The following is a 56,534-nucleotide window of genomic DNA, read 5'->3' as shown; positions in this document are numbered from 1 at the left end:
CTAGAACATCAAGTGGATTACATGAAAATACAAACGGTAGAATCCAAGCAATTGTTGCAAAAGCAAGAGGGTTTGCTAACTTCGAAAGGTTCAGAATAAATGCCCTATTTTATTACGGAAATTTACAATACGACCATTAATTATTTAGTATACCCAATTTTGTTTCAATTGGAGATAAAACTTTAATAAATAATAGAGATATTAAATTTGTCAAGATACAAAACGGCAATCTGACAAAAAGCCATGCACCAATAATTAAATTGGGTGATTTTATACCATTTTATTTTGGTGTTCGAATGCCGATGTTGTACGTGATACAACATGGAGGGAATTTTGTTCCTAATGCGGTTAATCCTGAAAATATTGTATATTTAGCATGCTCCGTAGTGCAGGTAGCGAGCATAGGAAAGACGTTTTATTTCTCTGATGGCCACGGGACGGATCGATTTACCAGATTCTATGATTATAGTAAGTTACCTCAACTGCCGGATATTATTGATTGGGAAGCGATTACAAAGCAATATTGGGGTACAGCAAATTTGGACGTTAAGCGGAAAAAGCAGGCAGAATTTATTATTGAAGGAGACATACCTCCTCATTTAATAATAGGGTTCGGTTGTTTTAATAAAGATGCAAGAAATAGATTAATAGATATGGGTGTTCTGGGAACTAAGATAAAAATTATCCCTAATGCTTATTATTCAAATGGAATATAATATGATAAAATATATAACAGGCGATTTATTTGAAAGTGGTGCTGAAGCGTTGGTCAATACTGTGAACTTAGTTGGCGTTATGGGGAAAGGTATCGCGCTTCAATTTAAGAATGCGTATCCTAATAATTTTAAAGCATATCAAAATGCCGTTAAAAATAGTGAAATAGCTATTGGAAAAGTTTTTGTTTCAAGAGATTCTAGTAGCATTAGCGGAGAAAAAATCATTATCAATTTCCCGACAAAAACTGATTGGCGAAAGCCGTCAGAATATCAGTATATCGAAGATGGACTTGATGATTTAATTAAAGTAATAAAAAATAATGATATAAAGAGTGTCGCAATACCACCTCTAGGGGCAGGAAATGGAGGATTGGAGTGGGAAAGAGTTAAAAGGATTATTGAGAATAAATTGGGAGATCTTGATATTGAGATTTATCTGTTTGAGCCAACAACTCATATTAAAGAACAACTAAAAAAGGAAAGGGTGAAACTTACTGATGCCCGCGCCCTGTTGTTATTTGTTCTTTATGATTTAGTTAGAAATGGGGAATATGTCTCGGAATTTTCTAGCGAAAAAGTTTGTTACTTTTTGCAAAAATTTGGGGCTGAAAAGTATTTTAAATTAGAGTATGAACCAAAATTTTATGGACCATATTCTGGAAAGGTGAGATTTTTGCTAAATGCATTGAACGGAAGTTATCTGATGGGATATAGCGGTATGGATAAAAAACCATTTGAGCCACTGACTTTAATTTCGGATGGATATGATACAGTCAAAATGTATGTAGAAAGCAATAAAGAGATTTTTAAAATTGCTCAAAAGACAATGCGCTTCTTGGATGGATTTTATTCTGATTTTGCTTTAGAACTTTTGTCTTCTTTGGATTATCTTTCTATTAAAAACAATACATTTGAACCTGAAGATGTTGCTGAAAAACTAGAAGAATGGAGTGATAGAAAAAGAAGCATGTTTTCAGATCCTGAGTATATTGATATTTCATTGAATCATTTGAAACAAGCAGAATTTTTGGTGTAGAAAGACGCTTTCTATTTATTCGCTTGAATATACTTTTAGGTCAATATTCCCAATAGTTACAATACTGCATTTTTTCTCCGTTGCGCTTTATACTGGGTGTTATTTTGACATCCATTTTTTGACATAATGTGAACCAAAACGCATGCCATGTGCGTGCCTGAAAAGAGTAATGTAAACTTTTGAAAAGAGTGTGTTGGAGTTTCTAAAATAAATAAACCGTTGTAAATAATTTATTTACAACGGTTTAAGAGTGCCCAGGACTGGATTCGAACCAGCACATCCTTGCGAACGCTGCGACCTGAACACAGTGCGTCTACCAATTTCGCCACCTGGGCATTCAGGAGCGCAAAAGTAAGTTGAAAATTTGAAATTCAAAAATTAATTTGAAAAGAATTTATTTTATTATCGAATTTATCGAATTTTTCTAGTGCTTGCATGTGCATTTAAGTTACATTTGGAGCCTAAGAATTGTATAGAAAGATGCATGTAAAATCATTATTGGCAAGGCCCTTTGCGGGTTTTATCTATAGTAAGGTAAAAAAGGAAATGGCCAGTGCGGTGGAGGATCAGAAAAGTATTCGCCAGTACCTGATTAAGTCAGCCCAGCATACCGTTTTTGGTAAAGACCATGGATTTGACAGTATCAAAACCTATGAGGATTTTAAAAATCATATCCCTGTCAGAGATTATGAACAATTGCGTCCTTATGTAGAAAAAGTAAAGGAAGGCAAACAGAATATTCTCTGGAAAGGGCAGCCATTATATTTTGCCAAGACCAGTGGAACGACAAGCGGGGCAAAATACATTCCCATTTCAAAGGAATCTATTTCCAATCATATTAATACAGCGCGTAATGCGTTATTATGTTATATCGCCCAAACCGGCAAAGCTGACTTTACAGGAGGTAAGATGATATTTTTGAGCGGATCTCCGGTGCTGGATAGAATAGGCGGGGTTCCTTCAGGAAGACTCAGTGGAATTGTTAACCACCATGTACCGCCTTATCTGAGAACCAATCAGCTTCCTAAATATGAAACCAATTGTATTGAGGACTGGGAGACTAAGCTGGATAAAATTGTCGAAGAAACCAGTAATAAGGATATGACCCTGATAAGCGGCATTCCGCCTTGGGTTCAGATGTATTTTGACCGGTTGATCGAAAAGCACGGTAAAAAGGTGGGTGAGATTTTCCCTAATTTTTCACTAATGGTGTATGGAGGGGTTAATTTTGAGCCGTATAAACAAAAACTCTTTGAATCCATTGGCAAGAAAATTGATACAATTGAGCTTTTTCCTGCCTCAGAAGGCTTTTTTGCCTTTCAGGATTCTCAGACGGAAAAGGGAATGTTACTCAATACAAATTCAGGGATTTTCTTTGAATTTATTCCCGCCGATGAATACGGGAAGCCGGGAGCCAGCAGGCTGTCTTTGGAGGAAGTTGCCTTAGAACAGAATTATGCATTGATTATCAGTAATAATGCAGGCCTTTGGGCTTATGATATAGGAGATATGGTTCGTTTTGTCAGTTTAAATCCCTACCGGATTATTGTGACAGGCAGAACCAAGCATTTTATCTCTGCATTTGGCGAACATGTGATCGGGGAAGAAGTCGATTTTGCCATGCAGGCAGCGGCTGCTGAATGTGGGGCAAGAATTACTGAGTTTACTGTGGCTCCGATGGTTGTTCAAGGAGAAGGTAAGAGCTACCATGAGTGGCTCGTAGAATTTGAAAATCAGCCGGCAGATTTGGAGAAGCTGGCTTTGACAATTGATAATTATCTGAGAAAGAAGAACACATATTATGATGATTTGATTGCTGGAGGTATTCTTCAGACGCTTCGGATCACGCCCGTTAAAAAAGACGGCTTTATTAATTATATGCGATCTGTGGGCAAACTGGGTGGGCAAAATAAGCTTCCCCGCTTAAGTAATGACCGCAAAATCGCTGATGCATTAAATGAATTTTTAATTTAACCCATGTAATCACCGGTTTTTATTAGTTTGAACGGTATGTTTTAGGGAATTTGACTGAAAATTTACTCCGGCAGCGTTCTGAAGGCGGCATTTTCTATTTAGGCCTAAAACCAATATCTTTACAACGAATCATAAAAACCAGGTTTATACAACCTGCATTCTGAAAATTATGCAAAAAAGACGCATTGCAATATTTGGCTCTACCGGTTCAATAGGTAAACAGACCCTGGAAATCATTGAGGAAAATCCTGAATTGTTCTGTGCAGAGATCCTGACGGCATCCACCAACGTGGACCTGTTAATTGAACAAGCCCTTAAATTTGATCCTAATATTGTGGTTATTGCGGATGAAAGCCAATTTTCAACCGTCCAGACGGCCCTCATGCAGACCAATATTAAGGTTTTTGCAGGTGACCAGGCGCTGGTAGATGTTGCTGGGATGGACAGTTATGATTTAATGATTGCCGGCATTGTTGGATTTGCCGGTTTAAAGCCGACGCTTAAAGCGATAGAAAGTGGTAAGCCCGTCGGACTGGCCAATAAGGAAACACTGGTAGTAGCCGGTGATATCGTTATGCGGACAGCTGCGGAAAACAGAGTGCCGATAATCCCGGTGGATAGTGAGCATTCTGCCATTTTTCAATGTCTGGTGGGTGAGGGCCGCAATAAAATCGACCGGGTAATCCTTACTGCCAGTGGTGGTCCGTTTTTAGGAAGAAAGCCGAATTACCTGGTGAATGTGAAAAGAGAACATGCGCTTCAACACCCAAACTGGCAGATGGGCGCCAAAATTTCCATTGATTCTGCGACTTTAATGAATAAAGGCCTGGAAATGATTGAGGCAAAATGGTTATTTAACCTGGCTCCTCAGCAAATCCATGTAATTGTACATCCGGAAAGTATCATTCATTCAATGGTGGAATTTGAGGATGGCAGCATTAAGGCACAGATGGGACTGCCCAATATGAAAGTGCCTATCCAATATGCATTAAGCTTTCCACATAGAATTGCTTCAAAGTTTCCCAGATATGATTTTCTAAAACCAGATGCCCTGCATTTTGAAAAACCGGATTTAAAGACTTTCCGCAATCTGGCCCTGGCATCAGAAGCCCTGAACAAAGGGGGGAATTTACCTTGTATTCTCAACGCAGCCAATGAGTTAGCGGTTTATGCCTTCCTGCATAACAGGATAGGATTTTTAGAAATGACGGATGTCATTGAGAAAACCATGGCCAAAATCAGTTTTATAGAAAGGCCCAGCCTGGAAGATTACTTTGAAACTGATGGTGAAGCTCGTAATTTTGCAGCCACACTTGTAAATATGTAATCAAACCCGCATCAAAACTCAATTTTTTCATTACTTCGTAATTACATGACACTTTTAGCTATAGACTGGGCAACCGTAGGTATTAAAGCTGCCCAATTGATTTTATCTCTATCCATCCTGGTTGTCCTACATGAGTTTGGACATTATATAACTGCAAAATGGTTCAAATGCCGGGTAGAGAAGTTCTACCTTTTCTTTGATCCCTGGTTTTCCTTACTTAAGAAAAAGATTGGGGATACCGAATATGGTATTGGCTGGGTTCCCTTAGGCGGATATGTGAAGATATCCGGGATGATCGATGAAAGTATGGACAAAGCCCAGATGGCTGAGCCGCCCAAGCCTTATGAATTCAGGAGCAAGCCCGCCTGGCAAAGGTTAATCATTATGCTGGCCGGCATTATCGTGAATATCTTGCTGGGATTTTTTATCTATTCCATGATGCTATGGAAATGGGGCGATGCCTATCGTCCTACCGATAGTCTGCAGTATGGAATTGTAGCCGATTCATTGGCGCAAACAGTTGGGTTACAGAGTGGTGATAAAATACTGTCTTTAGATGGGAAAAAAGTGGCTCATTTTGAGGATATCCCCTTGAATATATTACTGGATGACGTTAAGTCTATTCAGGTCTCCAGAGCGGGGCAAACACTGAGTGTTGCGTTACCTTCTAATCTGACCTCGGTTATCATTAATAAGCATATCCATTTTCTGGGTGCCAGCGATTTTAGAATCAAGGTGCCAGCCATAGATTCTGTACAGACCGGCTCCGCGGCCGCCAAGGCAGGACTTAAAAAAGGAGATAAAATTATTGCCTTTAACGGAGCTCCGGTAGAGTTCTGGGATCAGGTGACACAGCCCACACAGGCCTCCAAGGGTAAAACAGTAAATCTTAGCGTTTTAAGAGGTACGGATACTTCCATGGTTGCTGTCAATGTTCCGGCAGATGGTATTATGGGAATTGCCGTTCAGTCAGAACCGCCTTATATCGTTCATTATACTTTCTGGGAAGCTTTACCTGCCGGCGTGGCCAAAGGCTGCCGGATGTTAGGCTCCTATGTAAAGCAACTGAAGATATTATTCGGGGGAAAAGTCAATTTATCTGAAGGAATGAGCGGTCCGGTGGGTATTGCGAATCTCTTTCCAGCCACCTGGGATTGGCAGGCATTCTGGTCGCTGACTGCATTTTTATCCATGATCCTGGCTATTATGAACTTACTGCCTATTCCTGCACTGGATGGCGGACATGCCCTGTTTTGTATTTATGAAATGATTACAGGTCGCAAGCCAGGCGATAAGTTTATGGAATATGCCCAGACAATCGGGATGGTTATTATATTGGCCCTGATGGTATTTGCCTTTGGTAATGATATATTCAGATTATTTAAAAAGTAGATCGTCTATAGCCTTGTAGGCAGATAGAGCAATAAATGTTTAAGCTGAGTCCTGTATGCATATCGTAATCCTTGGTCCGGCCTATCCGCTCAGAGGCGGATTGGCAAACTTTGATCAGCGTCTGGCCAGAGAATTTATGGCAGAGGGGCACAAGGTGACTATGTATACTTATAGTCTGCAATATCCTGGATTTTTATTTCCGGGAACTTCACAATACAGCGACGAGCCTGCTCCTGAAGATCTGGATATAAAGGTCGTCATTAACTCAGCAAATCCGCTGAACTGGCGTAAGGTAGGCAGGGAGCTTAGAAAGCTTCGCCCGGATCTGATTGTTGTACGTTACTGGATTCCTTATATGGGCGCCTGTCAGGGAAGTATTCTAAGGCAGGTAAAGAAAAACGGACATACCAAGGTTGTCTGTATTACGGATAATGTAATCCCTCACGAAAAAAGGCCGGGAGATACCTGGCTTACCCAATATTTTATAAAGCCCGTAGATGGTTTTATCACCATGAGCGCTTCCGTCCAAAAGGACTTGCAGCATTTTACGGATACGCCGTCAAGGCTGGTGGTTCATCCTTTATTTGATAATTTTGGAGATCCGGTGCCGCAAAGGGCAGCCCGGGAAAAATTAGACCTTCCTGATGGACCGCTCATCTTGTTTTTTGGTTTTATACGAAAATACAAGGGACTTGACCTGCTGTTTAAGGCCATGCGGCTCTTAAAAGACCGCAATAGCCGGGTTTTGCCAAAACTGATGGTAGCAGGAGAATATTACGGAGGTAAAGAAGAATACGAAAAATTGATTTCAGAATTGGATATTGAAAATCAATTGATTATGCGCACTTCTTTTATTGCGGATAGTGAGGTGAGGTATTACCTGAGTGCTGCCGATTTTGTGATTCAGCCTTACCGTGATGCCACACAAAGCGGCGTTACCCCACTGGCCTACCATTTTGAGAAACCCATGCTGGTGACCAATGTAGGGGGATTGCCCGACCTCGTGCCGGATGATCAGGTAGGTGTAGTGACAGAACCTACGCCGGGTTCTATTGCAGACGGCATCGAACAGTTATATACAAGAGGCGCAGCCCATTATTTACCATTTTTGAAGTCAGAAAAAGAGCGGTATAGCTGGGCTAAGTTTAGCGAGGCTATATTGGATCTTGGAAAATAAGGCGGTTTTAGATGGAGTGATGCACTTTACTTGATGCATAAAAGCTACCTTTGTGCCTTCCCGGGATAGGAGTAATTTAAATTCGAAGTACATGCAATCCATCATAAAAGACTGTATCTCAAGGTCTATTTCCGTAAAACAACGAATTCTTCAAGACCCTTCCTTTCTGGATCGTATGGAGCAGGCGGTCATGGTTGTCTCCCAGGCATTCAAAGAAGGTCATAAGGTTTGGTTTTGTGGCAATGGCGGCAGCGCAGCCGATGCGCAGCACCTGGCAGCAGAGTTTTCCGGTCGGTTCTACCTGAACCGCAAGGCATTGCCGGCGGAAGCCTTTCACTGTAATACTTCCTACCTGACAGCTGTGGCCAATGACTATGATTTTGATGTGATTTATTCCAGATTAATTGAAGGCCTGACACACCCTGGTGATGTACTCATCGGTCTTAGTACTTCCGGTGATTCTACCAATATAGTCAAGGCTTTTGAGTCAGCCAGAGCGGCTAAGGTATTCACCATTGGCCTTACGGGCGCTACCGGAGGCCAGCTTAAAGCGCTGAGCGACTTACTTTTTAATGTGCCGGCTACGGATACCCCCAGGATACAGGAAGCGCATATTTTGATTGGTCACATTATCTGTCAATTGGTGGAGGCACAAATCTTCGGGGATTTATCTTAATCACTGAGGCGCATAAATATTTAAATCTTATTAATATATTTTCGAATAAAAGAGCAATCGCAGCAAAGATTGCCGGAACCGGTTATATAGAACAATGGATAATACACAAACAGATAATGAAATCATTACGGATATTAAGGCAAGCGGACTTCCTTTAAAAATTGATAAAAGCTGGACCTTGTTTTTGGATAGAGACGGCGTCATCAATGAAGATCATGTGGGCTGGTATACGCTCAGTATTGATGAGTTTAGATTATATGAAGGTGCAAAAGAGGCTATGGTACAGTTTGCCCGGCAGTTCGGCCGCATCGTGATTTGTACCAATCAGCGCTGTATCGGCAGGGGGCTTTTGACAGAACAGGGATTGGCGGATATTCACGCTTATCTGATGAAGCTTATAGGACCGGATGGCGGTCGTATTGACCATTTCTATTACGCTAAAGAACTGTCTGATACTGATCCGCTCAGAAAACCCAATCCTGGTATGGCGCTACAGGCAAAAAAAGATTTTCCGGAGATTGATTTTTCCAAATCTGTCATGGTGGGCAATAATCCCAGTGATATGGAATTTGCCATGAATGCAGCCATCAGGCATAAAGTTTTTTTAAATACAACTATCGATGAACCTCCTATGAAAGATGGGGAGCCGATCAGTGATTTTAATTATCCGAGTCTGAAGGCATTTGCAGATCATATAAAAGTAGATTAATACATCCTAATAAATAATAAACAGGTTAATTATGGTGGGCGTTGAAGTGCTGACAAAATATTTCTCTGATTTTACGGATCATCAGTTGCAACAGTTTAAGGCACTGGGTACTCTCTATCCTGAGTGGAATGAAAAGATTAATGTGATTTCCAGAAAGGATATTGAGAGTCTGTATACCAGACACATTTTACATTCTCTTAGTATTGCGGCGCTTATTGAGTTTCAACCCGGTACCCAGATTATAGATATTGGTTGTGGCGGGGGATTTCCCGGCATTCCTCTGGCTATTTTCTTTCCGGAAGTTTCATTTCATATGGTGGATTCCATTAATAAAAAGCTGACCGTAGTCCGGGAAATTAGTCAGGCTATCGGGCTTACTAATATTACAGTTGAACATACCCGGGCAGAACAGATTACAAATCGTCAGTTTGATTTTGTGGTGTCCAGAGCGGTAACCACCCTTAAGAATCTCTGGCAATGGGGAAAGCCTCTTATTAAAAAAGGGAAGGAGCATGAAATTCCTAACGGACTCATTTGTCTGAAGGGAGGTGATCTGGCCGAGGAAGTATCCGAAAGTGGCCTCAGACCGCACATCTATAAGATTGATGATATTTTTAAAGAGCCTTTGTTTGAGGATAAATTTTTACTTCACGTCAAAAAAGGTTAATATTTACCGGGATACCTGGTTTTATTTTTGCTAGGGATATCCGAATGAATGTCGCCTTGACTTTAATCAAGGCAGTCACCTGAATGATTTGCAAATCTTAGTTTGTAGGATATGCTACTAAAAACAGCTAAAACAACATGAAGATCAGATTGGCTTTTTCCGGCTATTATTGGATGCTGGGTATTTTGCTGACGGGGTTTTGCGTAATATCCGGATGCAATAATGGGAAAGGTAAAAAGACAGAAGAAACGAAAAGGGTTAAACTGGTATCTGGCGTCTCAGCACAATTGGCAAGACACCGTGCTCATGTCATCAGTCAGTTAAGTTATACGGTAGATTATGATATTGCTGCCGACCCGGCAAAAGCAATCCAGGCGCATTCATCCATGCATTTTAATTTCCAGGACAGTTTAGCCAGACCCTTGCAGATCGATTTTAAACAAACCGGTGTGGCCAGCGTTAAGAAGATGGTGATTAACGGGACGCAGGTGGTGCCCAATTATCAGAAAGAACATATTATTGTCGATGCGAGCCAATTACAAAAAGGCCCTAATCAGATTGATTTCGAATTTCAGCCAGGCGAAGATGCGCTCAACCGAACAGCGGACTATATGTATACATTATTTGTGCCCGACAGGGCGCGCACTGCTTTGCCCTGTTTTGATCAGCCCGATTTAAAAGCGATATTTAAACTGACCTTGCATATTGATACCAGCTGGCAGGCGATTGCAAATGGAGCACTCCTGGACAGTACGGTGGACGGAAGCCGCAAAACACTGCATTTTGCCCCTTCAGATTCACTGAGTACTTATTTGTTTGCCTTTGTGGCCGGCCGGTTTAAAGTGGCAACAGGAAGGATAGCAGGACACGAGGCAAAGTTGCTGTACAGAGAAAATGATCCCGCCAAAATAAAAGCGAGTCTGCAACAGATTTTTGCGCTATCCGATAAGGCCGTTCGGTTTTACGAGAAATGGACGGGGATTGCCTATCCCTTCCATAATATGGGCATGGCTGCTATACCCAATTTTCAGTTTGGCGGGATGGAACATCCCGGTAATATTTTATATCAGTCTTCCACCTTGTTTTTAGACCCGGTAGCCACTGCCAGTCAGTTAAATAACCGGTCAAATTTATTGGCCCATGAGTTAGCGCATATGTGGTTTGGAGATCTTGTAACCATGTGCTGGTTCAATGATGTGTGGATGAAAGAAGTCTTTGCCAATTTTATGGCGGATAAATGCATGCGTCCTGCCGGTTCGGACGCGTCCTTTAATCATAAATTTTTAATTGATCATTATCCTCAGGCTTATGATGAAGACAGGACGGCAGGCGCTACGCCCATCCGGGGTGAGCTGGATAATCTCCAGAATGCCGGTCTGCTGTATGGCAATATAATCTACCATAAAGCGCCCATAATGATGCGGCAGCTTGAACAGGTGGCTGGCGCAGCAGCCTTCCAAAGAGGGGTGAAAAATTATCTGAAAGATTTTCAATTTGGCAATGCGGGCTGGCCGCAGCTCATAGAACTTATTGACAGGGAAACGCCTGAGGATTTATTAAAATGGAATAGGGTCTGGGTCAAGCGTGCAGGAAGACCGGAATTTGACTATCATTTGGAGACGAAAAATGGCAGTATATCCAAACTCCTCATTAGTCAGCACCCGGAAGTGGTTCCCGGTAAAAGGCCGGCCGTTGCCACCGGTACGGAAGATCAGGAGGATACAGCAACAGATAATCAAAAAGCGGACACTTCAGCAGTCTGGCCCCAGGTTTTTGATATCACGCTGTTTTATCCCAATGGCATAAAAGTCATCGGTGTTAAAAACGGAAGTGCTTCCATGGAAGTGAAAGCGGCCGAAGGCCAAAGGGCGCCATTGTTTATACTTTTTAATTCAAACGGTATGGGTTATGGCAGATTTCCTGCCAGCGGGATAATGGCGACCCATCTGAATTTAATCGGCACTCCTTTGCCAAGGGCCAGTGCTTATATAAATTTGTATGAACAAATGCTGGCAGGCAAAAAGTCGGCGCATGGATTAACCCCGCAGCGTCTGTTGAAAGCTTTTATGGAAGCTACTAAAACAGAAAAGGATGAATTGAATACGAAGCTTTTGCTGAATTATATTAAGACGATATACTGGGATTTTCTGCCTGCGGGTACCAGAGATTCGTTGGCCCCTGTACTGGAGACTGTCCTTTGGTCGGCAATGACCGGCAGCAGAACGGCTAATATTAAGAAACTGTATTTTGAAGGATTTAGTGATATCTTTTTAAGTAAGGAGGCTTTAGCAAGACTGCAAAGTATCTGGCAATTAAAAAAGGCCCCTACAGGTATTAGTCTTTATGAGGAGGATTATACCCAGCTTGCCGTACAGTTAGCACTCAGGATTCAGGATCATAAGGCAAACCGCGCCTTGCTGGATACAGCTTTAGCCAGGATAACCAATCCGGATAAAAAAGCCAGCTTTAAGATTGTGATGCAGGCCGCCAGTTGCGATCCGGACCAGAGAGATCAGTTTTTTAAAGCAATCAGTGATCCCGACGGACGTAAAAATGAAAGGGCGGTTCTGTCAGGATTATACCTTTTGAATCATCCCCTGCGTCAGCCGGAAAGTGAAAAATATATAAAACCAGGATTGAAAATGCTGGAAGATATCCAGGCTACTGGAACGATATTTTTCCCCAAAGGCTTTATGAGTGCTTTGCTTTATTATTATAATAGTACAAGTGCACGCTCTGTTCTTAATGAATATCTGGATGAGCATGCTGCAGATCAGCCAAAGCTGACTGAAAAATTATTGCAGGCGAGTGATCTGCTCAGAAGAAGTAATGACTGGGTATATTCAAAGCAGTCGGAAGAGAATTGATTATATTAGAACTTAAAATATACAGAAGTTTTTTGAATGTTATGTAGCGGATTGCGCGTGAAGTGCGTTTTCAGGGTATTCATTTTATTTTTAAAATTTATAACCGATGAAAAAAATCCTGTTAACCGCAGCAGCGGCTACTATGCTTATTGTTGCCTGTTCAAAAGACGATAATCCAGTTAAACCGGTTGATCCTACAGTTGAAATTAAAGGAGACTGGACGGGCGCCTCATATGAGATGACCGGCTTTATCAATGGTGTCGCAATTGAACAGACCAATAAGGATCAGGACGAACTGGTGAAGACACTTAATCTGACTTTGTTTAAAGGAACAGAAACAGCTGATTCAATTAAAGGTACTTATGGTACAGACAGTAAATCACTTTTAGGTACTTATGTGGTAAGTACAACCAATGATACTACGCGTATCGATGCTAAATTGACGCTTAGTGAAGATCAGGAGTTTGCATTTGCAGGTGATGTGAATTTGACCAGCGATTCTCTGATTGTCACTAAAGGTATTAAAGGTGATGTGGAATTTGGTGATCAAACAGCTGACAGTACTTCTACCGTCGTAAAATTTGTTCGTAAAAAATAAGAGCAGCAGCTATATAGCAGAAAAATTATAGTCGGATTCCTCTATACATGCTGTAAATAACATTTTGCGATTTTTGTTCGTTGAAGGTGGCCACCTCTTGATTGAATAATCCGGGGGTGGCATTTAGTGGTGTATATTTTATGGGGTCAGTTTTGTGCTGAATTTCATATGGTTATAAAGGTGCGGTTTTGTACTGTCCGTCCTTCACTGAACTCCGGTAAAAATTAACGTGTTGCTCTGGCCTAAATCCCGGAAAATTAAAATACCTTTGCATGACCTCCCTAGGAAAATGAGTCAAAATCCTTTTTCCAAAATCAATTATTAATAAGGTCACGTGCGTCATCCGTTTTTTGAGTATCAATGATCGGATGATTATTTTTTTTTGTATAAAAGTTGAATGTATATACAATATAATTATGGCAAAGTATGTATTTGTAACCGGTGGTGTGACCAGTAGTTTAGGAAAAGGTATTATAGCAGCTTCGCTTGCGAAGCTACTGCAAGCCAGAGGATTGAAAGTGACAATCCAGAAGTTCGATCCCTATATCAACATCGACCCCGGGACGATGAACCCCTATGAGCATGGAGAGTGTTATGTAACGGAAGATGGTGCAGAGACCGATCTGGATCTCGGGCATTATGAGCGTTTTTTGAATATTCACACTTCTCAGGCAAATAATGTGACGACCGGCAGGATTTATCAAACAGTCATTAACCGGGAAAGAGAGGGGGCTTATTTAGGGAAAACCGTACAGGTGATCCCGCATATTACGGATGAGATTAAGCGCCGTATGCTGCTGTTAGGCAGTGATGGAAATTATGATGTGGTGATTACAGAAATAGGTGGGACAATCGGTGATATTGAAAGTCTGCCTTTTGTGGAAGCCATCCGTCAGATTCAGTGGGAGCTACCCGAAGAAGATGTCTGTGTGGTGCACCTGACCTTAATTCCATATCTGAAAGCGGCAAAAGAGCTGAAAACCAAGCCTACGCAGCACTCCGTTAAGACGATGAGTGAAAATGGGGTTCATCCCGATATCATTGTCTGTCGTACGGAAGAGCCTTTAACCAATGAACTGAAAAGAAAGATTGCCTTATTCTGTAATGTGAAACAAGAAGCAGTCATTGAAGCGATGGATGCTTCTTCGATTTATGAGGTTCCCCTTGAAATGCTTAGAGAAAAACTGGATTTAATCTGTCTTAAAAAATTCCAGATTGCAGATATTAAAGAACCAAAATTAGAACAGTGGAAAATATTTTTGGATAAACTCAAATATCCGAAAAGTAAAATCACTATCGGCCTTATCGGTAAATATATTGAACTTCAGGATGCCTATAAGTCAATATTGGAGAGTTTTATCCATGCAGGTGCAGCCTGTGAGGTGAAGGTGCAGATCATTAATGTCCACAGTGAATTTATCACGAAAGAAAATGTTGCAGAAAAACTAGAAACCTTTGATGGTATGCTGGTGGCTCCCGGATTTGGGGAGAGAGGTATCGAAGGCAAGATTCTGGCCATTCAATATGCCAGGGAGCGCGGTGTGCCTTTCTTCGGGATTTGCCTGGGAATGCAGATGGCGGTCATTGAATTTGCCCGTAATGTGATTGGCCTGAAAGGAGCCCATTCCACAGAAATGAAAGAAGATGCCACTTATCCGGTGATCAGTATGATGGAAGAGCAAAAAAAGGTAAAACTGATGGGCGGAACGATGCGTTTAGGTGCTTATCCCTGTGAAATCAAGGAAGGGTCTCTGGCGCATAAAATCTATGGTGAGTTGAATATCTCTGAAAGACATCGTCACCGTTATGAGTTTAATAATGAATATCTGCAGCAGTTTATTGATAACGGCATGCTGGCAACCGGATTTAATCCGGAAACCGGACTGGTTGAAATTGTAGAAGTTCCGACCCACCCATTTTTTATCGGTGTACAATATCATCCTGAATTAAAGAGCACGGTTCTGAATCCTGCTCCTTTATTTGTACATTTTGTGGCGGCTGCCAAGCAATATAGCGAGAAGAGAATTGCTCATAAATCCTCAGCGGCAGTTATTCGTTAGCGTTATTCGAGCAGAGAGGATCAGGAAAAGTAATACATAAAAACAAAGTGCCCCATGTACCGGTTTAAGGTGTCATGGGGCACTTTGTTTTATGCTTTAAGGATTTCTCTGGCAATGACTATTTTCTGGATCTCTGATGTTCCTTCTCCGATCGTGCAGAGTTTGGCATCCCGGTAATATTTTTCTACCGGAAAGTCCTTGGTATATCCATACCCGCCGAATATCTGAACCGCTTCCGTGGCTGTTCGGACAGCTACTTCACTGGCGTAATATTTGGCCATTGCTGACTCTTTGGTCAGGTGGGAATGATCTTCCTTCATCTGACAGGCCCGTTGAATTAATAAATCCGCCGCATCTATTTCGGTGGCCATATCCGCCAATTTAAAGCTGATGCCCTGAAATGAACTGATGGGTTTGTCAAATTGGCGGCGCTCCTGGCTATAGGAGAGGGCTGCTTCAAAGGCGCCTTTGGCAATGCCCAGGGAAAGTGCTGCAATAGATATTCTGCCACCATCCAAAATGGTCATTGCCTGGCGGAACCCTTCGCCTACTTCCCCCATACGCTGGCGATCACTGACGATACAATTATCAAATATAATTTCTGCGGTTTCACTGGCCCGCATCCCTAATTTGTTTTCTTTTTTACCTGCCTTAAATCCAGGTGTGTCTCTTTCAATGATAAAAGCGGTACAATTATCCTTGGTATGTGCCGGCCCGGTCCGTGCCAGCAGAACAACTGTCCCGGCACTGATTCCGTGGGTAATCCAGCATTTTGTCCCGTTAATCACCCAGTTGTCTCCTTCTTTGCTGGCCACGCATTTCATGTTACCGGCATCACTACCCGTGTTCGGCTCTGTAAGGGCCCACGCGCCGATATGCTGTCCCGAGGCCAGATCTGGCAGGTATTGTTGCTTTTGATCTTCACTGCCGAAAGTGAGTATATGATTGGTGCATAAAGAGTTGTGAGCCGCAACGCTGAGGCCGATACTGCCGCAGACTTTAGCGATCTCTTCAATTATAATTTTATATTCATGATAGCCCAGCCCGGCTCCCCCATATTTTTCGGGTACCAGCACCCCCATCATTCCTAATTCTCCAAGTTGATGAAAAAGGTCTATCGGGAATTTCTGCGCCTCATCCCACTCCATTACATGGGGTTGGATGTTTTTGCGTGCAAAATCTCTGGCCATCTGTCTGATTTCTAAGGCTAAGTCACTTGTATGAGTCATCTGCATGATAAGAATTATTTAAACTAACTAACATTCGTTACAAAAATAGGCGCTTTTTTTATTTATGCAAAGAAAACAGCAGTTTTTTATGGATTTATACTATTAAAACGAGCAAAGCCACCTTTATCAGAGGTGGCTTTGCTCGTTTTAATAGTAAGTGTGTTTATTTTTTGGCTTTTTTGACGGCTTTTTCTTCCTGAGCTGTCAGATACTGATCTAATGCCACTGCCATATTAGGCGTGTTTTCTGCCGGAGCAACAATGGAGGCTTTTAACCCTTCCTGGCCGCAGGCTCTGAAGGTGCCACTGCCAAAAGTACCAAACAGGGTATCGGTTTTGCCGAAATCAGGGTAGGAGTCCAACAGACAACGAATGCCGCTGGGGGTGAAAAAGCAGATGATATCATAGTGCTGGTTATCCATCACACTTTTAATGTCATTGGAAACCGTCCGGTACATAAATCCGAGTTCAAAAGAACAATTATTGGCTTTTAACCAATTGACGATATCGCTATCTTGTTGGTTCTCACTGCAAACATATAAGAAATTTTCATTTTCTTTATGTTTGTTAATGACATCGAATATGCTTTTATTCGTACCATCGGCACCAAAGAAAACTTTTCTTTTCCTGTACAGGATGAATTTCTGCAGATAAAGGGCAATGGCCTCCGCTACGCAGAAGTATTTGGTGTCCTGGCTGACTGAAATTTTCATCTCTTCACACATGCGAAAGAAATGGTCGATGGCATTTCTGCTGGTGAAAATAACAGCGCTGAATTTAGAAATGTCTATCTTCTGTTTCCTGAACTCTTTTGCAGAAAGTCCTTCCAGTTTAATAAAAGGATGAAAAACCAACTCGGCATTGTGCTTTTTGGCTAGGTCGTAATAAGGAGATTTCTCACTACTTGGTTTTGGCTGGGTAATGAGTATTCTAGTATTCACCATCGCCGGAATCAAGCTCTTACCTTCACTTTTTACCATAAATTATTATAATGTCGATAGAATAATGTAATAGGATATTTGTTAAACGAACCTTCCTATATTGGTCAATAAAACTTTGTAAACAAGTAACAAAGGTATTATTTCAACCGCGCAAAGGTACAAAATAAAGTGGAATGCACTCACCTTGAGTTTGCCTTTAATTAGTAGAAAAGAGGCAATATATCTATATATTAAAAGAATTGATATTATAATCAAAATCGTTGTAAATACATGCCCTATGGTAGCATTGGTTCCGTAACTGATTAATACAGTGGCTGGCAGCAGTATTAATCCGATAATTTTATTAATAGAAAAGACGACCTGATTGTATATTGTCGCTGCGGCAGGAGCTGCGAAAACCCATCCGGAGAGTAAAATCACCAAATATTTAACAAGATATACCGCAGTCAGTAACCCGGAAAATAACAACCAGCTGGGCCAAAAATTAGCTCCGGGTATGCCGGGGCGAAGTATCTGTGTCAGAAAAAGTCCTCCGGTAAGCACAAAAAACAGGTTCAAAAGCAGGGAAGGAAGGATATGCTGACCCTGGATTTGTTCCGTAGCATTATTTTTCCGGTCGTTGGGATGAAGAAAAAACCAGAAAACCTGATTAAAATAGCGAGGGAATATAATCTTAATGAGACCCAACAGTAAGGTGATGCCCAGAAAGCCATAAAATAGTAAATCCCGGTTGCGATAATTATGAACATTCACTAAGGCCCCGTTTCCTGACCCGTTATTGCTGTTTTCATAAAAATAGTCGGGAAAATACAAGGTGTAATCCGCTGCGTTTCCCTTCTTATTTAAGGCGTAAAGGTATAATTGCTGCCTGATTTCAGTGCGGCGTGCCTTATAAACTGAGTCTTTTTGCTGTCTGATTAAGGCAGCGGCTGCCTCCTGTTGGCGGGCTGCCTGTTCTGCAGGGCTAAGTTCAGGCAGGGCAGAACCACTGCTGTCTCCCGACTGGTTATTATTGTTGGAGGAGCCTGCCGCTGCAGCCTGTCCACTGTGAGTCTTATTACTGTCAATGGCATTTCTTCGAGTGGCCTGCGTATTTTTTCTACCGGAATCAACCTGACCGCTTCGGGCGGATTGCAAAGATCTGTCACTGTCTTTTTGGGTCGCCTTTGCCGAAGGAACAGCCATGATCTGGCCTCCGCCCCCCGTATCCTTTGTACCGGCTCTGGTGCCGGTACTTTTTTGGGGAGGTGTGCTGTCTGATTTTGTTCGTTGTCCCATTACGGTTAACGTACAACACAGGGCAATCAATAATGTCCAGAAATGCTTCATGCACTGCAAAGTTGCCTAATTTTTAGTGAATCATGGCCTTAGCTACCGTGTTTTTTTAAACAAAGGTCTGTGCACGGGTTTTTATGCTCCATTTGTCCTTCCGGTCGGTAACATTTGGGTAATGTACCGGTAACTTATAGTTAATCCCTGGATAACATTTCGGTAATATGGCACCTCTACTTTTGCTCCGTAATTAATTTGATCACAAAATCACACTACTTGAAACGCTTTTTAAACCACAACTTGAAAATTAAAATTGTTTTACCTCAAATTTATCTACTCCTACTTATCAGTTTTTTATTAGCTGGAATTACCGCCACTCAGGCAAAACCGGTGGATGATAGTAAAATCCAGATTACAGGTCAGGTGCTAGATGAATCGGGCAGCCCCGTTGCAGGAGCCACCATTAAAATCCTCAATAGTCACACCGGAGCCGTCAGTGAGGCAGACGGGACCTTTGAATTAATGGCGCCCAAGGATACGACCTGCAGTCTTAGTATAGAAGCCGTGGGATTTGAGAAAAAACTTTTTGAAATCAATCCAAAGACACAAAAAGATCAGACCTTAAAAATCTCCTTACAGTCTGCTGCGGGTAATTTAGCAGATGTAACCGTGGCCGCCGTCCGACGGAGTGTAGGAAGCTTAGATCTGGTATATGCCAATCAAAAAGCCGCCTCTGCTATCTCAGACGGTATCAGTCAGGATGTTATTAAAAAATCTCCCGACAGAAACATGGGGGATGTTCTTAAAAGGATCAGCGGCGCCTCTATCCAGGATAATAAGTTTGTCATCATCCGGGGGCTGAATGAACGCTATAACACGGCCCAGATGAATGGTGCGCTTTTACCATCCACTGAACCGGATAAAAAGGCCTTTGCCTTTGATATTATTCCCGCATCTTTAATTGATCAGGTGGTAATCTATAAATCTATGACGCCTGATTTGCCGGCAGATTTTGCAGGCGGAGCCATAGATATTACGACAAAAGCTTTCCCGAATAAAAGGGTCAGTGAACTGTCCTTGTCTTTAGGTTACCAGGCAAATACCACCTTTAAGTCCTTTAAGAAATCTAATGTAACAGGTAGTTATGACTATTTAGGGTATTTTGATGACAAACGTAGTCTGCCCGCTTCTTATAACTACTACAAAAATAGTTTCAGTCATCAGGAAGATGGGATTAAAATGGCTGTGACTGAAAAATTCTCTAATAATTTTGGATATAAAAATGCAAGTAATAGTCTGCCTGATTTCAGTATAGGTTATACAGGGGGCGATACCCGTTATACCAAAGGAGATAAAAAGTTCGGGTATATATATGCAGTAGGCTTTAGTTCATCCAGAGAAGTAACGAAAGGTGTTATTAATGATTATACGATTGACAGGCACCAGATTTATAGCAGCAGTGCAACTGAGTATGCATACAAGTATGGTCATTATGGGTTACTGAATCTTAGCTATGCCTTTAATAATAAAAATAAGTTACTGTTCAAAAACCTGTATAATAACCAGCTGACCAGTGAGGTGACACTAAGAGATGGCTCCAATCTCTCCAATGAAACTCCTCAGCCTTTTATCAGCAGCTCCAGCAAGGCGACCAGAGATGGTTTATTACAATCCGTTCTGCAGGGGATACATGACTTTAAAGAAGACCAGGAACTTAACTGGAATCTGTCTTACGCCAGAACCTATCATTATAGCCCGGATGAAACAATCCTGGCATTAAATGAAAATGAGGCCGGTGGCTATGAAAGAAAGCTCAGCAATGAAAACTCTCCGGCTATCCAGGATGCGGGCCGGGTCTATTCGAGCAATTTAGAACAGCAATTCGGTGCCAGCTGGGATTATAGTCTTGGCTTTAAACTGGGGGATGTAAAACAGCTTTTCAAAGCGGGTATGAATACCTATTACAGACTGAAGGATGTTTCGGTAGAAGCTCTGGGATATGCCTCCCTGAGTGCTTATGGCGTTACAATGACTGCTGACCAACAAAATCCTTATAACCTGTTTACGCCCGAAAATATTGAACAATATAAGATAACGGTCGCCAATATAGGGAACAACTCAACGGATTATCAGGGAAAATCCTGGAATACCAACGGATTTTTAATGCTGGAAAATAAATGGCTGGAAAACTGGACCCTTAAATGGGGAGCAGCGGTCTCCAGTTATAATCAAAAACTGATTCCGACTTCAGGATCGGTCATCCAGAAAAATAATACGGACATCTTACCATCTGCTATTCTGACTTTCCGTCCGGCAACAAGTATGAACTTAAGGCTGGCAGGATCTCAGTCCGTGAATCGCCCTGAATTCAGGGAGCTGGCAGATTACAGCCTTTATGATTATAACAAGGACTTTATTTACCGCGGGAACCCGAATCTGACCCGCAGTAAAATTACCAACCTTGATTTTCGCTATGAATTTTTTCCCGGTGCAGGAGAGATTCTGTCAGCAAGCGTGTTTTATAAACATTTCCAGGATCCGATCGAACAGGTCAATCAGGGAAACGGGGTGCTGAACTATCAGAATGCGGATAATGCGCAGCTCTATGGTGCAGAAATAGAAATCCGGAAAAAACTGGACTTTCTGGGAAGCGCATTTTTAAGTAAATGGTCTTTTTACGGAAATGGTACTTATGTTGACGGAGATATACAGCTGAGCGGAACAAAGGGTAAGAGTCTGATGCAGGGACAGTCCCCCTATTTAATTGGTGCGGGCTTAAGTTATACAGACGGAGATTTCGCATTCAATCTGCTTTATCAAAAGGCAGGACCCAGACTTGCCTTCAGAGGTCAGGGAGACGGCCAGATGAATATCTATGAGAAGGGCAGAGATATCGTTGACGCGCAGATCAGCTACCGGATGCTCAAGTCTAAAAAACTGGAAATCAAATTGTCCGCTAAAGATTTACTGGCTCAATCCATCGATTGGTACTATAAGTTTGATGTGAGCGGAAGCTCCAGTAAAATGGGGTATAACGCATCAACGGATAAGATTACCAGACAGTTTAAGCCCAATACAGGTCTGAACCTTTCCCTTAAATATCAATTCTAATAAATAAAAAATCATCTAAAAATTAATTCCACTTTAAACCAATAAAATCATGAAAAAAAATCGAATTTCATTTAAATCGCTTCCCTTTTTGGGAATAGCAGCCAGCCTGCTGTTAACAGCGGCCTCCTGCAGTAAATCCAGTGACGGCGGCGAAGTTGTTACACCGGTAGATCCTTCAGCAACGACAGATCTCAGAGGATCCATCGACAAAGACCTTACTCTGTCTAATGATAAGGTTTATCGCCTCAGAGGTTATGTGTATGTTGAATCCGGAGCTACACTAACCATCGAAGCAGGAACTAAGATCGTTTCCAATAATGACTCCGCAGGTGTACTGGTTATTTATAAAGGAGCTAAAATCAATGCTAAAGGAACTGCTGATGCACCAATTGTTTTTACTTCCAATGAAACAACCGCAAAACCGGGAGACTTAGGAGGTCTGGTGCTGGTAGGTAAAGCAACCGGCAATGGCAACCACGCCAACCTGGAAGGTGGTGTGGATGATGCCCATAAGAATTTCGGAGGTACCGATGATGCGGATAACAGCGGCGTTTTACAATATGTTCGTATTGAATACGCAGGTAAGGCGGTAAACCCGGGTGATGAGGTAAATGGGCTTTCTCTGTATGCCGTTGGTAGCGGAACGACTATTGATCATATCCAGGTGGTCAGAGGGCTGGATGACGCCTTTGAGTTTTTTGGAGGAGCAGTGAACTGTAAGTATTTAATTGCTTATAACTGTGCTGACGATGATTTTGATATGGACGATGGTTTCCACGGTAAAATCCAATACGGTCTTTCTATTAAAGATCCGGCGTTCACAGATAGTAAAGGTACAACAGGTGACCTCTCCAATAACTTTGAAGTTGACAACACCAATGGTAAAATACCATTTAGCACCACACCAATGACCACGCCTATCCTTTCCAACTTTACGGCCATCGGACCCAATAATGCCAGCGGCACTTCGTCTGATTATGGGTATGGCATGCGATTCAGAAGAGGTTCCAACGTAACCCTGGCCAATTCCATCGTATTAGGAAGCCAAAAAGGTGGATTGATTATTGAAGATGCTGAGACTCAGGCTAATTATAAAGCAGGTACTTCCAGATTTTACAATAGCCTTCTGCAGGCGGTTACCAAACCATTCTTAGTGTTGGGAAGCGATTCATCTGCTCTGAGCACTGCAGCGCTTACTACGCTGACTGAAGGGACTAACTTATCAGTAAATCTGAGCAGTGCTGATCAGGCTGGGCTGAGTGATCCATTTAATAATGCAGTTCCTAATTTAATGCCTGCTACTGGTTCTAAAGCACTTGCTACTGCCGGTAAATTCGATGTGAACGGTCTGGATAACAGCTTCTTTGATAAAACTTCATACATAGGAGCGCTGGATGGTACCACGGATTGGACCAGCGGCTGGGCTGTTTGGAACAAATAGTCTCTGACTTTGCAGACTTTTTCAAATTGAACGGACCAACCAGTTTTAAGATGTAAGATTCAATATAAATGGCCGTCCTGCGGTATTAAAAGCGCAGGCCAGCTCCAACTTTTCAAGTGTGGCAATAGCGATCAAGGTTTCGATCAAGTTGCGGACCCGACTATACAAGATATAGCTCGGGTCTTTTTTGTATAATAATTAAGATGGAATTAAGCAGCACTGCAGCCAAAAAAGGTGGCGGGAGATTAAATATAAGTATCTCGCCCCCCTCAGTGTCCGGGCCCCGGGTACTGATTAAAAAGAGCCGCATAAGAGCCGCATAAGCGTATATATTGCCGGGGGAACTTAGCATAAACTGAAGCCCCTTGAACAACTATCCGGGTCCAGTGCCAGGCAGTTATTGTTCAGTAGCATCAGGCTCCTGATGAGATGCAAAATTCTATGATGGTCAGCGGGCTGTAATACTTCCTGATTTTTACGGCTCCATATCGCTTCTTTTATTAGTGGAGGATAAACCGGAAGAAGCGCTTGGGGGAAAACAATAGAAAGCCCGGTATACCTATGGGGAATACCGGGCTTTTAAAAATCTTAGTAGACTTACGCCAGAACAAAAGGCGGGTTTATTTTCCCTGATCTTTAGCTTCCTGCGCTGCATCTGCTTTCATCTGGTCGTTGGCCGTGATTAAGAATTCTACGCGGCGGTTTTGCGCACGACCATCTTCCGTATTATTATCGTATTTAGGGACAGTTTCTCCGAATCCTTTTACTGTCAGCCTTGAACCTGCAATGCCGTTAGCTTTTAGGTAATCAGATACCGCTGTGGCTCTTTTTACTGAAAGTGTCATATTGTAACTGGCGGCACCTGTGTTGTCTGTGTGGCCCTGAACTTCCAGGTTCGTCTGAGGGTATTTATTCAGGATGGTAATCAGGTTGTTGAGTGTATTTCTGGAGGCATCTGTCAGGCTGGATTGGTCAAATCCGAAAAGCACTTTACTGTTAAACTCAACGACGATTCCTTCTTCAACTCTCTGTACCTTAGCGTCCGGGATCTGTTCTTTAATATCTTCTGCTTGTTTGTCCATTTTCTTACCGATTACATAACCGGCGCCTCCGCCAACTGCAGCACCTATAATAGAACCTAAAGCGGTGTTTCCTGTTATTTTACCTATCACACCACCGGCAACTGCGCCACCTGCAACTCCAATGGCAGCACCGCGCTCACTTTTATTGGCGTTTTTGTAGGCGTTACAAGAGGTAAACATGACGGCACCCAAAGCGAGTGCTAGAATTGAGACTTTTAGCTTTTTCATTATTGTTTGGTTTTAAAGTTCAAAATATGCTATAATTGTGCCATAGTTTCGATTGAAAAAAATTGGCAACGTTTAATCACTGAGGATTAAATTCTTAGATAAGTAGTTTTATTTATATACTAAGATAGTTTAATAATGCTTCATAATTTCTACGAAGCTCATTTTCATACATTTCATTGCCCCAAAAGTGTACCACATTAAATTCATAGCGTTGAAGTGTACTGACAATGTCTGAGATTTCCATGCGATCCAGCCGGATATTTACCCAGATATTCTCGGTCTCCATATCGGTATAAGTATTGAGTTGCATGATATTGGCGTCCCCGGACTCAATCAGTCGGGTTAACTGGGACAGGGAATAATCCAGTTTTTTCATCTGAATTGTAAGGATGGCACCGCCGGATTTATGAACGTCCAGCATAGTGGCCAGCCCTGAAAGGATGGAAGCGTCTGTAATGACCCCCAGGTACCGCTGTTGCTGATCTAATACAGGTAGCAGGCCCGTATTGGCCTGCGTGAGCGTATTTAATGCTATGTATATATGCTGGTCGCTACCGATGGAAATATTTCTGACAACAACGCTGTCTAAAGAGTTGCGTTCATCAAGTGTTTGGAGTACTTCCAGGGACAGCAGTCCCATTAAGTGCTCTCCCTGCAGGAGGGGCAGGGCATTTAAGTTATGGTCTTCGAAGATAAGCATGGCATCTCCCACGGTACCACTGGTGGTCAGTGTCGGAAAATCGGGTGCTATGATTTGTTCGCATAACATATCTGACTTTCTTTTTGGTTAGGATTTGTGCTTGTTTAAGAAGGCCTCTAATAATACATTGAATTCTGAAGGCACTTCCATCATGGGTGCATGACCGCACTTATCAATAAAATACAGTTCAGAGTTTGGTATCAGTTTATGAAATTCTTCTGCCACAAAAGGGGGTGTGACCTGGTCATTTTTTCCCCAAATTAATAAGGTAGGCTGTTTAATTTCATTGAGTTCCTGACCCAGATTATTGCGAATCGCGCTTTTGGCTAGTGCTATAATTTTGATGACTTTAAGCCGGTTATTGGTAATCTCAAAAACTTCATTGACTAGTTCTTCCGTGGCCATTTTTGGATCATAGAAAGTAAATTCAGTTTTCTTCCGGATATAGTCGCGGTCTCCGCGTTTAGGATAGGTATCGCCCATCCCGTTTTCAAACAGACCGGAGCTGCCGGTAAGAATCAGGGTTTTAATTCTTTCAGGATGTTTTAGGACCTGTACAAGGGCTACATGCCCACCCAAAGAATTACCCAGCAAGTGCATGTCCCGGATGTCCAGTTTTTCAAAGAAACGATTCACATATTTTTGCAGCCCGCCAACGGTGGTACTTAATAAGTCAAGACCGAAAAGCGGTAAAATCGGAACGATTACCCGGTGGGTGCCTTTAAATCGATCAATCAGATCCTCGAAATTACTGAGCGCCCCGAATAAGCCGTGAAATAAAACAAGGGGTTCGCCCTCGCCTACATCAATATATTGAAATTTATCTAATTGTTTTACTTCGTAACTCATATTATAATATCTGTACAGGTATTTCTTGCTTACAAATAAACATAATTCAAATGAGAAAATATTATTTTTTTTAGCACATGATGCTGATAACGCTCCTATTATCCTTCATTTAAGGTCGAAAAAGAATCATTAAGACCGGTTTTAGCTGCTTTGAGCCGGAATTCTGGCCGCCATTTCAGCAAAAAAGTCGGATAAGTGTTTGAACATATCCTTAAACCAGGGAACAATTGCTCCAAAATGATCAATGACCCAGGGTCCCAGGTTATGGAAGTAAGGGTAACTGATGGACGCCGCAATGGTTTGCGGGCCGGTAAGTCCCATTTTCTCCGTGTAAAAGAGCAGCACACTAAAAATGGTAAAATAGACAAGGGCATATAACAGGATACCGCCTATTTTATTGGCCCAGCCCAGCATCACGGCCTGAACGACTTTCTCCAGCATCCTGGCCACTAACTTAATGCCCAGAATAACCAGCAGCAGTACCAGTATAAAACTCAGAAATGAGAGCCATTTACTGTGCATGGACTGACTGGTCAGATACCCGGCTACTACCACAGACAGCTTCATGGCGGCCGCGATGCCTATTATCAGCGCTACATAGGAAAAAGCTGCCAGTAACGCTCCTTTTTTATAGCCTTTAATTATGGCCAGTACCAGTAAAATTGCTGCAATCAGATCCAGTGTCATCTGTGCTTATTGTAATAAGGCTTTTACCTGTGTAGAAATTGCTTTGCCATCCGCCTTGCCTGCCAGTTTTTTGGTGGCAATGCCCATAACTTTACCCATGTCGGCAGCACTGGATGCACCTGTTTCTTTAATAATATCCTGAATAATTTCCTTTAATTTTTCTTCAGAAAGCTGTTCGGGCAAAAATTGTTCAATAACACTTAATTCAGCTTTTTCCTTTGCGGCTAAATCAGTCCTGCCTTGCTGTTCAAATATCTCCAGAGAGTCTTTGCGCTGCTTGGCCATTTTTTGTAATAATTTGATTTCTCCGTCTTCCGTAATCACGCCACCGGAACCGGCCTCTGTTTTAGCCTTGATGATTTCTGCTTTAATCGCCCTTAAACTGCGAAGGGCATCTTCATCTTTGGATTTCATGGCCTCTTTGAGGCGTGTCATAATTTCTTGTTCTAAACTCATTTTTTAAATGTATTTATAGGATGTTTATTGCTTTAATACTATTGTTTTGCATCGATTTTGTTTTGTTCGAGCTGTATTTTACGGAACTTTTGATAGAAATCCTTGGCGAAATTTTTCATATCCTCCACCAGCTCCGGCTGATTGACGGACCGGCTAAGGGTGTCGCCCATTGTCATAAGTGTCTGATAAAAAAAATCAGCCATCTCATCGACCATCATTTCTTTAGTCCATAAATCAATTCTAAGCGCACTTTTATCAGCTGCATCCCAGAAGCCTAACAGCATTGCTCTTGCTTTTTGCTGCTGCTTGTCCCGGTCGGTGGTGCTCCAGTAAATATTTTCAGGAACCCGGTCTTTATCTAACTCAACATCTATCTGAATAGTTGATTTAATCATCGATTGTCTTTTATTTTATTATAAATAGGCGGCACAAAGGTAATTTTATTATTGGAATTAAGGCCATTTGCTGCATAGAGGCCGGAAAAGCTAAAAAGGGAAGATTACAAAGCATCTTGAGTATCTTTATCAAAATTTAAATGATATGTCCAGAATTGAACCCAGCGAATATAACGCTCATTTTGAACCTTATGTGTCCATGGCCAAAGGAAGCTCTGTTAGTGAACTGATTGCGAATTATAGCGAATATCTGATTGATTTTGTCAAACATATGGATGAACAAAAGGCTACCCATCGTTATGCACCAGGTAAATGGGATGTTAAGGAAGTGTTGCAGCATATCATTGATATGGAAAGAGTATTTGCCTATCGTGCTTTATCGCTTGCCCGTGGAGTTAAGGATGATTTGCCGGGAGTAGATCAGAATGACTTTGCAGCACAGCATAGGTCTAACAGACGTGCTTTCAGTGATTTACAGGAGGAATTCGAGGCTATGAGAGCGGATCATAATATCCTTTTTCGCTCTTTTGATCAGGTCGCATTAATGACCGAAGGGCTGGTCGCACAAAACAGGACTACCTGCAGATCCTGGATTTATATAAGTTTTGGTCATGCGCTCTATCATGTCCAAATCCTCAAAGATCGCTATGAAATCCTAGGCTGATCAGGGTTTCAGGTGGATGCGTTTGACTGTTAAAAGGGGGGGTAAAAGTTAAAAAAAAGCCAAAGTCGTGAATTATTTTTGCTGCGCAAACGTTTGATATGATCATTGTGCATAATTTGTTATTAACCTAACAGGTATTCATATTATATTTATGTAAACATTTTTAACAAGAGAATATAGCTAGTGCTTATTTGAATTTAAACTTTCTTCAATGAGTGTCAAAAATAGTATCCGCTTTGTGGAGTATTCGAGTGTGTTCGTGTTGTGTGCGTTTTTATTAATGGTATTGTCATTAGTAGGAACGGATGATTCGCAGATTCATGTGAATTTTTATCTGTTGGGTGTGTCGGGGATTTTATTTTTAATTTACATCTTTAAGGATAAAATCATTTATTCCAGGATCAAACATTCCAGGGATAAGAACTTGTTTTGGCAGGTCTTGGAAAAGATTCATTTATCAGAAAACATCTTACTGGAACTTCCTCAGGAAAATAGTACTTTTAAATCGGATGTTAATCCGGTCTTGGATAGTTTTATCCGGGAAAATGGCCTTAATACCAAAGTAGGAACCAGAAGAACGCATGATTATATTATCTGGGCAACGATTGTCTTATATCTGGTTGGCGTCTATGCGGCCAATCAGTTATTATCCCTGAATGCTTCTGATACGGCCCTGATTGCAATTCTTGGGCTGGTTTGTATTGCATTCGGTTATTTATTTGGCAATTACAGCTTTTTTCGCAGTGGGGGGATAGCCATGGAATTTACCCCTGAAGCACTCATTGTACATCATAAAGTTCTCAGCTGGGATAAAATTATTGATTGGCAATATAACAGGCGGGATGCGACAAATAATTCCAGTGTAACCATTTATTACTATAACACCTATTTAGAAGTGAAGTCTATTAATATTGAGTTGTTTCAACTCAATATCCGCAAGATTGATCTGGTACTTTTACTCTCCCACTTTAAGGAAACTTATGGTAAGAATATTTATTGATTGGCTGTAAAATTTTGGTTTTAAATGCTTCCGAGTGCTCCTTTTCAGGGGCATTTTTTTTATAAATCCCCTTAAAATAAGGAAAAATTGCGAGAATAGCAAAAAGTAGGCCATTTATTAAAATAAAACAATTTATTTAGAAATTAAGCCCATAAATCATTGTACTTTTGGCAGTAGGTTTAATTAAAACCAAACCTGATTATAGAAGCAAACACATTGTTATGGCGTTAAGTCAAACCATCCAACAGAAGCTCATGCAGAAGTTGTCGCCGCAGCAAATTCAGTTAATGAAATTGTTGCAGATTCCGACAGCCAATCTGGAAGAGCGTATTAAAGAAGAATTAGAAGAAAACCCGGCTTTGGAAGAAAGCAGTGAGGAGGATATCCATGATGAACTGGAGACCCCCACTGATGAATTCGAAATGGAGCAGGATGATGATTTTGAACCCGATGGCAGTGAACAGGAATATGAGAATATAGATATTTCTGAGTATGTTAATGAGGGGGATGATGAAATCGCAGATTATAAACTCCGTTCCGATGGTTATCAGGAAGCGGAGGATAAACAAAATATTCCTTTTAAGGTCGAAAGCAGCCTGCATGAGACCTTAAAGTCCCAGCTAGGTATGCTTAGTCTATCTGATAAGGAATATGTCATTGCGGAGCAGATTATAGGAAGTATAGATGATGACGGATATCTGCGCAGAGAAATGGCCTCCATTGTCAATGATCTGGCCTTCAGGCAGAATATCGATACCAATGAGGCGGAGGTTGAAGCTATTATCGAGAAGATTCAGCAATTTGACCCGGCAGGCATCTGCGCCCGTGATTTGCAGGAATGTCTGCTGTTGCAACTGGGAAGGCTGGGAGCTGAATCGGATGAACCCTCACAGGTAGCCATTCAGATTCTGACCAAGTATTTTGATGAGTTTACAAAAAAGCACTACGAAAAAATACAAAGAGGGCTGTCGATTACGGAAGATCAGCTTAAAGGAGCCATAGGAGCCATCATCCGGCTGAATCCTAAACCCGGCGGCGGGGTGGGAGAAGTGAATAAAGCCATGAGCTATATTGTCCCTGACTTTTTCATATTTAATAATAATGGAGAACTGGAACTCTCACTGAACGCTAAAAACGCGCCTGATTTAAGAATCAGTGACGGGTACAGGGATATGCTGCGTGATTACGAGAAGGGGGATAAAAAGGATAAACGTCAGAAGGAAGCGATCTTGTTTATTAAACAAAAAATAGACTCGGCTAAGTGGTTCATTGATATGATCAAACAGCGTCAGCACACCCTGCTCAGTACCATGGGCGCTATCATGGAATATCAGGAAGAGTTTTTTAAGACGGGGGATGAGACGACCTTAAAGCCCATGATCTTAAAGGATATTGCAGAAATGATTGACCTGGATATCTCCACCGTCAGCCGGGTAGCCAATAGTAAATTTGTACAGACGGAATTCGGCACCTACCGGTTGAAATTTTTCTTCAGCGAGTCTTTGAGTACGGAAAGTGGAGAAGAGGTTTCTACCAGAGAGGTGAAAAAAATCTTAAGTGATGTCATTGATGAGGAGGATAAGCAAAAGCCATTCAGTGACGAAAAACTAACAGAGATATTACAAGAAAAAGGCTATAATATTGCACGCAGAACAGTCGCTAAATACAGAGAGCAGCTTAATATTCCTGTGGCCCGGCTCAGAATTCAATTATAATTATGACGGACAATGTAATCCAGAGACAACCGGCGCTTGTTCGGGTATTCGCTAAGGTTTTATCCTATGTTTTTCATCCATTATTTATTCCGACTTATATATTTATATGGATGGTAAGCCGGTTTCCTTATGAGTTTATTGGCCTGGAAGGTCATGAACTGACGCTCAGGGAAATCAGCGTATTTATGACCACTGCCTTTTTCCCGGCCTTTACCGTTTTTTTGCTCTGGAAACTGGGCTTTGCCAAAAGCATGCACTTAAGATATCAGAAGGAACGTATTATTCCTTATATCGCCACCATGATCTTTTATTGGTGGATGTGGTATCTGAGTCGCAATTTTACGGATCAGGCAGCTGCATTGAAATTCTTTTATTTTGGAATATTTTTAGCTACCGTTCCGGGGCTGATCCTCAATAACTTTGTAAAAATCAGTATGCATGCCATGGGTATGGGAGGAGCAGTCGCCGCAATCATATTGACCTGCCTGTTGTATCAGAATAATTTCGGGCTGGATATTGCCGTCGTGACGCTGATAGCAGGCGTCGTTTGTACTGCCCGTATGGCGCTCAGCGAACATAGTCTGTTTGAAATCAATCTGGGATTTGTGGTAGGCGTCTTGTGCCAGATTATCGGTTATCTGATAATGGTTTAAAACTTAGTTGCCCGTTTTCTTTTCCCGGATCCGTTTATAAATTTTGATGGCCATTACCAAGACAATAATCAGGGCAATCAGTCCGCCCAGTCCGTATAAAAGACTGCCGGCACTTTTGACCGTCGCTAAAAAGACGATAGCGAATAAAAACACGGTTGCTACCTCATTATAAAAACGCAGCTGGTTGCCTGAGTATTTAAATAGGCCCATACGCTGCTGTTTGAATATTTTGCCCAGGGAGAAAAAATATAAATAAAGCAGCACCACAAAACAAAGCTTAATGAGCAGCCACCGGCCTGTGGAATCCAACAGATGACGGTCCCATCCTCCGAGATGCATCGTTAATAATCCGAGTATAAGGGTGATAACAGCCGAAGGTACGGTTATGCCAAACCAAAGCCTTTTCATCATCAGCAGGTATTGTTTGGACATGGCTGATTTTATTTTCTCATCCGCTTCTGTCTGTAACTCTGCATGATAGATTAACAGCCTCGGAAAATAAAAGAGTCCCGCAAACCAGGTGACGATGAAAATAATATGTAAGGCCTTGATATAATAAAACATAGAGTAAAGTTAGTCAGATTTTACGAGGAACCTTAATGGACTTCACGAATGATTGCTGCAAGAGTGTCAATCCATAGTGGCTGAACGTTCATGCAGGGTATATACTGATAACTTTCGCCTCCGTTACCCAGGAAGTCTTCTTTTCCCCTGATGTCAATTTCTTCCAGCGTCTCCAGGCAATCAGAAACAAAGGAAGGGCAGACGACTAATAGTTTTTTTATGCCTTCGCCCGGCATTTCCGGTAAGCGGACCTGGGTGCTGGGTAGCAGCCAGGGGTCCCTGCCCAGCCTGGACTGATAACTTTGTTGCCATTTAGTTTTAGGAAGCCCTAGTTTTTTGGCAACCAGTTCACTGGTCATGGTTACCTGATGACGGTAACAGGTTTTATGACATTCTGATTTTGTATAACAGCAGTTTTCAGTCTGCATACAATGGCTGCCGGTGGGGTCGGTTTTTAAGACATGCCTTTCAGGGATGCCATGATAACTAAATAATAGCTGATCAAAATCCTGATCAAGGTAGGGGCGGATGCTTTCAGCCATGGCCTCAATGTATCCGGGATTGTTATAAAAAGGATCAATGGTCTTAAGTGCAAAGCGGTACCCTAACTCCTTATGTGCGGCCTTCATATAATCCACAGCCGTCTCAAAACTGCTCATGGCATAATGCGGATAAAGAGGAACCAGAATGACCTCCTCCAGATCCGGATTATCCTTTATCAGTGCCTCGTAAGCTTCTTTGGGATAGGGGTTGCCATAGCGCATGGAAGTGGTTATCGGGTCCGAAATCTTCTGTTCCAGTGCCGTTTTTAGTTTGTTAGTCAGAACAATTAGTGGGGAGCCTTCCGGCCACCAGATCTTTTGATAGGCTTCCGCGGATTTGGGAGATCGAAAAGGAACGATCAGGCCTTTAACCAGAAGGGTTCTTAACCAGTAAGGTTTATCGATCACTTTTTCATCCATTAAAAATTGGGTGAGGTATTTTCTCAGATCCGGAACGCTGGTAGAAGCCGGAGAACCCAGATTCATCAGTATAATGCCACGCTTTGCCATGTCAAATTTGAATAATTGAGTGCAAAATTAGTCAATAATGCGTAAATGCTAGCTGATAAAACTGCTTTAAACGCTAAGGAAATGATTAAATCTGCCTTGCATTTCCCTTATTTGAGTGAATATGACAAAGCGCTGACAAATGGGCGGTAACAGGTGGTGCAAACAGGATCCAGAGATAGATTTTTTAAGGGATGGTTTTAAGTTTCAACACTTGCCTTAAAATTTTAAGTAAGTGTCTGGCCAACAGATAATTTTTAGAAGTAAACCGCATTACAGATTGGCTTCTGGGGGTTTAGTTCTATTTTTGGAAAGCCACCATGATAGGGTTATTCACTCAGGTTATCCAGGAGGGAAACGTGGCCAGACAATGTAATGCATACAGATGCTTCCTTGGTTTAAATACTTTATTTACAACAAGGCGACTGATTCAATGTAATATTTTTTTATTTAATTTATGATGTGGGTTATATGGATAAATTTTTAAGTACGGGTGAGGGACTGAAAAGATTTCTGAAAAGCGGAAATAGCCGCTTTCTGACAACTTTATGTTTAACTGCCTTAATGACCATAGGTGGGTTGAAGCAACTAAAAGCAAATACCGTGAATTCTGGTGCCGGCATAAGCCGGCCTAAGGAGGCGGCCGGTCAGGCCCTGGACGCTGTTCAGGGGCTCATTCACCGGCTGCTTCCGGGAAAAGAGCGCAACTTTGAACTTGTTTGGCTGGATAAAGGCGCCATTAACGGATTAGACAGTTTTTACCTGGGAAGCAAGGGTAAAAAGGTCGTGATCAAAGGTTCCAGTCAGCTGGCTCTTGCCAAGGCTTTGAATACGTATCTGGAGCAATTTTGCCATACCCGCATCTCCTGGTATGCGGCTGATTCCATCTGGCTGCCAGAGGAGTTACCGGTAGTTAATAAACCCGTCAGCCAGACATGTCGATTTGAAAAACGCTTCTTTTTGAATTATTGCACATTTGGTTATACCACCCTATGGTGGCAATGGAAAGATTGGGAACGCCTGATAGACTGGATGGCACTAAGTGGGATTAATATGCCGCTGGCCATTACAGGACAGGAATATATATGGCAGAAAGTCTGGGAACAGTTTGGGATGACCGCGGGTCAGACCCGCGCCTTTTTTACAGGACCTGAACATCTGCCATGGCAAAGAATGGGAAACCTGGACCGCTGGCAGGGACCGTTGCCGCAGGAGTATATCGACGGACAATTTGAGCTTCAAAAACGAATTCTTAAAAGAGAAAGAGCCTTTGGGATGACACCCATTTTGCCTGCTTTTGCCGGGCATGTACCCTATGATTTAAAGAAATTATATCCGGATATTAAAATCAGCAATTTAGGATCCTATGACACGGGGCCTGAGAATGATGCCTATTTTCTGGATCCTATGGACTCATTGTTTATCAGCATTCAAAAGGCTTATCTTTCTTTACAGAATCAATTACTGGGAACAGACCATTATTATGGAGCAGATCCTTTTAATGAGATGACGCCTCCGAGCCTGGAACCTGATTATCTGGCAAATGTTTCCAGAACCATCTATAAAGGCATGCAGGACGTGGATACGGCGGCAGTTTGGGTTCAAATGGGCTGGACTTTTTATTATCAGCGCAAGGACTGGACCAATCCCAGACTGGAGGCCATGATTAAAGCAGTGCCGCAGGGCAAGATGCTGCTGCTGGATTATTTTTGTGAAAGGACCGAGGTCTGGAAACTGACGGACGGCTATTTTAATGCACCCTATATCTGGTGTTACCTGGGTAATTTTGGCGGAAATACCCAGATGGCAGCCCCCTTGCAAAAAGTAGCCAAACTGCTTCCTGTAACCGAGGCGGATCCTAACCGCCGCCATATGATAGGTCTGGGCAGTACACTGGAGGGCTTTGGAGTGAATGAATTTATGTATGAATGGCTGTTTGACTATGGCTGGAACCCGGCGGTCAGTGATGCTAAAAACTGGATTAAGGATTATGCCGATTCGAGGGTGGGGCATAAAGACCCTGTGTTGGAATCGGCCTGGGAAAAACTACTGGCCATTATATATAATGATCAGGTGTCCGGCGTCGGACTCGGCAATATCGTTCAGTCTCAGCCAATGCTCAAAGGGCACGGTTATTATAGCGGCCTCAGTAATTATGATTATAATCAAATGGCCACTATTTTACCGGTGTTTCTAATGGCGGATTCCGTCTCAAAAAAGAAGCCTGGTTATTTAAGAGACCTGGCCGTATTGGAAAAACAGGTGCTGGTTAATCTGGCTGTCTCTTTCAGGGATACCATTGCCAAAGCGTACTATGCGAAAGATTCTGTAAGCTTTAACCGTTATACCCATTTGTTTCTGGGTCTTTGCGATGACCTGGATCAGGTCACCGGAACCCAGTCTGAATTGCTGCTGGGCAAGTGGATTCAGGATGCCAGAGCCTTTGGGACAACTCCCGATCAGAAAAATTACTATGAAAAATGCGCACGCATTCTGATTACTACCTGGGGTGGGGAAACCAAAAATATAGTAGAGTATGCCGCAAAAGACTGGAATGGACTGATATCCTCTTATTATAAGAAACGCTGGCAGTTATACTTTGATTTTCTGAGAAAAACGCTGGCTACAGGCGCAGCTCCCGATCAGCAGGCATTTGATACACAGCGGCAGCATTTTGACTGGAATTGGGTCAATACACATGCTCCCAAACAGGAGTTTATGGTGGAGCCTTTATCTAATCCATTGGAAATCTGTGAAAAAGTATATAGGAAATGGGCTTTATATTTAAATTAATGATGGAGGTGCAACAAAGCCGCGGGAAGGCGGACCAAAAGCTTGCCTGCTCAGCCATATTTCTGTAATTTGCAGGCCTATGGAGCACGATAGCAGTAATAAAGCGTTTGAACAGGCCGTTTCATTTGTGAATTTTACCAGGAGTCCCCTTTTTCTTACCGGAAAGGCAGGAACAGGTAAAACAACTTTTTTGCGTTACATCAAAGACCATTGCCCCAAAAAAATGGTCGTACTGGCTCCCACGGGTGTGGCCGCCATTAACGCCGGCGGTGTGACCATACATTCCTTCTTTCAATTACCCTTTGGTATTTTTGCCCCTACCAGTGAACATGTCTGGGGAGTAGGTGAAGGACAAGCCTTATATAATAAACACCAGTTGCTCCACAAGATGAAACTAAATAGTGCCAAAAGATCCATCATGGAGGAGCTGGAGCTATTAATTATCGATGAGGTCTCCATGGTTCGGGCTGATTTACTGGACGCCATCAGTGAAGTCCTGAAATATGTCAGGCGTAATTCAAAGCCTTTCGGGGGGGTACAAATGCTGTTCATAGGTGATCTGTTTCAGTTGCCCCCTGTTGTTCGCAAGGAAGATATGGCTACATTAAGTCAGTACTATGACAGCCCGTTTTTCTTTGACGCACATGCATTAAGGGAGGATACGCCGGTTTTTCTGGAACTGAAGAAAATATACCGTCAAAGCAATCAGCAATTTATTTATTTACTCAATCAGATCCGTAACAGCACCATTAACCAGGATGAACTCTGGCAGCTCAATAGTTATTATCACCCGGAATTTGAGCCCAGTGAGGAGGAAGGTTATATTACACTGACTTCGCATAATGCCATTGCCGACGAAATTAACCAAAGGGCCCTTGCGGCACTTCCTAATAAGGAATACCGGTTCAAGGCCATAGTGGAAGGAGATTTTCCTGAAAAAGCCTATCCCGCTGATAGGGAAATTGTCCTGAAAGTGGGGGCCCAGGTTATGTTTATAAAAAATGATAAGGGGGAAGAACGCCGTTTTTACAATGGAAAGATTGGTGTAGTGGCCCAGATTGATATTAACAAGGAGATCAAAATCCAGTTCAAGGACGAGCAGGAGCTGCTGACCTTAGAACCGGAACTCTGGCAGAACCTACGTTATGAATACGATGGAGAAAAAGATGAGATTGAAGAAATTGAAGTGGGGAGTTTTACGCAACTGCCTATCAGACTGGCCTGGGCAATTACGGTGCATAAAAGTCAGGGTCTGACCTTTGACAAAGCCGTTATTGATGCAGGTGCTTCCTTTGCGCCCGGACAGGTATATGTGGCGCTGAGCCGACTCAGGAGTCTGGACGGTCTGGTTTTAAGGAGCCGTATCCTGGCGTCCTCCATACGAACGGACGAAGCCGTCATGGAATATTATGCAATGGCTCAGGATGATGACTCTTTAGAAGAACATCTGCGTTTTCTGCAAAGACAATATATCTATACCCTCATTCTTGAAGCATTTGACTGGAGCCGCCTGGATCATCAGATTGCGGCCTATATCCAGGAAAATGAACAAAAACTATTCGCTGACCATCAGGATCTGCTGGATAAAATGAAGGAAGTGTACGGGCAGGTTCAGCAACAATTGTCCACCTCTGCCAGGTTCAACCAGCAGTTGAGTCAGTTACTGGACCTGGGAGATGCCGGTAGTTTTAACCAGTTACATGAGCGGACAAGAGCCGCATGCGGATGGTTTACCGATGCGCTGGCCAGTCACGTAATTGAACCGTTAAAGGAGCAGCTGAAAAAACTCAAGAGCGTTAAGAAGACAGCCTCCATCCAGAAAAAATTAATCGGATTGATTTTGCCACTGGAAAGAAAGGTGGCGCAGATTAATCAGGTGATTCAGTTAACGGAATCCATGTGTAAATCAGAAGTCGTAGATGACTGGCTTTCCTCTGTTACCGGACTGCACCGTATCAATGTGACAGAAGCTACTAAAAAATTAAAACCTGAAAGCAAACCGCCCGTTGGGAGTTCAAAAAAAATGTCGCTGACCTTACTAAAGGAAGGGATGACCATTGAGCAGATAGCCGAATCCAGAAACCTGGTGGTAAGTACCATAGAAAGTCATCTGATTTCATTTTTGGAGACTAAAGAAGTCGACATCTCTTTATTTGTGACCAAAAAGGAATTGAAATATATTGAAGAGCTTATCTATAGTAATCCGGAGGCAAAATCAGCGGATATCCGCACACTTAGCGGAGACCAACTTAGCTTCACCCAGATCAGGGCGGTAGCGACACATCTGGGAATAAGACTGCCCTTAAAACCGACTGATCCACTCACCGAGTCTTCCGTCGAGGATACCCGCGGCCCCGATTTTTTGCCCTTGTAAAACATAACAGTTCAAGGTTTCTCTGATTTTATGATGAAAGAATCATCTGACCGCTGGTTTATCGATGGATTCAGGTATAAAGTATCATCAAAGCTATAAAAAGGGTTTTGTGGCTGAAAAGCTACAAAACCCTTTTTATACTTACAATACTTTTGTCTGGATTTGAACGCTGGGAAAGGAAAGAAAAGCTAAACTGTTTGGAGCAGGATGGCTGCGTATATTGACCGGATGATGCGATTATTTTGATACATTTAATGGAAATAATCGGGAGATATTTTCCGGTAAAAGCTTTCGGGATAACATAAGAAACCGGATCAAAGGAAAATCGAAATTCAAAAAAGGAGAAGCTAGGGGAGTAGTGCTTAAGAATTTTTTTTAACTTCTTTTAAAATATTAAATGGGAGTAACAGGAGCCGATTTAAAGATCAGCAGACTGTTCACGAAACATTGCCGTTATAGAATTCTAAAACCAACATGAATCAGTCAGTGACAGAAATGCAATAGTAAGTTGATGGACGGCGAGCATCTATATGATTGCGGCGGTTGTTCAAAATCTGTTCAGGTAGCCTGGTGAGTTGTCATTTTTAATTCAGGGGTTACTCACCACTACCGCTGAAAACCAAATTAAAAGACCAACTGTTTTTATGAGCATTCCTGAGTACCAGTAATGGTGTAGCGCTATAACGTGACTTAGGGATGAGAAACGGGTAGTTTTAATTAAATATTAATTGTAAAAGGTCATGTCATTCACGGTTTTAATTGCTGACGATCATTTTCCGGTACGGTTCGGACTGGAACTTTTGACGAAGGAAACACTAGGCACCAATACTAAGATCGACTTTGCGATCGATTTTAATGCAGTTTTGGAAAAAATAAATGAGCAGTCCTATGATTTACTGATTAGCGATATTATGATGCCAGGGATGGACTGTATGTCCATGATGACAGAAGCCTTAAGACTTCGGCCCGGGCTGAAAATACTCTTTGTAAGTGTAAATCCCAAAGAGATATTTGCATTACGGTACATGAATGCCGGTGCCTATGGATATGTTTGCAAGACGGATTCCGATGAAGAACTTAAAAAGGCCATCCGTAATATCTATTTAGGAAAAAGGTATTATCCTGAAGGAATCATGGACGGTAAAACGATGTTGGTAAAAGGGAAAAAGGTGAACAGTCTGTTTGATCTGTTGTCCCAGCGTGAATTTGCGGTGATGATGCAGCTTTTGGAGGGAAAAGGTATTATTGAAATTGCCAATACGTTATCGCTAAATCCCTCTACAGCCAGCACTTACAGAGGCCGTATTTTTGAAAAACTAAAAGTCCGGAGCCTGATTGAACTCTCTAATCTGGCAAGAGAGCATAATTTTTCACTGGATTAGTCCGGATCCTTTATGACGATTAATGCATTAAATAATAGACTGACGGCTCTCCCGGCAATTCTTTCGAAAAAATGTAAGCATCTATGGCAATAATAGAGAATGGATGCAGTTCCGAAAACCGGGCTGCATCCATTTTCTGTATTCAGACCTATCTGCAGGAGTTTATCTACCCAGCAGCCAGTTTTTAACGGAGTCAAAATCTGCCGCGAGCTTAACCGATACCTTATCCTGCGAATTTAATGCGGTAGCACCCTCAGGCAGTGGAATCTGTATGTCGAGTAAAGATTCGATCACATCCGGGAATTTAACGGGATGTGCCGTTTCCAGGATAAATCCTTTTTGGGAAGGATTTTGCTGCTGATAATCGGCCAGCGCCCGGTAAGCTACCGCGCCGTGCGGATCCAGTAAATAGCCCGTACCGCCGTATACTTCTTTAATAGTGGCTTTTGTCTGATCATCTGTGATGGAGACACTGCTGAACCGGGTCTTTAGCTTTTCTGCCTCACCTCCGAAAATTTCCAGGATACGACCGAAATTACTCGGGTTGCCTACATCCATGGCATTGGAGATGGTAGGGGTGGAGGCCTTAGGCTGATAATTGCCGGTCTGCATAAAGACAGGTACTGTATCGTTTACATTACAGGCGGCAATAAAATGCTGAACAGGTAATCCGCTGATATGGGCTAAAATGCCCGCGCAGATATTGCCGAAATTACCACTGGGAACGCAGATTACCGGTGGCTGCTGCTGTTGCCATTGCTGCAGGCCGTAAAAATAATAGAGCTGCTGCGGCAGCCAGCGACCTACGTTGATTGAATTAGCTGATGTCAGCTGATAGGCCTCTTTCAGGTCCTGGTCCATGAAGGCCTGTTTAACGATGGCCTGACAGTCATCAAAGCTCCCTTCAATCTCAAGTGCCGTGATATTCTTTCCACAGGTTGTCAGTTGCAGCTCCTGGATAGGACTTACTTTACCGGAAGGATACAGGATAATGACTTCTACGCCCTCTACGCCTAAAAAACCATTGGCGACTGCGCCACCGGTATCTCCGGACGTTGCTACGAGGATGGTCGTTTTTTTATTTTCATTTTTATGGAAATGACCCAGACAGCGGCTCATAAAGCGGGCTCCCACGTCTTTAAAGGCGTATGTTGGACCATGGAAGAGTTCCAGAGAAGCAATCTGGTCATTTATTTTTACTAACGGGAAATCAAAATTTACGGTTTCCGCTACGATACGTTTTAATTCCTGATCCGTCATATCTTCACCCACGTAGGGACGCATGACCGTATACCCTACTTCTTCTTTTGAGATGGTGGCCAGATTTTTAATAAAATCTGCCGGTAATTTAGGGAGTTCAGTTGGAAAATATAAACCTTTATCCGGTGCTTGTCCTTTCAGGACCGCCTCTTTGAAAGAGACATTTGGCGCCTGATGTTGTAAACTATAGTATTGCATTACGAATGTTTAATGTTGTTAAGTGAGCGTTGTTCGCCGCTGTTACCGCGATGAATTATTTAAAGGTTCAATTCTGACCCCTTCTTTATTAATCATAGATACATAGCTATGATAGTCGATGCCTAGGTTTTTGTAGGTTTCCTGCATAATACCTTCAATGGCTTGCGCCGTTTGTCTGGAGCTGCTAAGCATAAAAATTGACGGGCCCGAACCGGAAATACCGCCACCCAGTGCGCCTGCCTCCTTGCAACTTTTTTTCAGTTCCTGAAAACCGGGAATCAGGGTACTTCTGACCGGCTCGATAATATGATCTTCCAGGCTACGACCTATTAGTGGCAGGTCATTTTTGAGGATACCGGTAACCAGTCCTGCAATGTTACCCCATTGTTTGATGGCATTTTTCAATGGGACCTGTTGGCGCAGAATGGCCCGTGCGTCAGCAGTTCTGACTTCAATTTGCGGGTGAACGACACTGACATACAGATCCGGAGCGGCCAGTGGTATCACATCCAGGGGGGCGATACTTCTGATTAGTGTAATGCCGCCATAGATACAAGGGGCGACATTGTCTGCATGCTTAACACCGCTGGCCACTTTTTCCCCTGCCATGGCATACTGAATCTGCTGAACCTTGTCAAAGGGACTACCCAGTAAATAATTGGCTGCGGCCACAGCGCCGGCTGCGCTGGCTGCACTGGATCCTATTCCGCTACCCGGTTTAATTCTTTTATGGATGATGATCTCAAAGCCTACTTTCTGATCCAGGTCCTGCAGCATCTCCAGTAAAGGAGCACCTGCCGTATTCAGTGCCGGATCTTCGGGCAAAGGATAACCATCTGCACTTTTAATGATGATCTCAGCAGTGTCGAGCAGCCGGACTTCCATTTTATCGGCCGGAGAGTCCAGACAAAGTCCCAGGATATCAAAGCCGCAGACAAGGTTGGCCACGGTGCCCGGAGCGTATGCAATACATGCCTTCATTTATTGTATATTTTGTAAAATGAGCGTAAAAATTAATAAACCGTTTTAATAAGGTCTGCAAAAACACCGCTTGCCGTCACATCAGCACCGGCCCCGGCTCCTTTAATGACAAGGGGTTGATCCGGGTATCTTTTGGTGTAGAATAAAACGATATTGTCCTTACCATATAAATGATAAAAATCTGATTCCGGTGATACGGCCTCAAGGCCCACGCTTGCTTTTCCAGGCTCAAAGGTTGCCACATATTTAAGCTTACGGTTCTGTGCGGCTGCATCTTCATATAGTTTTTTGAAATGCTGCTCATGGACTTTTAATTGTCCGTAAAAATCTTCCACGCTTCCTTCAAAACAGGACGCAGGCAGAAAAGGCGTATTCTTGATATCCGCCATATTGAGCTCAAAACCGGATTCTCTGGCCAGAATCAGGATCTTACGCATCACATCCGTACCGCCCAAGTCCAGCCTGGGGTCGGGTTCCGTGTAACCGTCCTTCTGGGCGGTTCTGACCACTTGTTCAAAGCTTTCGGTTGCGTCATATTTGTTGAAGACAAAATTTAAGGTTCCGGAAAGTACTGCCTGTATTTTAAGTACCTCGTCACCACTTCTAAGCAGGTCATTTAATGTGCCGATTACCGGAAGTCCTGCGCCTACATTGGTTTCAAAGAAAAAGGGCGCATTGAATGCCTTGGAAAGTGTCTTGAGTTGCATATAATCCTCATAGGTAGAGGAACAGGCTATTTTATTACAAGCCACTACGGCAATACTTTTCTCCAGAAACTTTTTGTAGGTACCGGCTACTGCTGCGTTGGCCGTTACGTCTACCACGACTGCATTGCGGACATTTTTTTCAAGCACGGTCTGGGTAAAATGATGTAAATCATATTTATGACCTTCCTGCAGAGCTGATTCCCAATGGTCTAAGGATACACCGCCGTTATCTGAAAAGACCATTTTACGGCTATTGGCCAGACCGGCGATTCTGAGCTGGATATTCAGATTATGCAGCAGGTATTCTCTTTGCTGTTTTAATTGGGCGAGTAAGCGGGATCCGACATTACCCACGCCGATTATAAAGAGGTTGAGTTGTTTGTATACTTTCTCAAAAAAGGCCTCGTGCAAGACGTTGATCGCTTTTTTGACATCCTCAAATGAAATGACGGCAGAAATGTTTTTCTCGGAACTTCCCTGAGCAATGGCTCGTACATTAATGCCGTTTCTGCCTAATACAGAGAACATTTTACCACTGATGCCGGGGTGGCTTTTCATCTTGTCTCCAACAAGGGCCACAATGGAAAGGCTGCGCTCAATTTTTATCGGTTCTATTTTTCCTGAACTGATTTCACTTTGAAAGCTGATATCAAGTGCTTCTTTGGCCGCTTCCACATCTGCAACATCTACGGCAACGCAGATAGAGTGTTCGGAGGAGCTCTGGGTAATCAATATAACATTGATCTGAGCTGCAGCCAGCGTTTCAAATAAGGTTTTGGACGTTCCCGGGACGCCAACCATGCCACTGCCTTCAATGCTGAGTAAGGCAATCTCTGTCATAGAGGAGATACCGGTGACAATATCCTGGTCTAATTCATGAGTGGTGGGTTCATTGTCTATGAGTGTTCCGGCTGCTTCCGGTTCAAATGTGTTTTTGATTAAGATGGGAATACCGGCATTCATCGCTGGTATAATGGTGGGCGGATAGATGACCTTGGCGCCAAAATGAGAAAGCTCCATGGCTTCCTTAAATGAAATATGCGTAATGATCTTAGCACCGCTGACCCATCTTGGATCAGCTGTCATCATACCTGATACGTCCGTCCAGATTTCCAGCCGGGTCGCATTTACTGCAGCAGCAAATAATGCTGCTGTATAATCCGATCCGCCTCTTCCAAGGGTAGTGGTTTGTCCTTTTTTATTGCTGGCAATAAAGCCGGGAACGAGTATTATTTTTTCCTTAAACTCCGCAATTGTTTTGCTGATATTTTCCATCGTAGGCTCCATATGCACCTTTGCATTCGTGAATTTGGAATTAGTCAGGATGATGTTTCTGGCGTCAAGCCAGCGGTAGGATAAACTTAAGGAGGCAAAATAGGCGGCTATGATTTTACTGGAGAGCGTTTCTCCGAAGGCCAGAATGCGGTCTTTGGTCACCAGTGAGAATTCTCTTAAGCGAAAAATACTTTCAGCGATATCTTCCAGCTCGTTAAAATGCTGCATGACCATGCTCAGGCTGCTGCTCTGTCCTGTGATGGGAAGTAGGGACTTGACGACATTTAAATGACGTTCTCTTAGTTCATCTAAATGACCTTTATAATTTTCATCCCCGTCGGCGGCTTTCGTGCCCAGGGCAAGCAGTTCATTGGTCATGCCGCCCAGCGCAGAAACGACCACGACGACCTGGCTTGCCTCACTTGCCTGGACGATTTCCGCCACTTTACGGATATTATCCGCACTTGCAACGGAAGAACCTCCAAATTTTAAGACATACATAGAATAAATTTATTTTTGTTTAATGAGAGTTGCTTTGCATAACTTGATATCCTCGTAGAGCCCGGCATTAGCCTCTACAAAACAGCCTTAACGGCCCAGTGGATGATATATACAATGATTTACCCTTTACAGGGTAATAATAATCGTCCCGGTAGTGGAGGACACTACAGAAATGTAAGAGATGATATTTTGGGTACGATTATTCACTTATTTGTTAAATGTGGAGCTAAATTAGCCTACAATATTTAATAAAAAAAATATTTTTTCCAGAAAATTATAAAAGGCTTTGAAATTGAGTGCAAAAGTGATTTCTCTGCAAACGTTCGTTAGGCTTGCATTTGAGCCTCGTTCCTTGGATGGTATTGCGTTAAAGTTTGAGAGCAGATGTCCGGGCAAGGCAGGTACGCTTTTCATTCTTTGTTAAAGAAGGCGCAGTCATTTAAGATTCATTGATGATTTATTCCGGCAGACTTTCATGGCAGCCGGAAAAGCTATTCAGCGCATTTTACTTAGGATCCTGTATGGGAAGTTCCCACTGTTTTGCAACCTTCTGAATACGGGGGTCAGCCATAGATTTAGGGGCATAATGACCCTGGGCATTTTTTTGCCGGTAGGCTTCGTAGATGCAGATGGCACAGGCGACCGAAATATTAAGGGACTGTATAATACCCTGCTGCGGAATTAAAAAATTACCATCACAGTTTTCAAGCATTTCATCTGAAACGCCTTTTTTCTCATTACCAAAGACCAGGGCCAGTTTTTGAGTAAAATCTACATCGTACAAATTGACGGCTTTTTCATTAAGGGCAGTGGCCATCAGTGTAAATCCCTGACTGCGTATTGCCTTAACGCAGCTCTGGATGTTATCGTGATAATGGAGTGTCAGCCATTTCCAGGCGCTGCTGCTACTGCGGTAGCCGAGCCCGTCCCCGAATTTAGGATGGGGGGCAATGGTATGATTCAAAATATGTACTTCCTGAATCCCTGCAGATTCACAGGTACGCAAGACAGCGGCAATATTGTGCGGGTCCTGTACATTCTCAAAAATGACGGTTAAATCAAACTGTCTTTTAAGAAGCACGTTTTTTAATTTTTCTAATCTTTCAGGCGTCATTTTTGAATCAGGCGAACCTTAATACGGGCTTACCATTGTTTTTTAATAATGGGTTTTATGGTTGCATATGGGAAGCGGTTGCTTCCAGACTATCATAGAAGTCAGGACCATATTTGCGGATGATGGCTTCTTTTAAAAATTTATAAACCGGTACTTTCAGTTTTTTACCTAACACACAGGCTGCGTGACAGAGGTCTTCCCTGGGCACATAATTGACAAATTCCAAATCACTGTCCAGTTTGCTCTTTTCTGTTTTTATAGGGAAAAGATGACAGCTGACCGGTTTTTTCCAGCCTATTTTACCATCATTATAAGCCTGCTCGATGCCGCACTTTATAATTCCCTTTTCATCTCTATAGCCGTAGGCGCAAATCGCATTATTAATGGTAGGGGTTACCCAGCCAAAGTATTTGTCATAAACATATTTCCCCTGATTTTCAATCTCTTGAAGGCCTTCAGGTGTGAGATAGGGTTTGATGGCATCAAAATACTGCTGCAATTCTTCCAGTTCACTGTCCATCAGGGGCGCACCGGCATCCCCGTCCTCACAACAACCTCCTTTACACTTGCTTAGATCACAAACAAATTGCTCACTAAGGACATCATCACTGATTAATATATTATCAATTACAATCATATCAACAATTCTACTTAGGCAAAGGTACAGTTAAATGTGCTTTTTTAGCCGGAAGGCCCTTTAATTCCTGAAAAATTGGATAAATAACGCTGATTAAAACGACATGGACAATAATTTGCAACAGGTTGCCTAACTTGCACGATAATTATGAAGGACAAGAAAATCGCGCTCGCAATTACCGGAGCCAGTGGCTCTATCTATGCGAAACTCTTAATTGAAAGGTTGTTATCTTTAAAAAGCCAGTTTAAAGAGTTAGCTGTTGTAATGAGCAATAATGCCAAAACGGTTTGGGAAACAGAGCTCGGCAATACTGATTTTAACCAGTATCCGGTCCATTATTATGATAAATATGATTTTAATGCGCCTTTTGCCTCTGGATCTGCGAGGTTTACTGATTTAATCATTGCTCCCTGTAGTATGGGGACGCTGGGACGAATTGCCGCCGGTGTCAGTGATGACCTGGTTAGCCGGGCAGCGGATGTAATGCTTAAAGAACGCAGAAACCTGATATTGGGTGTTAGAGAAACCCCTTATAATCTTATCCATATCAGAAATATGGAAACGGTAACACTCGCCGGAGGCGTTATATGTCCGTTGACGCCTTCCTTTTATAGCAAACCGGAAAATCTGGAGCAGGTCGCTATGACTGTTGTAAACCGTCTTATTGATTTGATAGGGCTTGAGCAGGACTCTTTTAGATGGGGTCAGCAAAACCAAAGGGAGTTTTAATATCAATTGGCCAACAATTTGTTGCAGTAATTAATATGAAACAGGTTTATTCCATACAACTATTTATTTGTTTATTTTGTTTATCTTCATTTATGCCGATCAGACAAGCCCGACAGAACGTGATCTTTGAACTTCAGTTTACTGATAAGGCATTGCCCGGTACAAATGACAGCATTTTTTTAGCAGGAGATTTTAATGGCTGGCATACGGCAGATACGGCTTTTGCTTTTAAGAAAAACCGAAAAGGGATTTATGTTTTAAAAACAAAGCTATCGCCGGGGCAGCATGCGTTTAAAGTCGTCCGTGGAAGCTGGCAGACGGTGGAAACAGATAGAGAGGGCCAGGCGATCAATAACCGGATTCTGGATGTTGAAAAACTCAGTGGCCGCGGGGCCATACATCTGGAATTAAAGATAGCCGGCTGGGCTGACCATTTTGCCAGTGTGCCGGTCAAAAGCACGGCAGCCAGTAATGTGGATATACTGGACACGGCTTTTTTGATGCCTGAATTAAATAGACAAAGGCGGATATGGATTTATTTACCCAAAAATTATAAACAGGATACCTCTAGAGATTACCCTGTATTATATATGCAGGATGGGCAGAATGTTTTTGATGATGCCACGGCATTTTCCGGGGAATGGAGTGTCGATGAATATTTAAATAGTCTGCCGGATAGTAAGCAGTGCATTGTAATAGCCGTGGACAACGGCGGCAATGAACGGATGCTGGAATATAATCCTTTTAATAATAAGCAGTTTGGTAAGGGGGAAGGAAAGGCCTACGTCAGTTTTCTTGCCAGGACGCTTAAACCTTTTATAGATCAGCATTACCGGACAAAGCCGGAAGCCAGGTTTACAGCAATTGCAGGTAGCTCCATGGGAGGACTGATCAGTTATTATGCCGCAATTTCCTATCCCGGGGTTTTTGGCCGGGCTGGGATATTCTCTCCCTCTTTTTGGATTGCGCCGGAAATTTATGACTCGACCCGTACCGTATTGTCAAAACTAAATAATACCGCCTTTTATTTTTATGGGGGAGGCAAGGAAGGCGATAGTCTTCAGGGCCGTTTGGCGCAAATGACAAGTCTCTTAAAGCAGAATGCTTCCATTATAACAACGACAGATTTCAATGCGGAGGGTATGCATGAGGAAAAATACTGGCGGGCGTCTTTTAAGAACTTCTACGGGTGGCTAACAGAATTGCAGGCTCGTAATCCTTAGGCTGTAATTCTTAAAGTTGCTGTATCCGCTGAAAATATACCATTGAAAAAGTGCTGCTTTGCTGCTGGTATCTCTGGTAAAATGTCTGCGCCTTTGTAAGCAGATCTTTTTGACCGGTCTGCTGATATTGATAATAAAATAGATTAGCCAGAAAGTCAATTAATAGAAGGCTTCCCTGGGCGTCGTATTGATTGATGGCCTGCTCAAGGCCCGCATCATCAAGCGTCAGGAAATCTTCCTTGGATAAACCGGTCGCCGTATAAATCTGAAGGTCGATATCCGCCTGTGTAATGCCTAAATTGTTATCCGGAAAGGAACCAATGGCTTTATTTAAGAGGGCTGCCAGATCTTTTAACAACCGCATTAAAAAGTCTTTACTCTGAATCATCTTATTATACTATCAAGGCTTATGTAATTCTTTAGTGCGTTCCTTTGCAATTGCCGGATACGCGGGATCCGGACAAATGTAATAACAATTTGAATAACCCAAAGCATTCGGGTTATTTCGGTCGGATTGCCACTTAGGCCGGATTGGCCGGTATGTTCAGGATCTCCTGGGCCAGTTTTATCATTTTGGGATCTCCCGTGTATTTGCCTTTTTCATCAGAGAGCTTGATGGTAGCAATCGGCTGATCTTCACCTACTTGAACGGAAGATAGTTTGATGACAATATTCATGGGCTCCAGACCGACGTCATTGGTCAGATTGGTGCCGATGCCAAACGAGATGCCTATTCTGCCTTTAGTGGCATTTGCGATATGGGTGACTTTCTCCGGATTGAGGCCATCTGAAAATATGATGAATTTATACAGCGGGTTGATGCCCAGTTTCTGGTAATGCGCAATGGTTTTCTCCGCAAATTCAATGGGGTCACCTGAATCGTGGCGGACTCCATCAAAAAGCTTGGAGAGTTTTTTATTGAATTGCTGAAAGAAAATATCTGTTGTATAAGTATCCGAAAGCGCAACTCCCAGATCACCCTGAAAGACAGTGGCCCAGTTTTCCAGTCCCAGTCCTCCTGCCATTTTAAAGCCATAATAGGCGCCATGAAACATAAACCATTCATGGGCATGTGTGCCAATGGGCTTGACGCCGGTTATCCGGGCCAGATGAACATTGCTGGTGCCGATATAGCTGTTGCCATGGAACTTTTTTAGCGTCGCCGCAATCAGTTCGTGTACTTCGTAGGAATGCCTTCTTCTGGTCCCGAATTCTGCGACCGTTACCCCCAGTTCATTAAATAACCTGATTTTATCCGCCGTTCTGTCTTCTATTTGCTGGTCACAGATTCGTTGCTGTCCTGTCATTTTATAAAAAAGTTCGCTGATCAGAGACAGCAGGGGCACTTCCCAAAGAATGGTTCTAAACCAATACCCCTCAATAGTCACTTCCAGGTCTGTTCCCTGTTGCTCAATTTTTACCTCCTTTGGATGGTATTTGTATCCTGCCAGAAAATCAATATAAGCTGGGCTCAGATAAGGGCAGGTCTTGCGTAAATACTCCTTTTCGTCTTGCTGTAGTTTTAAATGGGCCATTTCATCCACGCACTGACGTAGCTGATCGGCAAATCCCGGGGGATAACGGTGCTGGCCTCTATTGATAAATTTGTAGGTAGCCTTAACATCTGCAAACAGACTTACCACTGCACATTGCATGGTAAATTTATAGAAATCGTTGTCTAGTATAGAGACCAGACGAACTAAGGGGGTTGGTTGTTCCATTAGCCAAACCTACGAAATAATTATAATTATTAATCGAAGCATTTGGGTGATTTATAGGCAAAATGTATATTTGTTTAGCAGTTTAAAGGCTAAATTAATGAAAGAATTACTTGTAATCCGCCATGCAAAAAGCAGCTGGCAGAACCCTTGGGAAGATGATTTTGACCGCCCATTAAATGATCGGGGCAAAAGGGACGCGCCTTTTATGGCTGCTGAAATACAAAAAAAAGGGGTGATGCTGGATGCGCTGATATCCAGTGACGCAAACAGGGCATTTTCCACCTGTGTATACTTTGGTCAGCAATTTCCCGGGGTACCCATTATCAAGGATTCAAGACTGTACCAGGCGAACGTAAAAAACTTTTTCGAGGTCATTCACTCCTTATCTGACGATTATCAGCGTGTCGCTTTGTTTTCCCATAATACAGGATTGACTGATTTTGTGAACCGGCTCACAAAGGTCCGTGTAGATATTGTTCCCACCTGTGGCATCTATGGTGTCAAGGCAGACATTGATCATTGGACGGCATTTAAAAATGGCAAGAAAGCCTTTTGGTTTTTTGATTATCCTAAAAACCACCTGATTCGATAAGCGGCTCCAGAATTTGCGCCAGATTTTCTTTTTCGATTGACGGAAGTTGATAGGTATAGTCTTCCGCCTGGTCGAACCGGGCTTTATAGTTTGGTTCGTCCTGGTTAAAACAAAACCCCCAATGCTGGTCCATGAGATGCTTAGCCAGGTACTCCTGTTCAGTCTGGCCGGGCGTCGGAATATAAATTCCTTTTTTCCCCAGCAATATCAGGTCCATCACCGTAGAATAGCCGGACCGGCAGATAATAAAATCCACTGATTTGATTAGCCGGCCTAAAAGTGCAGGGTCTGCATAATGAATCACTTTTAAGCCGTCGGGTCGCTGTTCGGCTTCAATAACGCCATCGGTCTTTTTCGCTTCAGCCGGCAATCCCCGGACGAGTATGGATTTTGCCTTAAGCTCTGCCGCCGCTTCCAGTAGTCTTTTTTCCAGAATGCTTCTTGCGGGCTCTGGACCTGATAATAAAAAAAGATATTTAAAGGAGGCCTCCGTGGCAGACTCATTATCCTGGACTACAGGGGTAGGTAGCGTTGTTTCTGTTAACCTGCTGAGCGGTCCGATGTAGTGAGCCTTGCATTTTTCAGGAAGCCGGGCAGGGTGGGAAAGTTTGCCCGCCAAATTTGGAGTACCCTTAAAATCCGGAATCCAGAGCTGGGAAAAGTGATTGATATAACGGTAGTTAATACGCTGAATCCAATTTTCAATCAAGGGTAAGGGGGCTGCAATGCGCAACTGATGGGTGATAAAAACTGAAGGGACGGACGGGTGATAAAATCCATACCGATTATCAGAAATAATGAGTTGAACGGGATAGGTCTTGATGATTTGGTTTACAAAGCGGCGTTCTTTTCTGATGGCCTTTAAGATTTTAGGAATCTGCAGGAATATTTTTAGAGAAAAAAAACGCTTTTTTTTCGAATAAGTAATGCCGTAGCCCGGTAATGGCACATAAATAGCATGAGGAAAATGTCTTTGAAGTATTTTTTCTGAAGCACTTTGAGGCTGGACAGCAATGATTAATTGCGCGTTTGTATTGTTAAGGTGTGTTAAAATCGGGATGGAGCGAGTCGTATGACCCAGGCCCCAATCCAGGGCAGAGAATAAAATGATGTGGTGATTTTCTCCCAAAAACTTATTTTTTTAATAATTTTGCCTTGGATGGCTTTGAAAACATCGGATCTGCAACAAAAATAAAAGGTTTTATTGAGACCTTAAAGGAAGAGGACGTAAATTTAGCCATTTGTGAGGAGCTTCATGATGAAAGCGGATATTGAAGCAGGCGGGTGATATGGCCAATAAGAATAGTAAAGCATGAAAGGGTATAACAACAGAGATTTAATTATTCTATCCAGATTTATGGATACGGATACTGCTGCTTTTGAGCAGCAGGTGCGCTCTATTCATGAAATGCTCTATCTGGTGGAAGGTACGGAGCAATTTTGCCAGGCACACGAGGTCATTGACCTGAACCATTACCGTATATTGCAGAAAAGTTACCTGGTCAGAAAAATAATCAGCGATCCTATTAAGCCTTTTGTCTTCCTTTTCAACAAGAATTAATCATTATTAATCCTATCCTCCTTTGCCCAGGTACCGGTACTTTGTCGTTTATAAACCTTATCAGACCTTGTCCCAGTTTTCTGAAGAACCGGGTAAAAAAACGCTGAAAGACTGGTTTATCGTTCCTAAAGACGTTTATCCTGTAGGTCGGCTGGATTATGACAGCGAAGGGCTATTGCTGCTGACCAGTGATCCTTCTTTTAATCTGGCCTTATTGCATCCAAAAAATGCACACAGCAGGACCTATTATGCCCAGGTGGATGGCCATGTGCCAGATGAGGCTATTAAAAAGCTTACAACTGGCGTGGTCATCCAGGTCAACGGAAAAGCCCATACAGGTAAAGCCGCCGACGCACAGTTACTGGAAGAAGAGCCGCTGCTGCCACAAAGAGTGCCACCCATCAGATTCAGAAAAACGGTGCCGGCGCCCTGGATTTCCATTACCCTGACAGAAGGCAAAAACCGGCAGGTCAGAAAAATGTGTGCTGCAGTAGGGGCTCCCGTACTCAGGCTGGTCAGATTGCAGATGGAGGATTTACATGTTCACGGATGGACATCCGGCCAGATAAAGGAATTTACCAGAGAGCAGTTGACCCGTTTATTACATATTTAACCGCTCAACGGCTGATTTTGCCTGAATTTTTGCCAAAGAATGCTGTATTTACTTGATTTTTGAGGGTGGTTTTTAAAATTGCATCAAAATAATTATTGAAAATCAATAAATTAAAAGAGTTGCCTGTAAAGAAAAGACTAAAATGCTTGTTATAACCAAAAACTAAACGCAACTTTGCACCCTAATTCATAAAAAAGCGACGGGATAGCGTCGCAAATAAAACATTTTAACAATGAGTAAACTACATTTTACAACCAAGCACGCGAATGCGGCTACCGTTCAACGCCAATGGCATATTGTGGATGGTACTAATCAAACCGTGGGTCGTATCAGCGCTAAGATTGCAGCCATTCTGCGTGGCAAGCACAAAGCTTCTTATACTCCACACGTAGACACTGGTGATTACGTAATCATCATCAACGCTGATAAAGTTACTTTTAGCGGTAACAAGTTGGATCAGAAGACTTATATCAATTTCTCCGGTTACCCGGGTGGTAAGAAAGAAGAAGTTGCTAAAGATCTTTTAAAGCGTCGTCCTGAAGTCGTTCTGGAAAGAGCTATCAAGGGGATGTTGCCTAAAAACAAATTAGGTCGCAAAATGATCAAAAAATTATTTGTTTATGCAGGTGAAACACATCCACACACTGCTCAGCAACCTAAAGAACTGAAATTCTAATTAAACTTAAACAATCTTACAAAGGTTTTCTTTTGTAAATAACTAATAATCAATGGAAAAGCAAAAAATAGCCGTAGGACGTCGTAAAGAAGCCGTGACTCGCGTATTTATCAGCCGCGGAAATGGTAAAATTACCATCAACGACAAGGACTATAAAGAATATTTTACTTTGGCTTACTTACAGAACCAGGTAGAAGTGCCTTTGAAAACTGTAGAAGGAAGCGATAAATTTGACGTTAAAATCAATGCAACCGGTGGTGGTGTTAAAGGCCAGGCAGAAGCTGCTAAATTAGGTATTGCACGCGCACTGATTGAAATCGATCCTGAATTCCGTCCCGCACTTAAAGCTGCTGGTCTGCTGACCCGTAATGCGAAAAGTGTTGAACGTAAGAAATTTGGTCACAAAAAAGCACGTCGCAGCTTCCAGTTCAGCAAACGTTAATACGAGATTATTTTCACAGTTTGCTACACGGTGGCAAACTGTGGAATTTCTTTTTAGAAAATATCATTTTAACCATACTATAATTTTAAATAAATGGAAACAAATACTTCTCTACAGCAGCAACTGCTTGAGGCCGGTGTACACTTTGGTCACCTCAGGAAGAAGTGGAACCCAAAAATGTTACCTTACATTTTTGCTGAGAAAAAAGGCATTCACATCATTGATCTGAACAAAACTGTGGATCATCTGCAAGAAACTGCAGCTGCTATGAAGCAGATCGCTAAAAGCGGTAAAAAGATCATGTTCGTTGCTACTAAAAAACAAGCAAAAGAAATCGTATCTGATTGCGCTAAGAGAGTAAATATGCCTTTCGCTACTGAACGTTGGCTGGGTGGTATGTTGACTAACTTCAACACTGTCCGTAAGAGCGTTAAGAAAATGCAGAGCATTGAAAAGCTGTTAAGCGACGCAAATGCTGATAGCCTGACAAAGAAAGAAAAATTAACCCTGGCTCGCGATAAAGATAAAATGGAAAAAGTATTAGGCGGTATTGCTCAGATGAGCCGTCTGCCAGCAGCTTTATTCCTGGTTGATATCGGACATGAGCATATTGCACTGGCTGAAGCTAAACGTTTAGGTATTACTACTTTTGGTATGGTTGATACTAACTGTGATCCTAATAAAGTTGATTTCGCTATTCCGGCAAATGATGATGCTACTAAATCAGTCGCTATTATCACCAACTACATCACTGCTGCAATCGCAGAAGGTCTGGCTGAACGTCAGGCTGCTAAAGATGAAGAGGAAGAAGAAGTAGACAACGAAAATGAAACAAGAGCAGCCAGACTGCAAGCTGAAGCAGAAGCTGAAGGCGGCAGCCAAGGTGGCGGACGTGGTCGTCAGGGCGAAGGAGCTCCTAAACGCCGTGCACCTCAGGGTGGCGGTACCCGCAAACCACAGGCAGGCGGAAAAAGATAATACCTTCCTTTGATAAAAGAAAGCGTTATTTTCAAATAAGTCAATCAAGAAGCCTGTAAATACCTTTTGCAGGCTTCTTATTTAAACCTATCAGTTAGGTTTTTATATAATCATATTAAAATATTTGGAGGACATAAACAATGGCAGCGATTACTGCACAGGATATTAATAAGTTACGCCAGGCCACAGGTGCCGGTATGATGGATTGTCGTAAGGCTTTAACTGAAACAAACGGTGATTTTGAAGCCGCTATCGACTGGTTACGCAAACAAGGTCAGAAAGTGGCCGCCAAACGCAGCGACAGAGAAGCTAAAGAAGGTGTTGTTATTGCAAAAACCAATAGCGATAATACCAAAGGTTATATCGTAAACATTTCTTGCGAAACGGACTTCGTTTCCAAAAATGCAGACTTTGTAGCTTTTGCTGAATCTATTGCCAATGCTGCGGTAGAAAACAATGTAGCTTCTGTTGAAGCATTAAATGAAGTTACTGTTGGTGCTGCTAAAGTTGCAGATCTGATTAATGATAAATTAGCCGCCATTGGCGAAAAGATCGGCATCGCTAATTTTGAAGTAGTTGAAGCTCCTTTTGTTGCTTCTTATATCCACGGTGCCAACAGAATTGGAGTACTGGTTGGATTTAACAAAGATGCCGGTGAGGCAGGCAAAGATGTTGCCATGCAGATTGCAGCATTAAACCCACTGGCTGTTGATCCGGAAAGCATCTCTAAAGAAACAGTGGACAGAGAAAGAGCTGTCATCATTGATACCATGAAAGCTGATCCGAAAATGGAAGGTAAACCTGAAGAAATGATCGCTAAAATCGCTGAAGGTAAACTGAACGCATTTTTCAAGGAAAATACTTTATTAGCACAGCCATTTGTAAAAGATGGCAGCAAAACAGTAGCAGCTTATTTAGGTAATGACCTGAAAGTAACCGAATTTAAACGTGTTGCTTTAGGTTAATCCAGGCAAATGAATAGATGACTTGGGATTTTTATAATTCCAGGTTGATTTATTGAATGATACTGTAAGCGGTTCTCATTTTTGAGGCCGCTTTTTTAATGGGCGTAACCAGGCATTGTGGCTATGGTGTGCTTTACGGGTTGCTTAAATCTGGTTTTGGTAAATACTAAACGAAACGATAAAGGGTTTTGATTACTTATGGTTGCTTTCTGAAAATTCTTTATCTTTAAATTAGAGTCTGCTGAACAACTGCCAAATTATATGTAAATTGAGGTTTCAGTGGATTTTTCATTAAAAAAGTGCAAGGTTTTATGCGTGGAAGTTATAAAAAGCGTGCACCATCTCCGGTTTATAGCAGTCCCAACCAGCTAAGTTTCGAGGGTTTTGAGACCCCATTCGAGCAGCAGCTGGACTTGAATAACCGGTGGGTTTTCCTTGCCAGGAATATTCCCTGGGACCGGATCGTTGGTGTATACGATAAAGTATTCAGCTCTGCGGAAGGGAGAAAACCTCTCAGTGGGCGACTCGTCCTTGGCAGTCTAATGATCAAACATCTCTGTAAGTTATCAGACAGGGAG

Annotated in this window: 50 protein-coding genes, 1 tRNA gene and 1 pseudogene; 32 read left to right on the top strand and 20 right to left on the bottom strand. The window is 42.5% G+C overall.

Going from position 1 to position 56,534, the window contains the following annotated elements:
- From BLU80_RS20170 to darG, 3 genes are all read left to right on the top strand, one after another.
- On the top strand, nucleotides 1-140 hold a 140-nt coding region (locus tag BLU80_RS20170; protein WP_139188184.1), incomplete at its 5' end, for a transposase.
- A 9-nt stretch (nucleotides 141-149) separates the two neighbouring features.
- Nucleotides 150-716, top strand: a complete 567-nt coding sequence (locus BLU80_RS16530) for a DUF4433 domain-containing protein (RefSeq protein WP_091400673.1) — start codon at nucleotides 150-152, stop codon at nucleotides 714-716.
- Nucleotides 691-1,752, top strand: coding sequence for a type II toxin-antitoxin system antitoxin DNA ADP-ribosyl glycohydrolase DarG (gene darG / locus BLU80_RS16525; RefSeq protein ID WP_211481886.1), 1,062 nt, complete (start codon nucleotides 691-693; stop codon nucleotides 1,750-1,752). The genes BLU80_RS16530 and darG overlap by 26 nt, the downstream gene beginning before the upstream one ends.
- A 251-nt stretch (nucleotides 1,753-2,003) precedes the next feature.
- Here darG and BLU80_RS16520 read toward each other — a convergent pair.
- Nucleotides 2,004-2,087: transfer RNA gene (locus BLU80_RS16520), tRNA-Leu, on the bottom strand.
- Nucleotides 2,088-2,232: 145 nt separating this feature from the next.
- Here BLU80_RS16520 and BLU80_RS16515 point away from each other — a divergent pair.
- From BLU80_RS16515 to BLU80_RS16470, 10 genes are all read left to right on the top strand, one after another.
- Entirely contained in the window at nucleotides 2,233-3,726 is a 1,494-nt protein-coding gene (locus tag BLU80_RS16515) for a GH3 auxin-responsive promoter family protein (RefSeq protein WP_091400671.1), read from the top strand.
- 169 nt (nucleotides 3,727-3,895) lie between these two features.
- On the top strand, nucleotides 3,896-5,053 hold the full coding sequence (locus tag BLU80_RS16510; RefSeq protein ID WP_091400669.1) for a 1-deoxy-D-xylulose-5-phosphate reductoisomerase: 1,158 nt from the start codon (nucleotides 3,896-3,898) through the stop codon (nucleotides 5,051-5,053).
- A gap of 45 nt (nucleotides 5,054-5,098) precedes the next feature.
- Entirely contained in the window at nucleotides 5,099-6,445 is a 1,347-nt protein-coding gene (gene rseP / locus BLU80_RS16505; protein WP_091400668.1) for an RIP metalloprotease RseP, read from the top strand.
- A 55-nt stretch (nucleotides 6,446-6,500) separates the two neighbouring features.
- The gene (locus tag BLU80_RS16500) at nucleotides 6,501-7,622 is read left to right on the top strand and encodes a glycosyltransferase family 4 protein (protein WP_091400666.1); all 1,122 of its coding nucleotides are present in this window, start codon (nucleotides 6,501-6,503) and stop codon (nucleotides 7,620-7,622) included.
- 91 nt (nucleotides 7,623-7,713) lie between these two features.
- Nucleotides 7,714-8,298, top strand: a complete 585-nt coding sequence (locus BLU80_RS16495) for a D-sedoheptulose-7-phosphate isomerase (RefSeq protein WP_091400665.1) — start codon at nucleotides 7,714-7,716, stop codon at nucleotides 8,296-8,298.
- Between the two features lie 94 nt (nucleotides 8,299-8,392).
- The gene (locus BLU80_RS16490) at nucleotides 8,393-9,007 is read left to right on the top strand and encodes a D-glycero-alpha-D-manno-heptose-1,7-bisphosphate 7-phosphatase (RefSeq protein WP_091400663.1); all 615 of its coding nucleotides are present in this window, start codon (nucleotides 8,393-8,395) and stop codon (nucleotides 9,005-9,007) included.
- A gap of 31 nt (nucleotides 9,008-9,038) precedes the next feature.
- Complete coding sequence (gene rsmG / locus BLU80_RS16485; protein ID WP_091400661.1) at nucleotides 9,039-9,674, top strand: 16S rRNA (guanine(527)-N(7))-methyltransferase RsmG; 636 nt, start codon at nucleotides 9,039-9,041, stop codon at nucleotides 9,672-9,674.
- Between the two features lie 137 nt (nucleotides 9,675-9,811).
- Nucleotides 9,812-12,541, top strand: a complete 2,730-nt coding sequence (locus BLU80_RS16480; protein WP_091400659.1) for a M1 family metallopeptidase — start codon at nucleotides 9,812-9,814, stop codon at nucleotides 12,539-12,541.
- 106 nt (nucleotides 12,542-12,647) lie between these two features.
- Nucleotides 12,648-13,139, top strand: coding sequence for a hypothetical protein (locus tag BLU80_RS16475; protein WP_091400657.1), 492 nt, complete (start codon nucleotides 12,648-12,650; stop codon nucleotides 13,137-13,139).
- 416 nt (nucleotides 13,140-13,555) lie between these two features.
- Nucleotides 13,556-15,199 (top strand): CTP synthase, encoded by a 1,644-nt coding sequence (locus BLU80_RS16470; protein WP_091400655.1) that lies wholly within the window; start codon nucleotides 13,556-13,558, stop codon nucleotides 15,197-15,199.
- 89 nt (nucleotides 15,200-15,288) lie between these two features.
- Here the strand turns inward: BLU80_RS16470 and BLU80_RS16465 are convergent, their stop codons facing one another.
- The 3 genes from BLU80_RS16465 to BLU80_RS16455 all read right to left on the bottom strand — a co-directional run bounded on the left by BLU80_RS16465 (nucleotide 15,289) and on the right by BLU80_RS16455 (nucleotide 18,646).
- Nucleotides 15,289-16,434 (bottom strand): acyl-CoA dehydrogenase family protein, encoded by a 1,146-nt coding sequence (locus BLU80_RS16465; protein WP_244518985.1) that lies wholly within the window; start codon nucleotides 16,432-16,434, stop codon nucleotides 15,289-15,291.
- A 157-nt stretch (nucleotides 16,435-16,591) separates the two neighbouring features.
- A complete protein-coding gene (locus tag BLU80_RS16460) occupies nucleotides 16,592-17,407 on the bottom strand; it encodes a uroporphyrinogen-III synthase (RefSeq protein ID WP_091400653.1) in 816 nt (271 codons plus the stop codon).
- A gap of 42 nt (nucleotides 17,408-17,449) precedes the next feature.
- Nucleotides 17,450-18,646, bottom strand: coding sequence for a DUF4271 domain-containing protein (locus BLU80_RS16455; RefSeq protein WP_211481885.1), 1,197 nt, complete (start codon nucleotides 18,644-18,646; stop codon nucleotides 17,450-17,452).
- Between the two features lie 294 nt (nucleotides 18,647-18,940).
- Between BLU80_RS16455 and BLU80_RS16450 the strand changes: the two genes are divergently transcribed.
- Together BLU80_RS16450 and BLU80_RS16445 are read left to right on the top strand one after the other, a co-directional pair.
- Nucleotides 18,941-21,751, top strand: a complete 2,811-nt coding sequence (locus tag BLU80_RS16450; RefSeq protein WP_170831268.1) for a TonB-dependent receptor — start codon at nucleotides 18,941-18,943, stop codon at nucleotides 21,749-21,751.
- A gap of 49 nt (nucleotides 21,752-21,800) precedes the next feature.
- Nucleotides 21,801-23,192, top strand: a complete 1,392-nt coding sequence (locus tag BLU80_RS16445; RefSeq protein ID WP_091400647.1) for a hypothetical protein — start codon at nucleotides 21,801-21,803, stop codon at nucleotides 23,190-23,192.
- 620 nt (nucleotides 23,193-23,812) lie between these two features.
- Here BLU80_RS16445 and BLU80_RS16440 read toward each other — a convergent pair.
- The 6 genes from BLU80_RS16440 to gldC form a co-directional block, all read right to left on the bottom strand.
- Nucleotides 23,813-24,502 carry a YiaD family glycine zipper/OmpA-like lipoprotein gene (locus tag BLU80_RS16440; protein WP_091400645.1) on the bottom strand — a complete coding sequence of 230 codons (690 nt, stop codon included), beginning with the start codon at nucleotides 24,500-24,502 and terminating at the stop codon, nucleotides 23,813-23,815.
- A gap of 112 nt (nucleotides 24,503-24,614) precedes the next feature.
- Nucleotides 24,615-25,271 (bottom strand): CBS domain-containing protein, encoded by a 657-nt coding sequence (locus BLU80_RS16435; RefSeq protein WP_091400644.1) that lies wholly within the window; start codon nucleotides 25,269-25,271, stop codon nucleotides 24,615-24,617.
- Nucleotides 25,272-25,289: 18 nt separating this feature from the next.
- A complete protein-coding gene (locus BLU80_RS16430) occupies nucleotides 25,290-26,051 on the bottom strand; it encodes an alpha/beta fold hydrolase (RefSeq protein ID WP_091400642.1) in 762 nt (253 codons plus the stop codon).
- A 141-nt stretch (nucleotides 26,052-26,192) separates the two neighbouring features.
- Nucleotides 26,193-26,738 carry a CvpA family protein gene (locus BLU80_RS16425; RefSeq protein ID WP_091400641.1) on the bottom strand — a complete coding sequence of 182 codons (546 nt, stop codon included), beginning with the start codon at nucleotides 26,736-26,738 and terminating at the stop codon, nucleotides 26,193-26,195.
- Between the two features lie 6 nt (nucleotides 26,739-26,744).
- Nucleotides 26,745-27,194 carry a GatB/YqeY domain-containing protein gene (locus BLU80_RS16420; RefSeq protein WP_091400639.1) on the bottom strand — a complete coding sequence of 150 codons (450 nt, stop codon included), beginning with the start codon at nucleotides 27,192-27,194 and terminating at the stop codon, nucleotides 26,745-26,747.
- A 38-nt stretch (nucleotides 27,195-27,232) separates the two neighbouring features.
- Nucleotides 27,233-27,589, bottom strand: a complete 357-nt coding sequence (gldC, locus tag BLU80_RS16415) for a gliding motility protein GldC (RefSeq protein WP_170831267.1) — start codon at nucleotides 27,587-27,589, stop codon at nucleotides 27,233-27,235.
- A gap of 145 nt (nucleotides 27,590-27,734) precedes the next feature.
- Between gldC and BLU80_RS16410 the strand changes: the two genes are divergently transcribed.
- The 4 genes from BLU80_RS16410 (at nucleotide 27,735) to BLU80_RS16395 (ending at nucleotide 31,621) form a co-directional block, all read left to right on the top strand.
- Nucleotides 27,735-28,253, top strand: coding sequence for a DinB family protein (locus BLU80_RS16410; protein ID WP_091400638.1), 519 nt, complete (start codon nucleotides 27,735-27,737; stop codon nucleotides 28,251-28,253).
- 211 nt (nucleotides 28,254-28,464) lie between these two features.
- Complete coding sequence (locus BLU80_RS16405; protein WP_091400636.1) at nucleotides 28,465-29,253, top strand: hypothetical protein; 789 nt, start codon at nucleotides 28,465-28,467, stop codon at nucleotides 29,251-29,253.
- 221 nt (nucleotides 29,254-29,474) lie between these two features.
- Complete coding sequence (rpoN, locus tag BLU80_RS16400; protein WP_091400634.1) at nucleotides 29,475-30,968, top strand: RNA polymerase factor sigma-54; 1,494 nt, start codon at nucleotides 29,475-29,477, stop codon at nucleotides 30,966-30,968.
- A 2-nt stretch (nucleotides 30,969-30,970) separates the two neighbouring features.
- The gene (locus tag BLU80_RS16395) at nucleotides 30,971-31,621 is read left to right on the top strand and encodes a hypothetical protein (protein WP_091400632.1); all 651 of its coding nucleotides are present in this window, start codon (nucleotides 30,971-30,973) and stop codon (nucleotides 31,619-31,621) included.
- Nucleotides 31,622-31,624: 3 nt separating this feature from the next.
- Here BLU80_RS16395 and BLU80_RS16390 read toward each other — a convergent pair whose 3' ends face one another.
- Nucleotides 31,625-32,185: a CopD family protein gene (locus BLU80_RS16390; protein WP_091400630.1), complete on the bottom strand. Its 561-nt coding sequence runs from the start codon at nucleotides 32,183-32,185 to the stop codon at nucleotides 31,625-31,627.
- Between the two features lie 32 nt (nucleotides 32,186-32,217).
- On the bottom strand, nucleotides 32,218-33,237 hold the full coding sequence (gene hemH, locus BLU80_RS16385) for a ferrochelatase (protein WP_091400629.1): 1,020 nt from the start codon (nucleotides 33,235-33,237) through the stop codon (nucleotides 32,218-32,220).
- 468 nt (nucleotides 33,238-33,705) lie between these two features.
- Here hemH and BLU80_RS16380 point away from each other — a divergent pair, with 468 nt between their 5' ends.
- From BLU80_RS16380 to BLU80_RS16370, 3 genes are all read left to right on the top strand, one after another.
- Complete coding sequence (locus BLU80_RS16380; protein WP_091400627.1) at nucleotides 33,706-36,027, top strand: alpha-N-acetylglucosaminidase; 2,322 nt, start codon at nucleotides 33,706-33,708, stop codon at nucleotides 36,025-36,027.
- A 79-nt stretch (nucleotides 36,028-36,106) separates the two neighbouring features.
- The gene (locus BLU80_RS16375; RefSeq protein WP_091400625.1) at nucleotides 36,107-38,401 is read left to right on the top strand and encodes a helix-turn-helix domain-containing protein; all 2,295 of its coding nucleotides are present in this window, start codon (nucleotides 36,107-36,109) and stop codon (nucleotides 38,399-38,401) included.
- A 740-nt stretch (nucleotides 38,402-39,141) separates the two neighbouring features.
- The gene (locus BLU80_RS16370; RefSeq protein WP_091400623.1) at nucleotides 39,142-39,783 is read left to right on the top strand and encodes a response regulator; all 642 of its coding nucleotides are present in this window, start codon (nucleotides 39,142-39,144) and stop codon (nucleotides 39,781-39,783) included.
- 162 nt (nucleotides 39,784-39,945) lie between these two features.
- Here BLU80_RS16370 and thrC read toward each other — a convergent pair whose 3' ends face one another.
- From thrC to BLU80_RS16340, 5 genes are all read right to left on the bottom strand, one after another.
- A complete protein-coding gene (gene thrC, locus BLU80_RS16365; protein WP_091400622.1) occupies nucleotides 39,946-41,241 on the bottom strand; it encodes a threonine synthase in 1,296 nt (431 codons plus the stop codon).
- 42 nt (nucleotides 41,242-41,283) lie between these two features.
- Nucleotides 41,284-42,222: a homoserine kinase gene (locus BLU80_RS16360; protein ID WP_091400620.1), complete on the bottom strand. Its 939-nt coding sequence runs from the start codon at nucleotides 42,220-42,222 to the stop codon at nucleotides 41,284-41,286.
- A 32-nt stretch (nucleotides 42,223-42,254) separates the two neighbouring features.
- On the bottom strand, nucleotides 42,255-44,705 hold the full coding sequence (thrA, locus tag BLU80_RS16355) for a bifunctional aspartate kinase/homoserine dehydrogenase I (protein ID WP_091400618.1): 2,451 nt from the start codon (nucleotides 44,703-44,705) through the stop codon (nucleotides 42,255-42,257).
- 505 nt (nucleotides 44,706-45,210) lie between these two features.
- A complete protein-coding gene (locus BLU80_RS16345; RefSeq protein ID WP_244518983.1) occupies nucleotides 45,211-45,786 on the bottom strand; it encodes a TrmH family RNA methyltransferase in 576 nt (191 codons plus the stop codon).
- Nucleotides 45,787-45,874: 88 nt separating this feature from the next.
- The gene (locus BLU80_RS16340; protein WP_091400612.1) at nucleotides 45,875-46,456 is read right to left on the bottom strand and encodes a DUF3109 family protein; all 582 of its coding nucleotides are present in this window, start codon (nucleotides 46,454-46,456) and stop codon (nucleotides 45,875-45,877) included.
- A gap of 147 nt (nucleotides 46,457-46,603) precedes the next feature.
- Between BLU80_RS16340 and BLU80_RS16335 the strand changes: the two genes are divergently transcribed.
- Both BLU80_RS16335 and BLU80_RS16330 read left to right on the top strand, forming a co-directional pair.
- Nucleotides 46,604-47,185 (top strand): UbiX family flavin prenyltransferase, encoded by a 582-nt coding sequence (locus BLU80_RS16335; RefSeq protein WP_091400609.1) that lies wholly within the window; start codon nucleotides 46,604-46,606, stop codon nucleotides 47,183-47,185.
- 92 nt (nucleotides 47,186-47,277) lie between these two features.
- A complete protein-coding gene (locus BLU80_RS16330; protein WP_170831266.1) occupies nucleotides 47,278-48,408 on the top strand; it encodes an alpha/beta hydrolase in 1,131 nt (376 codons plus the stop codon).
- Between the two features lie 10 nt (nucleotides 48,409-48,418).
- Here the strand turns inward: BLU80_RS16330 and BLU80_RS16325 are convergent, their stop codons facing one another.
- Nucleotides 48,419-48,796 (bottom strand): hypothetical protein, encoded by a 378-nt coding sequence (locus BLU80_RS16325; protein WP_139188182.1) that lies wholly within the window; start codon nucleotides 48,794-48,796, stop codon nucleotides 48,419-48,421.
- Between the two features lie 133 nt (nucleotides 48,797-48,929).
- The gene (gene pncB, locus BLU80_RS16320) at nucleotides 48,930-50,129 is read right to left on the bottom strand and encodes a nicotinate phosphoribosyltransferase (protein ID WP_091400604.1); all 1,200 of its coding nucleotides are present in this window, start codon (nucleotides 50,127-50,129) and stop codon (nucleotides 48,930-48,932) included.
- Nucleotides 50,130-50,226: 97 nt separating this feature from the next.
- On the opposite strand from pncB, the gene BLU80_RS16315 reads away from it, so the two are divergent.
- Nucleotides 50,227-50,721: a SixA phosphatase family protein gene (locus BLU80_RS16315; protein WP_091400602.1), complete on the top strand. Its 495-nt coding sequence runs from the start codon at nucleotides 50,227-50,229 to the stop codon at nucleotides 50,719-50,721.
- Here the strand turns inward: BLU80_RS16315 and BLU80_RS16310 are convergent.
- Nucleotides 50,699-51,850 carry a glycosyltransferase gene (locus tag BLU80_RS16310; RefSeq protein ID WP_091400601.1) on the bottom strand — a complete coding sequence of 384 codons (1,152 nt, stop codon included), beginning with the start codon at nucleotides 51,848-51,850 and terminating at the stop codon, nucleotides 50,699-50,701. The two genes, BLU80_RS16315 and BLU80_RS16310, sit on opposite strands and share 23 nt — an antisense overlap.
- 183 nt (nucleotides 51,851-52,033) lie before the next feature.
- Between BLU80_RS16310 and BLU80_RS16305 the strand changes: the two genes are divergently transcribed.
- The 7 genes and pseudogenes from BLU80_RS16305 to BLU80_RS16275 form a co-directional block, all read left to right on the top strand.
- Nucleotides 52,034-52,282 carry a hypothetical protein gene (locus tag BLU80_RS16305; RefSeq protein ID WP_091400599.1) on the top strand — a complete coding sequence of 83 codons (249 nt, stop codon included), beginning with the start codon at nucleotides 52,034-52,036 and terminating at the stop codon, nucleotides 52,280-52,282.
- Between the two features lie 22 nt (nucleotides 52,283-52,304).
- Nucleotides 52,305-52,895 (top strand): pseudouridine synthase, encoded by a 591-nt coding sequence (locus tag BLU80_RS16300; RefSeq protein WP_091400596.1) that lies wholly within the window; start codon nucleotides 52,305-52,307, stop codon nucleotides 52,893-52,895.
- Between the two features lie 232 nt (nucleotides 52,896-53,127).
- Entirely contained in the window at nucleotides 53,128-53,571 is a 444-nt protein-coding gene (gene rplM, locus BLU80_RS16295) for a 50S ribosomal protein L13 (protein ID WP_091400593.1), read from the top strand.
- Nucleotides 53,572-53,623: 52 nt separating this feature from the next.
- On the top strand, nucleotides 53,624-54,013 hold the full coding sequence (rpsI, locus tag BLU80_RS16290; protein ID WP_091400591.1) for a 30S ribosomal protein S9: 390 nt from the start codon (nucleotides 53,624-53,626) through the stop codon (nucleotides 54,011-54,013).
- A 93-nt stretch (nucleotides 54,014-54,106) separates the two neighbouring features.
- Nucleotides 54,107-54,991 carry a 30S ribosomal protein S2 gene (gene rpsB, locus BLU80_RS16285; protein ID WP_091400589.1) on the top strand — a complete coding sequence of 295 codons (885 nt, stop codon included), beginning with the start codon at nucleotides 54,107-54,109 and terminating at the stop codon, nucleotides 54,989-54,991.
- 140 nt (nucleotides 54,992-55,131) lie between these two features.
- Nucleotides 55,132-55,956, top strand: a complete 825-nt coding sequence (gene tsf, locus BLU80_RS16280; protein WP_091400587.1) for a translation elongation factor Ts — start codon at nucleotides 55,132-55,134, stop codon at nucleotides 55,954-55,956.
- A 311-nt stretch (nucleotides 55,957-56,267) separates the two neighbouring features.
- Nucleotides 56,268-56,534: pseudogene (locus tag BLU80_RS16275) on the top strand (hypothetical protein); the annotation flags it as partial.

Origin of the sequence: Arachidicoccus rhizosphaerae (assembly GCF_900107765.1) — a bacterium.
GTDB lineage: Bacteria > Bacteroidota > Bacteroidia > Chitinophagales > Chitinophagaceae > Arachidicoccus > Arachidicoccus rhizosphaerae.
The sequence above is the reverse complement of the archived record's forward strand: the minus strand, read 5'-3'. Positions and strand labels throughout refer to the sequence as shown.

Excerpts from the sequence above, each read along its gene's own strand:
- BLU80_RS16315 (WP_091400602.1), top strand. The coding sequence starts at position 50,227 with ATGAAAGAATTACTTGTAATCCGCCATGCAAAAAGCAGCTGGCAGAAC.
- BLU80_RS16420 (WP_091400639.1), bottom strand. The coding sequence starts at position 27,194 with ATGAGTTTAGAACAAGAAATTATGACACGCCTCAAAGAGGCCATGAAA.
- rsmG (WP_091400661.1), top strand. The coding sequence starts at position 9,039 with ATGGTGGGCGTTGAAGTGCTGACAAAATATTTCTCTGATTTTACGGAT.
- BLU80_RS16480 (WP_091400659.1), top strand. The coding sequence starts at position 9,812 with ATGAAGATCAGATTGGCTTTTTCCGGCTATTATTGGATGCTGGGTATT.
- rseP (WP_091400668.1), top strand. The coding sequence starts at position 5,099 with ATGACACTTTTAGCTATAGACTGGGCAACCGTAGGTATTAAAGCTGCC.
- BLU80_RS16340 (WP_091400612.1), bottom strand. The coding sequence starts at position 46,456 with ATGATTGTAATTGATAATATATTAATCAGTGATGATGTCCTTAGTGAG.
- hemH (WP_091400629.1), bottom strand. The coding sequence starts at position 33,237 with ATGGCAAAGCGTGGCATTATACTGATGAATCTGGGTTCTCCGGCTTCT.
- BLU80_RS16510 (WP_091400669.1), top strand. The coding sequence starts at position 3,896 with ATGCAAAAAAGACGCATTGCAATATTTGGCTCTACCGGTTCAATAGGT.
- BLU80_RS16445 (WP_091400647.1), top strand. The coding sequence starts at position 21,801 with ATGAAAAAAAATCGAATTTCATTTAAATCGCTTCCCTTTTTGGGAATA.
- tsf (WP_091400587.1), top strand. The coding sequence starts at position 55,132 with ATGGCAGCGATTACTGCACAGGATATTAATAAGTTACGCCAGGCCACA.
- BLU80_RS16370 (WP_091400623.1), top strand. The coding sequence starts at position 39,142 with ATGTCATTCACGGTTTTAATTGCTGACGATCATTTTCCGGTACGGTTC.
- pncB (WP_091400604.1), bottom strand. The coding sequence starts at position 50,129 with ATGGAACAACCAACCCCCTTAGTTCGTCTGGTCTCTATACTAGACAAC.
- rpsI (WP_091400591.1), top strand. The coding sequence starts at position 53,624 with ATGGAAAAGCAAAAAATAGCCGTAGGACGTCGTAAAGAAGCCGTGACT.
- BLU80_RS16390 (WP_091400630.1), bottom strand. The coding sequence starts at position 32,185 with ATGTTTTATTATATCAAGGCCTTACATATTATTTTCATCGTCACCTGG.
- BLU80_RS16425 (WP_091400641.1), bottom strand. The coding sequence starts at position 26,738 with ATGACACTGGATCTGATTGCAGCAATTTTACTGGTACTGGCCATAATT.
- BLU80_RS16380 (WP_091400627.1), top strand. The coding sequence starts at position 33,706 with ATGGATAAATTTTTAAGTACGGGTGAGGGACTGAAAAGATTTCTGAAA.
- rpsB (WP_091400589.1), top strand. The coding sequence starts at position 54,107 with ATGGAAACAAATACTTCTCTACAGCAGCAACTGCTTGAGGCCGGTGTA.
- BLU80_RS16430 (WP_091400642.1), bottom strand. The coding sequence starts at position 26,051 with ATGAGTTACGAAGTAAAACAATTAGATAAATTTCAATATATTGATGTA.
- darG (WP_211481886.1), top strand. The coding sequence starts at position 691 with ATGCTTATTATTCAAATGGAATATAATATGATAAAATATATAACAGGC.
- BLU80_RS16435 (WP_091400644.1), bottom strand. The coding sequence starts at position 25,271 with ATGTTATGCGAACAAATCATAGCACCCGATTTTCCGACACTGACCACC.
- BLU80_RS16375 (WP_091400625.1), top strand. The coding sequence starts at position 36,107 with ATGGAGCACGATAGCAGTAATAAAGCGTTTGAACAGGCCGTTTCATTT.
- BLU80_RS16495 (WP_091400665.1), top strand. The coding sequence starts at position 7,714 with ATGCAATCCATCATAAAAGACTGTATCTCAAGGTCTATTTCCGTAAAA.
- BLU80_RS16475 (WP_091400657.1), top strand. The coding sequence starts at position 12,648 with ATGAAAAAAATCCTGTTAACCGCAGCAGCGGCTACTATGCTTATTGTT.
- rpoN (WP_091400634.1), top strand. The coding sequence starts at position 29,475 with ATGGCGTTAAGTCAAACCATCCAACAGAAGCTCATGCAGAAGTTGTCG.
- BLU80_RS16330 (WP_170831266.1), top strand. The coding sequence starts at position 47,278 with ATGCCGATCAGACAAGCCCGACAGAACGTGATCTTTGAACTTCAGTTT.
- BLU80_RS16335 (WP_091400609.1), top strand. The coding sequence starts at position 46,604 with ATGAAGGACAAGAAAATCGCGCTCGCAATTACCGGAGCCAGTGGCTCT.
- BLU80_RS16515 (WP_091400671.1), top strand. The coding sequence starts at position 2,233 with ATGCATGTAAAATCATTATTGGCAAGGCCCTTTGCGGGTTTTATCTAT.
- BLU80_RS16360 (WP_091400620.1), bottom strand. The coding sequence starts at position 42,222 with ATGAAGGCATGTATTGCATACGCTCCGGGCACCGTGGCCAACCTTGTC.
- BLU80_RS16395 (WP_091400632.1), top strand. The coding sequence starts at position 30,971 with ATGACGGACAATGTAATCCAGAGACAACCGGCGCTTGTTCGGGTATTC.
- BLU80_RS16465 (WP_244518985.1), bottom strand. The coding sequence starts at position 16,434 with ATGCAGATGACTCATACAAGTGACTTAGCCTTAGAAATCAGACAGATG.
- BLU80_RS16305 (WP_091400599.1), top strand. The coding sequence starts at position 52,034 with ATGAAAGGGTATAACAACAGAGATTTAATTATTCTATCCAGATTTATG.
- rplM (WP_091400593.1), top strand. The coding sequence starts at position 53,128 with ATGAGTAAACTACATTTTACAACCAAGCACGCGAATGCGGCTACCGTT.
- BLU80_RS16440 (WP_091400645.1), bottom strand. The coding sequence starts at position 24,502 with ATGAAAAAGCTAAAAGTCTCAATTCTAGCACTCGCTTTGGGTGCCGTC.
- thrC (WP_091400622.1), bottom strand. The coding sequence starts at position 41,241 with ATGCAATACTATAGTTTACAACATCAGGCGCCAAATGTCTCTTTCAAA.
- gldC (WP_170831267.1), bottom strand. The coding sequence starts at position 27,589 with ATGATTAAATCAACTATTCAGATAGATGTTGAGTTAGATAAAGACCGG.
- BLU80_RS16490 (WP_091400663.1), top strand. The coding sequence starts at position 8,393 with ATGGATAATACACAAACAGATAATGAAATCATTACGGATATTAAGGCA.
- BLU80_RS16500 (WP_091400666.1), top strand. The coding sequence starts at position 6,501 with ATGCATATCGTAATCCTTGGTCCGGCCTATCCGCTCAGAGGCGGATTG.
- BLU80_RS16455 (WP_211481885.1), bottom strand. The coding sequence starts at position 18,646 with ATGGGACAACGAACAAAATCAGACAGCACACCTCCCCAAAAAAGTACC.
- BLU80_RS16470 (WP_091400655.1), top strand. The coding sequence starts at position 13,556 with ATGGCAAAGTATGTATTTGTAACCGGTGGTGTGACCAGTAGTTTAGGA.
- BLU80_RS16325 (WP_139188182.1), bottom strand. The coding sequence starts at position 48,796 with ATGATTCAGAGTAAAGACTTTTTAATGCGGTTGTTAAAAGATCTGGCA.
- BLU80_RS16460 (WP_091400653.1), bottom strand. The coding sequence starts at position 17,407 with ATGGTAAAAAGTGAAGGTAAGAGCTTGATTCCGGCGATGGTGAATACT.
- BLU80_RS16410 (WP_091400638.1), top strand. The coding sequence starts at position 27,735 with ATGTCCAGAATTGAACCCAGCGAATATAACGCTCATTTTGAACCTTAT.
- BLU80_RS16405 (WP_091400636.1), top strand. The coding sequence starts at position 28,465 with ATGAGTGTCAAAAATAGTATCCGCTTTGTGGAGTATTCGAGTGTGTTC.
- thrA (WP_091400618.1), bottom strand. The coding sequence starts at position 44,705 with ATGTATGTCTTAAAATTTGGAGGTTCTTCCGTTGCAAGTGCGGATAAT.